This window comes from Acinetobacter amyesii, assembly GCF_002018365.1.
GTDB lineage: Bacteria > Pseudomonadota > Gammaproteobacteria > Pseudomonadales > Moraxellaceae > Acinetobacter > Acinetobacter amyesii.
Genome location: NZ_MVKX01000009.1, coordinates 1 through 57,671, shown reverse-complemented (window position 1 = coordinate 57,671; position 57,671 = coordinate 1). Strand labels below are relative to the sequence as shown.

Below are 57,671 nucleotides of genomic sequence, written 5' to 3'. Positions count from 1 at the left end.
ACTGCGATCGTCGTGATGTTGCTAATTGCAATCAAGCGTAACCACAATTTAGTTGCAACGACTTCCGTTATCGGTCTGAACCTTGCAGCCTTTTATATTATTTTTGTTTTCGTTGCAGGGCAGTATGCACCTGCAAACGTAATGAATTTGTTCATCGTAGATCCATTTACGATGTTGTACCAATTCGTGATTTTGATTGCAGCACTTGCTTGCTGCACATTGTCACATGCGTATATCGAAACCTATAAAGATAACCGTGAAGAACTTTATATCTTGATGCTGTGCTCTGTAACAGGTGCATTGTTAATGGTTGCAAGTTCGCACTATGCGTCTTTCTTTATCAGTCTTGAGTTAATGTCGATTCCTGTATACGGCCTATTGGCTTATACACACCAACGTTCACAGTCGCTTGAAGCGGGTGTGAAATACTTGGTGCTTTCAGCAACCGCTTCTGCGATGTTGTTGATGGGTATGGCTTATGTATACGCGTACACAGGTACAATGGCATTCGTTGCTGAACCAGGCAAAATGTTCACAACTTTCAGCCAACCGGGTGTAGTCCTTGGTCTTGCACTGATTGTCTTTGCTGTTGCATTTAAATTGTCTCTTGCGCCATTCCATAAATGGACACCGGACGTGTATGCAGGTGCGCCAGCGCCAATCGCGACATTCTTAGCGACTGTAGCTAAAGTGGCAATGATCGGTCTATTCGTTCGTTACTTCTTGGCTTCTGGCTTAATCCTTTCTGACAGCTTCATCACGATCGTGACCATCATTGCAGTATTGTCTATCCTTGCGGGTAACTTACTAGCAGTACGTCAAGTGAACTTGAAACGTATCCTTGCATACTCTTCAATCGCTCACTTTGGTTACTTACTTGTTGCGATTGTCAGTGCACGTAATACTGACTTTGTTCAAGTACAAGGCTTTGCAACATTCAGCAGCGTCAACGTGTATGTGATTACTTATGTATTAACAACGATTGGTGCGTTCGGTGTTGTGACACTGATGTCTAGCCCTTACAACAACAAAGACGAAGCAGGTAGCCTTGCGGAGTACCGTGGTTTGTTCTGGCGTCGTCCAGTGTTGACTGCAACACTGACTGTCATGATGTTATCTCTTGCAGGTATCCCATTAACAGCTGGCTTTATTGGTAAGTTCCTTGTGATCAAAACAGCGGTTGCTGGTGGTTCATGGTTCTTAGCTGCGATGGTGATCCTTGGTTCAGGTATCGGTTTGTACTACTACCTACGTGTGATGATTGTGATGTACATGACTCCACCAGAAAACCCACGTATCGATGCTGTCGATCATTGGGGTCAAAAAGTGGGTGGTATTATGGTGCTTGGTGCAGCTGCTCTTGTGTTGTTGATCGGTGTATATCCAGATCCAATCATTGCAGTTTCACAAGTGGCATACTTTGCGATCTCACCTGAATTACAACAGTTCATTTTTAGCTTAATTCAAAGTGGTTTTAACTAATGAATTAAGCAATTAATTTGCTTATTACAAAAAAGCCTCCTGTAAAGGGGGCTTTTTTATTTTTATCATTTGTTAAATAGCTTTATAATGGTTGAAATTTTATCTTAACCTTTTAGGTGTTCTCCCGTGGCTATCCATGAAATCCGTCATCCTTTAATCCGACATAAACTCGGCTTACTTCGTCGTGCAGATATTAGTACTAAAAACTTCCGTGAGCTTGCTCAAGAAGTGACTATGCTTCTGACTTATGAAGCAACGAAAGATTTACCAATGGTCGATCATGAAATTGATGGTTGGAATGGTAAAGTAACTGTAGATCGTATTGCCGGTAAAAAAATAACAGTCGTACCGATTTTACGTGCAGGTATTGGTATGTTGGATGGTTTCTTAAACCTGATTCCAAGTGCAAAAGTATCTGTATTGGGTTTAGAGCGTGACGAAGAAACTTTAGAAGCGCGTACTTACTACAAAAAATTAGTACCAGACGTACAAAACCGTTTAGCGATGATTATTGACCCAATGCTTGCAACAGGTTCATCGCTCGTTGCTGCTATTGACGTTCTAAAAGCCAGTGGTTGTAAAGATATTCGTGTCATGGTGCTTGTAGCAGCTCCAGAAGGCATTAAACGTGTGAATGAAGCTCACCCAGATGTGACCATTTATACAGCATCTGTAGACCAAGGTTTAAATGAAAACGGTTATATCGTTCCTGGTCTTGGCGATGCAGGCGATAAAATTTTCGGTTCAGTTCAAAAAGACTAATTTTTGCATTATGAACAGAAAAGGGGCTTTTATAGCCTCTTTTTTATATACTAAAGACATTGGCATAAATGGAATAGGGTACTTTATGAAGTCCGAACAATATAAAGGTAAAGTGAAGCAGTACAATCCTGAAAAGGGCTTTGGCTTTCTTTCATGTGAAGAAGGTGATGTATTTTTCCATATCTCTGACTTTCCCGCAGATGGTGTCGAGCCAAAACGTCATGATCGCGTGAAATTTAATGTGGTGGAAAATGGTGATCGTTATAAGGCCATTAACATTGAGCGTGAAGAAGACAAATCTGCAAAAGCTAAAAAATCTAAAGTCGTGGCAAATAATCAGTCGATTACTTCAGCATTGCTTTCAAATTTACGTAAATAATATGGTTTTAAGATTTCGTGGAAATCTTTGAAATCGAAAAAGAGGTCTATCGGGCCTCTTTTTTTATTATCATAAGAGTATTAAAAGAAAAGATGAGAGACAATTTTTATGTTTAAAGAGGGGAAAATCAAAAGCTATAACGTTGAGCGCGGCTTTGGATTTATACAACAAAATCAAGCAAAGGATTTATTTTTTCATATTCGTGATTTTCCTAGCCGACACATCGAACCACGTGTTGGAGAAAATCTCAAATACAGGATTGAAGAAGATCAAGGCAAATTAAAAGCTGTAAATATCATCCGCTTAGATTTGAAAAAAGAGCAGCCCACTCATGAACAGATAAATCCGTCATTTGAATCAATGACAGATCGAGTGAACGATCAAGTTACGCCTCACGATATAGCCAAAGGTACAGTTTGGGGCAGTAAAATCTTCAGCATGATAGGACTCATTGTGATTCTAGTATTAGCTGTGGCTGTATATGGGAAATATCAGCAGTACCAAGAACAGAAGCAGCTACATTTACAACAGCTCATGCAAGAAAATGAAAACATTGTAAAAGAACAACGTAAAGCACAGGGGGATTTACCCGATCGGGTGCTGTCTGAGCAAGGTGAAAAAAATCTATACGGCACAGCTTCAACGCAAGCTCAGTCAGTTGTTCGAGACACTGTGCCAGCTCATGCTTCAAGTGATTCGCCAAGGGCAGCAGAGAAATCTCAGTTTAGTTGTGATGGACGACAGCATTGCAGTCAAATGCGCTCAAGAGATGAAGCTCAGTGGTTTATTAAGAATTGTCCAAACACGAAGATGGATGGTGATAATGACGGTATTGCTTGTGAGAATGATTCAAGGTGGTAATGGAAACATTCTCAATAAAAAAGCGCCATCAGGCGCTTTTTTATTTAAACAGATTTTTCACAAAATTGCATAAAGGCTTTGAGACCCGGTCCTTGGTATTTCTGACGATGTACCAACATGAATAAAGGACGGGCAAGTTGCCAGAACGGCGTATCTAAAACCACCAATTGACCTTTTTCACGTAAAGGCTCAATTGCCAGTTTAGAAATACATGACATACCAAGACCACCTGCCACGATTTTTAGAATGGCTTCGTTATGACCCAAGGTTAAACGAATATTGGCATCTGGCAGGTCTTTTAAAATTGCATTGTCAAATACTTCACGTGTGCCTGACCCTTCTTCTCGTAAGATCCATTCCACGTTATCAAAGTCAGCCGCAGTGAGTGCACGATCCAGCTTCGCTAAAGGGTGCTCTGGTGAACAGCACACCGCAAGTTCATCGTCACGCCAGTGAATACATTGTAGCTGTGGCAGGTGGCATGAACCTTCAATTAAGGCCAAATCCAACTGAAATTGGTTTACCGCTTCAATCATTTGGCGGGTATTACCGACTTGAAGTTGTAAATGTGCTTGAGGCTGAATTTGTAAGAAATCTGCCATGAGGTCTGGCATCAAGTAGTCACTGATGGTCAGGGTCGCGCCCAAACGTAGATCAATACTTTGTAGTTCGCCTTTGGCTGCTTGTTCAAAAGCTTCACAGCGCCCTAAAATTTCCAAAGCTTGTGGCAATAAAAAACGACCCAAGTCATTCAATTGCAAGCGTTTACCAAGTCGGTCAAACAGTGGAGCACCGAGACCATCTTCGAGGTCTGCCAATGCCATACTTGCTGCACTTTGAGTAAGTTTGACAGCATCACTGGCTTTGGTAACGGTACCTTCTTGAGCGACTGCTACAAAAACAGCCAACTGGCGTAAAGTCATGCGCATGAATCAGGCCTTAACATTTAAAAAATATTAATAAATTATGCTGTCATGCTAACATGAGCACAGTCTGTCACGCCACGTTCAAATCATGTCAATTGAAAAATTTAGCTTAGAAAAGGTTTTATCTGTACACCGTTGGACCAATACTTTGTTCAGTTTTACCATGACACGCCCTGCACATTTTAAATTCACCGCTGGTCAGTTCGCACGAATTGGCTTGAAAGTGGGCGATGAATTGGTGGTTCGTGCCTATTCTGTGGTGTCGTCACCCTTTGATGAAACTTTAGAGTTTTTCTCTATCGTCGTTCCAGATGGTGCGTTTACCTCGAATTTACAGCATCTACAAGTTGGCGATGAGCTGTATTTAGAAAAAGTTCCATATGGTTTCCTCACCTTGGCGCGTTATCAGTTGCCATTGCCAAAGGACTTATGGCTGTTGGGAACAGGAACAGGTCTGGCACCATTTTTATCAATGCTACAAGACTTTGAAACGTGGTCTAAATACGAAAAAATTAATCTAGTCTACAGTGTGCGCACCGTATCAGAACTGGCTTATGTCGAGCGTATTCAAGAAATCGTGGAAACCTTTGGCGAAGGGCATACGGGATTTAAATTTATACCTATTGTGACACGTGATCCAAATGCGCCGCTGCATGACCGTTTACCAGTTTTAATTGAAAATGGCGAGTTAGAACAGGCGGCAGGCTTAGCGTTTAATGTGGAAACGACGCATGTCATGCTGTGTGGTAATCCACAAATGGTTGATGACACCAAGGCGGCATTAAAGGCGCGTGGTTTGACCATGAACCGTCGTGGTGAAGGCAATATTGCTGTAGAAAACTATTGGTAATGTGCCATGAAAAAAAGCTCATCGATGGATGAGCTTTTTTATTTTCGGAAATTAAATAACTGATGTTACGCATGCAAAAGTAATTTTGCATTTTTAAAATGATTTTAAGCCAATTCGACGGAGTCTTACATCAAGGGAATGAATAAAGGGATTAGCCTTCGGCTGGAGGTACTCTTACGAAGCACGCTTCTCATTAGGCAAAATGAGAAGCGTGCTTCGCAAGGAAACCATCTTGCGGTGCAATCACCTCACCGACAAAACTCGTTCACTAGCGTCTAATTATCTAAAGTATCGCAAAAACATTTTTGTTTAGAAGAATTCCTATTTCAAACACTTGCGGATGACGTTACCGCGCATCGTACTTTTATTTGAATCAAATTACGCTTCTGATGTTACAGCGTAACATCAGTTAAATAAACGTTTTGAACTTAATGCAGAATTTTATTTAAGAACTGCTGCGCTCGTTCACCACGAGGGGCATTAAAGAAATCATCTTTACTGCAGTCTTCCACAATTTTTCCTTGATCCATAAAGATCACACGGTCCGCAACCTGACGCGCAAAGCCCATCTCATGGGTTACACACATCATGGTCATACCTTCTTTGGCAAGACCCACCATCACATCAAGCACTTCGTTAATCATCTCAGGATCAAGTGCCGAAGTCGGTTCATCAAACAGCATGGCAATCGGGTCCATACTGAGCGCACGTGCAATCGCAACACGTTGTTGCTGTCCACCTGATAACTGTGCAGGGAATTTAGCGGCATGCGCACTCAAACCCACACGATCTAAATAAGCCAAGCCTTTTTTCTTGGCTTCGGCTTCTGATCGGCCCAAGACTTTAACCTGCGCAATGGTCAGGTTTTCGGTAATGGATAAATGTGGAAACAGTTCAAAGTGCTGGAACACCATACCAACACGACTACGCAATTTATTTAAATCGGTTTTTGGGTCATTAATGGAAATACCGTCGACTAAAATCGTACCGGCCTGAAAAGGCTCAAGTCCATTAACGGTTTTAATGAGCGTTGATTTCCCTGAACCTGAAGGCCCACACACCACAACCACTTCACCTTGTTTAATTTGAGTCGTGCAATCGGTGAGCACTTGAAAATCTTTATACCATTTACTGACATTTTGGAGGTCAATCATCGTTTTTTGATCGGTCATACACTTAACCTCCGTTGTAATTTTTTAACTGCATAGGTAGCGATCATACTAATAGTGAAATACACCAGACCGGCAAACAGAATGTATTGAGTTAACAATGACATAAGGTCGCCTCGAACATAGTTGGTGCGGAAAAAGTCTAACAGTCCGATGGCATAAACCATGGTTGAATCTTGGAACAGAATGATGGTTTGCTGTAAAAGTAGTGGCGTCATTTTGCGAAAGGACTGCGGCAAAATAATTAGGCGCATCGCTTGGCTATAGCTCATACCGAGAGCATAAGCTGCAGAAGTTTGACCTTTAGGAATCGATTGGATCCCGGCACGGACAATCTCTGAAAAGTAAGCCGCTTCAAATAGCATGAAGGCCACGATACTCGACACAAGGGCAGTATCAATCGTCAGATAGTTACCTGTGATCCCTGTGTAGATAAAAGGTACTGCAAAGTAGAACCACATCAGCACCAAGAGCAAAGGTATAGAACGAAAGAGGTTCACATAGCCTTTAGCAAAAATATTAAAAGCCTTAATCGAGGACAGGCGCATCAACGCCAATAAAGTCCCAATAAAGACACCACCAATGGTTGCCGTGATCACCACTTTGAGTGTGATGCTGAAACCATGCCATAGCGCAGGGCCAGACGCTTGGAGGTCTTGAATAAAAGAACTGAGCCATTCCATTATTTATCTCCTGCAATTAAGCCAGGAACGCGTAGGCGTTTTTCCAGAAAATTCATGAAACCAATTAAACAGATATTGATCACGATGAAAATAATGGTGACATAGGTATAAATTTCGATGGTGTTTTGCGTGTATTCACTAATGGTTTTCATCTGTGAAATGATTTCTGCAACACCGACCAAAGACGCAACTGAGGTGTTTTTGACACAGTTGGTCAACTCAGAGCTGAGAGGTGGCAAAATCGTGCGGAATGACTGCGGTAAGATCACATAGCGGTATAGTTGAGCCGTGCTAAATCCCATGGCATAACCTGCATTGGTTTGCCCCAAAGGAAGCGCTTCAATACCTGTCCTGACTTGCTCACAGACCCGTGCAGCTGTAAAAAGACCCAAGCCGACACTTGCAGAAATTAAGGCGGTCGTATTTGCCCCAAGGTCATTCATCCACCAGCTTTTAATCGCAGCAGGGAGGAAGTTGGGTACAACATAGAACCATATAAACAGTTGAATCAATAAGGGTACATTTCGGAAAATAGTCACGTAGGCCGTACCAATACCTCGTGCTACAGGACTCGGTAGGGTACGCATAATACCCAAGATGCTGCCAAGCACCATCGCAATGCTCCATGCCACCAAAGCGATGACAAACAGCCAGCCGATCCCAATTAAAATCCAATTCAGGTAGGTCGAATCACCTACACCTGTAGATTGGAACAGCACACCCCAATTCCAGCTATAATTCATAGGAACTCCCTATAATGAGCTTAAGCCAAAATCCGTTTGGCTTAAGCATCTTTAGAATGTTTAGGGAAAGTTATTCGTCACGGTCATGTGGGTTACTAATCAATGCTTTTAATTGATCAGACATCGGGAAATTCAAGTTGATATTTTTTGGTGGAATTGGCGTTTGGAACCATTTTTTATACATGTCATTGATTTCACCAGAGCTATAGGTCGCTTTGATTGCATCATCAACCACTTGTTTAAAGCCAGTATCGCCTTTACGCAGCATACAACCATAGATTTCATGAATCGGTGCTGTACCCACGATTTCCCATTTATTAGGATCTTTGGCTTTTGATTTTTCACCCGCCAGCAAAATATCATCCATCATAAATGCTGCTGCACGACCATTTTGTAGCATGAGGAAAGACTCAGCATGGTCTTTGGCAGAAATGACTTCACCAATACCTAACTCTTTTTCATGTTGACGAATATAACGTTCAGATGTAGTCCCTGCTGTGGTGACTAATTTTTTGCCTTTTAGGTCAGCAAAATCTTTAACCCCAGAGTCTTTTGCGGTAAGTAAGCGTGAACCCACTTCAAAGAAACCTGTTGAGAAATCAACTTGTTGTTGGCGTTCTTTATTGTTTGTGGTTGAACCACACTCTAAGTCGACGGTGCCATTAGAAACCAATGGAATACGGTTTTGGCTGGTCACTAAGTTATAACGGACTTTTAAATCGGGAAGATTTAATTGCTTTTTAACTGCCTCAACTACTTTTAATTGAAGATCATGCGCATAACCCACAGGTTGGTTTGGATTATCTGCGATATATGAAAATGGAATCGATGAATCGCGATAGCCTAAAACAATCGTGCCGGATTTTTTGATCTTATCTAAAGTCCCTGAGTCAGAAACAGCAGCTTCACTTCCTGCAGCTTTATCCGTTGTAGGTGCTTTATTGTCACTACATGCGCTAAGCCCTAAAGTGAGCGCACTTGCACAGAACAAAGTTGCTAAATGTTTTTTTGACGTCATCGTTAAAACTCCTTTTACCCTGATTTAATATCCACTTTTTATGATCTTGTTTCTCATTTGATTTTATTGCTTTGTTTTTAAGAATCTTTCAACAATAAAAAAGAGATCATTTTCTACATCTTAGGTGATAAATCGAGCAAGGCTCAAGCAAAATTTATTGCCGAATTGTTACTAAGAAATGGGATAAGTTATGAACATTTTTTATAAGTAAATTTATTGTAAGCTATTGAATGTCATTTAAATTAATTTGATTGTGAAATAAATAATGAAAATAAAAGGGCATAAAAAAACCTCCAGATGGAGGTTTTCGGGATTAAACTTTAGTTTAATCTCCGTGTTAATGCACAAACATATCCATAAATTCACGAATTTCTTGAATCGCTGTGTCTACGTCGGAAGTCAACCAAGTCGGTTCAAAAAAGCCAGCATAATGCTCCAGTCGATCTTGGGGAACAACTAAGCGAATCGGACATTCTTCTTCGAGCAAGCGCCAAGGAATAATAGGCACTTCATTATCTAAAAAAGCCGCAATATTTCGAATATCAATCACCATCGCATTGATGCATTCAGGGAATGGCATCACTGAAAACTCTTCAGTACGTCGGCGGAAATATTCCAAATCACCCCATTTCAACACATAACTTGGCTTACTAAATTCAATAATGCCAATAAGATGCTGATCACGAGTGTAATGAAGGGAACATTGATGAGTGACGTCAGTGTCAAGATCAAGCGTTACACCTTGTTGATGGTACGCCATAGATTTGATAACAGGTGAAAAATAAGGTGCATGATTATAGCTCATTTCATTCATCAAAAGCAGAGAATTCCATTCAGCTCAAAAAAGCATTTATTTTCGCAAAACTTATCACTCTGAAAATGAATACGATTGAAGTGTTGTATTCAGTTCATTGTCCGATATTCATACCTTGGCGATTGATTTTTAACCTAAAATTAGGGGAGCTATCTAAACAAAAAAACGGATGTAAATTGAACGGATCTTTTAAGTTACATGTTTTCACGGATTGTAATTGTTCTTCACACAACAATAGATATTGTATTGCTAGTATAAAAAGTGAACGACGAACAACAAAATAGCGAGGGGAATATGACACACGATTTTAATAAACCGCCCCATACCACCAGCGCAGAAGAAACAACACAAAAAAAACGTATCCCAGTGTATATGCTAATTTTAGTGGGTATCTTCTTAATCGCGTTATTGTTTTATATGTTTGCAGATATGAAACCGTCTGCTTCGGATGCACCACCTGATCATCCTGCACCGAATGCACAAACTGCAACTGCCAATGATACGACTAGCGGTACAGCGGGGGATGAAGCTGTTGCCAATGATTCAAATACAGCAACTGCGACAGATCATTGATGATAAATACATGAGTCAGATTTACATGATTGCAAGATCTGAACCTTAAGCATCTCATCAGAATGACACAAATAAAGCCTTGGTTATGCCAAGGCTTTTTTACATTCAATTGTGAGCTTTTGTTGGAGTTATGCATACTTTGGTTGATTAAAAAATACGCAAAAACTAAGGTGGAAAAGAAAGCTCAAGTTTAAAGCACCAATGCTGTGTGATATCGCGGCATACGTAAAAATGCACATAACAACAGATCATGTATAACAATGAGGGCGAACGTATGAATGATTATCTGGGTGGTCCGCGTGGCCGTTTTGATGCCATGTATTATTGGGAACAGTTTCACCCCATTTTAAGTGCAGTAGCAATTCTCCTGATAGGTTGGGTCATTGCTTTATTGATTGCTGCTGGCGTCAAAAAAGTTCTGCAAAAATTAGGTACAAATCAAAAACTTTCAAATGCAACTGGGCACCGTTCCAATGTTGAAAATATAGTCTCCAGAGTTGTGTTCTGGATTATTTTGATCATTGCCGTCATTGGTGCGCTCAATGTGCTGAATTTGACCAGTGTCAGCGGCCCATTCAGTAATATGATTCAGCAGTTCTTGTTATTTATTCCACAGCTCTTGGCTGCGGTAGCCGTGGGTTTTATTGGTTGGATCGTGGCGAGTTTGGTCAAAGTCGGTTCAAAGAAACTGCTTGATAAAACCCAACTCGATGAAAAACTCAGTTCTGAGGTTGGCGTCAGCCCAATCAGTCAAAATATCAGTGAAATAGTTTATTGGCTAATCTTGTTGCTTTTTCTACCGATTGTTTTATCGATCTTGGGTTTGAATGGTCTCTTGTTCCCAATCCAAAATATGGTCACTGAAGTTGTTTCTTATCTTCCCAATATCTTTATTGCCGGTGTCATCGTCTTTGTCGGTTATATTTTGGCGAAGATTGTGAGAGGTATCGTGGAAGGCTTGGTGAACAGTTTGAGTTTGCAGCAGCAAGTCGAAAAAGTGGGCATGTTTAAAAACGCAAAACTTGCTCAAGTTTTGGGTAATTTTGTCTTTGCTATAGTCATCATCACGGCTTTAATTGTAGCTTTCGAAGCACTTGGTATCGAGGCGATTTCTCAGCCGGCAACGGCCATGTTACATGAGATCATGTATGCAATACCGAACATTATTGCCGCAGGTTTAATCTTAATCTTGGCCTATGTGGTGTCACGCTTTGTGGCACGTCTAGTGGTGGATGTAATCTCGGGTACTGGTGTTGATGCTGTACCTGAAAAATTAGATATTCAACGCTTTTTGGGCAATACCAAAGTATCGGATGTGGTCGGTTGCCTGATCGTATTTTTCACCATGCTGTTTGCGGTATCTGAAGCGGCTAACCGTTTGGGCTTTGAGCAAATCAGTGCCTTGATTGCCATGTTTATCCAGTTCGGTGCAAGTATTTTACTTGGTGCCGTGATCTTGGTGGTGGGCTTCTGGCTTGCCAATATTGTGGCAAATGTAGTGCAACGAGGGGAATACAACAGTTCGCGTTGGTTAGGTAATTTGGTTCGTGTGCTGATTATGGGCTTGGTTGTTGCCATGGGCTTGCGTGCCATGGGTATTGCCGACTCGATCGTGAATTTGGCCTTTGGTTTAACGCTTGGTGCTGTTGCAGTTGCTTTCGCTTTGGCCTTTGGTTTAGGCGGTCGCAATCCGGCGGAACGATTGTTATCAGATCTTATCGATAAAGCAAAACGTGAAGCCAACGAACCGAATCCAGTTCAAGAACAGGCGAAGGCAAAAACCACCTTTAATACGCCAACATCGTCTGCAGCGAGTTCAACGCCATCAACATCTGTGATGACTTCTGAAGTGAAAAAAGATGATGGCTATCCAAACATTCAACAGGCTGCTCCCGGCGTCAGTGAAAAAGAAACGGCCACGCCTGATCAGTTGGATGTAAACCCAAGTGATCAACCCCAAAATAATCCATTTGGTTCAACTGGTGAGGCTGAAAAAGAGGTCGATGCACCTTCGGCACCTGTAACTCCGCCAAAACCGGATGACCCTAATTAACCTGTTCCGTCTGTACAAAATCGGCCACGCTTAGGTGGTCGATTTTAATGCTCTATAAGGAATATTGTATGGCAAAAGCACCGAATAAATTTTTAGCTCCAGTGATTATTGCAGGGATCACGGTGGGTTTTTTGGCGAGCGCACGACGCTTTATTTTTGCAAAACCAAAACGCACTGATTTGGAGCAGAAAGAACAATCACCGCTAAACAGTGAAAAAAATTATACCAATCAGTCCAAAAATAATGATTGAAATTTACCCAAAAATTGGTATTTTAAGTAATAGTGGTATATGGAATATTACTTAAAATATAAAAACTTAGGATTCATATTGCTGTCATGAATGACACCTATGATCCGTGCAAAGGAATGGCAAAATGGGGGTAATTTCAATGTTCAATACTTTAGTTTCGACACTCAAACAAACAGCAAGCGTGCAACCACAACATATTTCAGTTGCCGTTGAAAAAATGGATCTGACAATTCAACGAACTTCGTCGTCGTCAGTATCATTATTTAAAACCGACTATCTTGAATAAGTCAGATCGGGCAAGAAAAAGGGCTGAATGAATCAGCCCTTTTTTATGCAAAGATCATCTGCAGATTATGATTAACTGATGTTTCTACGTGATATCAGAAGTCCTATTTGATTCAAATAAAAGAATGATACGCAGTAATGTCATCCGCAATTGTTTGAGACAGGATTACATTTAATCAAAAATGTTTTTGCAATACATCGAATCATTTGAAGGTAGTGAACGAGTTTTGCTCCGTAAGATGGTTTCCTTGCGAAACTTCACTTCTCATTTTGCCGAAACAAAAGTACCTCCAACCGAAGGCTAATTTTTTTAATCAATCCTTAGATGTAAGACTCCGTCGAATAGACGTAAAAATCTTTTTTATAAATGTGAAATTACTCTTACTGTCGTAACTTCAGTGCTTAATTAACGCTATGTCGAGATCAGACGTATTCAGAAGCTGCATGCGCAGAAGCCCATGCCCATTGGAAATTGTATCCACCTAAATGCCCCGTTACATCGAGCACTTCGCCAATAAAGTACAAGCCTTTCTGTTTTTTACTTTCCATGGTTTTTGATGAGACTTCGGTGGTATCCACACCACCGAGTGTAACCTCAGCAGTACGATAACCTTCAGTGCCTGATGGCTTCACTTCAAAGCTTTCTAAACGGCTTGCAATGAGTTCCAGTTTTTCATCACTGATATTGCCAATGGCTAATTCAGCTTGTTCAGGCCAAATCAGATTTTGTAATTCCGTAACCACACTTTTCGGTAAGTGTTCATTGAACAGTGTACGCAGTAACACTTTCGGTTGACTAGATTTCTTAGATTTGAGGAAATCTAAAACATCTAAAGTTGGCAGGAAATTGATATTAAAGCGTTGGCCGACATCCCAGTAGTTTGAAAGCTGCAATGAGCTTGGGCCACTTAAACCACGGTGAGTAAAGAGTAGAGCCTCAGTAAAACTATTTAACTCATTCGATAAAGTCGCTTCAACAGCATTGCCACTCAAGCGTGTGGTTACTTCTTTAAAACTATCGGAGAAGGTAAAGGGTACTAAGCCTGCGCGAGTGGGGTAGACAGAATGACCAAATTGTTTGGCAATCTCATAGCCAATTCCTGAACCGCCTAACGTCGGAATGGACAGACCGCCACTGGCAATAACCACCGATTCTGCTTCAAAATAGCCTAGATTGGTTGCCGCTTGAAAGCCTTGTTCAGGTAAGGCATTGACTGCTTTTACTTCACAGTTGGTTTTAATATCCACCAAGCCTGTTTTGTCACATTCTGCCAATAGCATGGCGAGAATTTCTTTTGCACCATTTTGGGTAAATAACTGCCCATGTTTGCGCTCTTCGTACTCAATGCCATATTCGCAGACCATACCAATGAAGTCCCAGTTGGTATAGCGAGTTAATGCTGAAATAACAAAGTGTGGATTATGTGAAATATAATTTTCTGGTTCGACATACAAATTGGTGAAATTGCATTTACCACCGCCAGACATTAGGATTTTTTTGCCAACTTTATTGGCTTTTTCAACCACCAAAACTTTGCGTCCACGCTGCGCCGCTTTATATGCCGTCATTAAGCCTGATGCACCAGCACCTAAAACAAGGACATCATATTGATTTTGCGACATGGTAAGTTTCCGCGTGGAAGAAAGGACGCAGGATTATACGCTTTTTAGCGCTTCGGTTGAACCTTTCAAGCGACCTTGTAGGCCACCAGTATGGATCACTAAAACACGCTGATGGTCTGTAATCTGACCACGCTCAATCATGCTGAAAATACCTCGCAGCATTTTAGCCGTATAGACCTGTTCTAATGGGATCGCAAAGCGTTGTTCAAAGTCATGCATAAACTGTAATAGTTCCGGCGTTATTTTGGCATAGCCGCCACAGCAAAATTCATCGCTGATGCTCCAATTGGTTTTCTGCGTCAACTGAGCAACATCATCGCAAAGAAAATTGCCTTTGAGCGCAGAAAAACCAAGAACATGTTGATGTTCCTCACTGGCTTCGATCAAGCCCGTTATGGTTCCACCTGTACCGACTGCACAGCAGATGAGATCAAAATTTTGTTGATTTTCACTGCTTAAGATTTCCCTACAGCCACGGATAGCCAATGCATTGGTTCCACCTTCAGGAATGACATAATGTTCGGGATATTGCTGTCGTAATTGCGCTAAAGCATCTACATGTTTCTGTTCACGATACTTTTGGCGTGTGACAAAACTGAGCTGCATACCAAACTGTTCGGCGCTGGCTAAAGTAGGATTTCGAGCTTGATGTTGTAATTCTTCTCCACGGATGATGCCTAGACTGCCGAATCCAAATAAATGTGCAGCAAATGCAGTGGCTGCAATGTGATTTGAATAAGCGCCGCCAAAGCTAAGCACCTGTTTAAACCCTAATTTCTGCGCCTCAATAAAATTATATTTGAGTTTATAAAATTTATTGCCTGATATTTGTGGGTGTACCAAGTCCAAACGCTTAATACACAAATCAACCCCTTGATATTGAATAGTCTGCTCAGGAATGGCGTGGGCGATAGATTCAAACATGTTAGTGATCGTTATCTTGGAGGTTAGAGGTCAAATAGGTAGGCATTGTAAAACGGGAGCTGCAGAAGATGAAATCCTTTGCATCTTGTTCAGTTCAACTTTGCTTATAGTACTTCACTGCCAGCGTCCGCTAACTATCAACATCAACTAACTATCAACATCAACGGAGGTCACGACAGACATACCGGGTCTTAAGTTTTCTAAACCTTGTTGATTAGGATCAATCGCAATTTTCACGGCAATGCGTTGCACGACTTTGGTGAAATTTCCTGTGGCATTGTCAGGTTTCAAAACACTAAATTCAGAACCAGCCGCAGGGGAGATTTGCTCAACTTTGCCGTAAAATTTTTGATGTTTCATGCCATCAACGCTGAACCACGCTTTTTGACCAATATGCATATCTGCAATTTGCGTTTCTTTAAAGTTGGCAGTCACCCAGCGCTGCTGTGGAATCAAATACATCAGTTGAGAGCCTGAAGCAACATATTGACCAATCCGCGGGCTGACTTCGCCAAGCTGACCATCCATAGGTGCCACAATTGTGCTGTAGTCTTTGGTGGTCACAGCCTGATCAAACTGTGCTTTGGCGCTATTCACTTGTGCTTTAAGCCCCGTCGCTGCAACTTGTGCGGTCTTGAATGATTCTTTGGCAACCAGCAAATTGGCTTCTGCTTGATGAAGTTGGGCCAAACTATTTTTAGCATCTGCAGTGGATTTGTCTTGTTCAGTTTTCGACGCAGCACCAGTATTGCCGAGTTGTTTGTAGCGCGTCATTTGTGCAAGGGCTAATTCATAGGCCGCACGTGATTGGTCCACTTTCGCTTCGGCTGCCGTAATATCCGCTCTGCGTTGTTCAATGGCCTGGCTTTGATTGGCAAGTGAATTCTGTGCTTGTTCCACCCCAGATTCAGCCTGTGTGACTTTTTGATCATAGGTCGTTGCATCGATATGCATAAGCACTTGACCTTTTTTCACATGATCAAAATCCGTCACCAAAACATCTTTCACATAACCATTAATTTGTGACGAAAGCACCGTGGTTTTGCCTTTGACATAGCTATTTTCAGTCGACTCGATACTGTTATGAAATGGACCAATTCGCCACGCCCATAAGATCAGCGCAATCCCCAACAAGAGGATGATCAACATGAAAATCAGGGTACGCTGCGGCGTAGAAATAAGCTTGCTTGATGGCGCAGGCATAGCGGTTGCTGTTTGTGGTTGCTGCGGTGCTGCCTGCTCAGTGGGTTTATGGTCTTCGGTCATGTTGTTCTCAATATCAATTAGGTCATTTGGCGGTTGCTTATGTTGTTTAAGTCGGGAAAATTTTAGCTACTATCTGTGCGTTGCTGTTGGCGTAATTGATATTTATTTTTGCCAATCAGAAACAAGCCCCAAAGCAACAATAAAACGGCGAAGATGCCATTTAAAAAAATCACATCGTTATAGGCTCGAACTTGGGCTTCTCGAGTGATGGTTTGATTAAGGCTACGTATAGCTTGTTGTTGGTCTAAATTAGGGTCTAAAGAATATTGATGCGCACTTTGAGCCAATTGTTGTAGGCGCTGTTCGACTATAGGAGAGGTTTGCGATAAATCATTATAAATCTGTGCCTGATAGGTTTGGGTACGCATTTGCTGGTAGGTCGAAAAGAAAGATGATCCGACGAGACCACCAAAGGTTTGCGTTGCAGAAAACAGCACGATAAACGTCACCATGTGCGATGGGCCTTTTTGCAAAGCACTGACAATGCCAGTAAGCAAAAGTGGGCCAATAAACATGCCACTGGCAAAGCCCACCAAAAACTGACTCCAATAAAAATCATGCGGGCGAACATCACTGGTCAGGTGGTAATCCAGCGCACAAGCAAAGAGCACGAGACCTGCTGCACCGAGCAGATGAAGCACGATTTTTTCTTTGGAAAAGGTCAGGGCACTAAACACTGTGCCTAAGACAATCCCGATCAGCACGATGGTATAAAAGGAAACAAATTGGTCGGGTCCCATGCCCATGGTTTTCAAAAAATTCACGGCTGCATAGCTTTGTTCTGACATGAGAAAGCGAATGGCAAAGGCACCGATAATAAAACTCACGGTCGACGATGTTCCGAGCCAGCGTGTGACAATCAGAGGATTGACCCGAAAATGTTCATAGGTCAGACCGACAACTAAAAGAATCAAAGCGGTGATGAGTAAATAGGCCAACCATTCAGCCTCAAACCACCAAAGAATCGGGCCTTGAGTCAACACGATACATAGCAATGCAAAGCCGGGTGCTAATAATGCAAAGGTGAATAAATCCTGCTTTTCAAACACTTCGATACGTAGGCTTCGTGGCAATTTGAGTGAGACAACCATCGCCAAACAACATAAGGCTAGACCTAATTCAAAGGTGTAAAAAATAGACCAATCGTTGACATCGACCAGATACGGCGACATGATCCATGCCAGCGGAATACCTAACTGCTGAAAGCCCAAAGCCAGATAAAGCCCACGACCAAAATGAGCACGTTTAAACGCTTGCATGATGTAATACATCCCAAGCGAACTGAGTGGCGCTGCAAGTAAGCCGCTAATTACCCGTGCAAAAATTGCCATTTCATAGGTATGGACAAATAAATGCAGCACCATCACCGCGATAAATAAAACCAAACCAATTTCTGAAAATAGCCTAAGTCCATATTGTTGGCGGGCTTTAAATAAGATTAGGTTGGAGCTGACATTGGCCATAACAAATGCCGCAGGGATCCATGCCGCTTCTGAAGGCGTTAAGCCATATTCACCTTGTAGAAGGGGTAAATTTGCCGTAATGAATCCATTACTTAAGCTCCCCGAGATCGCAACAAATAAACCGATAAAGAAGTATAAAAAACGCTTATAGGTGGGATGCGCAATCGCAGCGGGAGAGCCGGGCAAAGTCGGTTTTTCTTCGGGTGTCCAATCCGGAGCAGGTTCCAATAAACGTGGAGATTTGGACATGACGTGTTACCCGCAAATACCATGCAGTAAAAACTCCACGGCACGTTTGGCGAGTTTTTCCTGATCTGCTTCGGTATGGCCTTGCAATGCTGCACGTAAAATGGAGGTGACCATGGCATAGTCCGCTGGTTTAAAGTCTGCTCGACAGCGACCATTTTGAATGGCCTGATCAATCATCGGTTGCAAAATGGCATCACGTCGTTGGTATATTTCAACCATGGCAGGATCATCCCGATCGATCACACGCCAATATTCCATTAAAGCTGTGAGATAGGGAATATTATAAATATGGTCTTGAATGAGGCGAATAAATCCATCATCGAACTGTGCATAATTAAGCGCACGCTGTTCAAGTCGGTTCAAGGCACCTTGCATTAAGGCGAGTACCAACTCACGACGGTCATTAAAATTACGATAAAACGTCGCACGTCCAACTTGAGCTTGATCCATGATGAGTTGTAAAGGCGCATTGATTCCGTGAATACGGAAAACCTCAATCGCAGCTTCTAAAAGGACTTCGCGGTTTTGTGCAGCGAGTTGTTGACGTGTGGACATTATTCTTTGGCATCATCATTTTAAATTTATCTAGCTATTAAACGGACAAAAGTGTCCGAAGTAAAATCGTATTCGATAGCAGTTTTGTAACTGGTCTTCTATGTAGTTCTAATAAAATGAATAAATTATTTATTTTTAAAGGAAAAATATTCATATCTGCATGAATCTCAATCCGCATTGGTAAGATCTTTGAGACATAATTCCTGACAAATGACCCTAAATCGGTAGATAAATAAGGTGAATATCTACACAAAAATGCTATGCTGAATTTATAAACAAGATAATTATAAAAATGGAGGGCATCCAATGAGCAAATTAAGTCGGGCTGTGCTGCCTATGCTGTGCCTGTGCAGTTTTTGGATGGTGGGTTGTGATACGACAGACGAATTGCATCGTCCTCAAAATGAACATCGCACCATGATCATTGGTGGTGTCCCTGTAAATGACCATGACTATAAATTACCGCGTGAAGATGTTGCGCTTAATGAAGCCGCTGCGGATGACGATTAGCAGATAGATCCGTCAAAAATAGGGTGGACATACTGTCAGTACACGGTAGTGAGACGTGACAAGTAAAGAGTCACAGATGCAGTGTGCTACGTCAGATGTGTGAACATTTTGAAGTAGACGTCTTACTTCTGCAGTTTAGTTTGTTGGATTAAAGCCTTACAAACATTTAAAAAGGCTCTGTACTCGCCCAGTATGCCCGAACTGGAATGAACCGTGGTTCAAATGACTAAATCAGGTCAATCTATCAGGTCTATTTGCCAATTGGATGCCTGAATTTCTAAATTATTTTGTCTAAGTTGCTGACTAATACTGTCAGCCTGTTTCTGTAAATCTGCCACTGCAATGGTTTTAATCCAACGGATTTCACTTGAACTATAACGACCATTTTCACGGCGTGAGCTGTCGATTGCTTGTTGCAAGATACGATGCTGTTGGGTCAATAAATCACGTTTATTGAGCACTGAAAGCATGCAGCGTCCTGAACTGGTTTTAGCTTGTGCATTGGTGGCGTGAATCTTTTCAATTAAACCATAAAGTTCTGTATTTACGGCAAATGCTTCTTGAATTAAAGCATTCGGTTCTTCGCTGGGTGCATCACCTTCTTGAATGAGCACGTTGTTATTGATTCGTTGCTGCAGCGAGGCCAATTTAGTTTGTAAGTCACTGCGTAAAAGTAGGGCTTCGGCTAATTTCATTGTCTTGATATTAATTTGTACTTTTAGCGATCATGCGATGGATTAATGCGGTATTCAAGTTATTTATAGTGAAAAATTTGGTCAATTAAAATAAACACTGCAAATTATAGGGAGAAATTCAGAGATTCTATCTGTAAAATTGCCACGAATTTAAGTGAAAACGGTGTGACAGTGGAATCATTTTGGATATTAGGCTCGATTGCGGCAGCACTATTACTTGGTGCAATGAGCCCGGGGCCAACGTCAATTTATGTGGCGAAAAATTCCATTGCGATTTCACGTAAACACGGTTTATTTACCGCTCTTGGTACAGGTTTGGGTGCTGCAATATTTGGGCTTTTAGCGGTATTGGGTTTGCAGGCATTTTTATTGGCTGTACCTTCTGCATATTTGGCCTTGAAAATTTGTGGTGGTTTATATCTGCTTTGGATGGCATTTAAAATTATAAAACATGCCAAAGAACCGATTGAAGCTGGTGATGCCAGCAGCTCGCAGATGTCACTCCGTCGTGCATTTACCACTGGTTTAATTACTCAGTTGTCGAATCCTAAAATTGCAATTGTGTTAGCCAGTATTTTTACAGCACTTTTACCGAAAGAGATTCCAACGTATTTTTACTTTGTACTGCCAGTTTTGTGTTTCTTTATCGATGCAGGCTGGTGTTCATTGGTCGCTGTGGCTTTGTCAGCAGAAAAACCACGCAAAGTCTATTTGAAGTTTAAAGCGGGTTTTGATCGGGCAGCAGGTGCAGTGATGACAGTGCTTGGGTTAAAGCTGATTTTTGGGATGAAGTGATTGAACTTAGCTCCCTAAAAAGCCTCTTTGATAGAGGCTTTTTTTATTGGGTTTATTTTTAAATTTACCATGAAATTCTCTCTCCTTTTAGGAGGTGAGAAGCACTGCTTCGTAAGGGAGAGGTGATTTTTGTAGTTAAAATGGTGATGGCTTTATACTTGTGAATGTAATTAACATACTTAATTGAAATTTTTCATAAAATTCTTATTTTTTAAAAAAATTGACATTAGAAAGTTAGATTAAGTATAAATAATTATCTTATAAAAAATATTAGGTTGCAGGCATGAGTAAATTTCAGGGGAAAGCTCAAATTACGGATGAAGGTATTAAAAAGCACTTCAAAAGTACTGAGCCTTATAAAGCAATTTTTGAATACGTATGGAATGGTTTTGATGCTAAAGCTTCGAATGTACATATTAATATAATAAGAAATGATTTTGGTGGCCTAGCAACAATTTCCATTATTGATGATGGAGATGGTATTGATTTGGAAAACAGGTGTAACAGTTTTGAAAAATTTAATGAGTCACATAAAAAGCACGACGATGATTTACATGGTTCACATGGTAGAGGGCGTTTAGCATTTCATAGGCTAGCAAAAGATGCGATATGGTTTACAAAGTGGAATAATCAGAATGCAAAAATTTGTATTTCTGACGATGCTATTTCACATTATGTTGGTGACTTTATTGATGAGAGTAGCCAATGCGAAAACTTAAAGAGATTAAAGTCTGGGACATGTGTCATATTAAACTCCATTTACCCTAAAATTGCGTTTCCTTCTGATCAAGTTTTTATAGAAAATTTACAAAAAGAATTTAGTTGGTTTTTAATTATAAATCCTCAGAAAAAATTATTTTTAGAAGATAAAGAAATACCTATTTTGGACCATGAAACTGTAGGTAGGGAGGTTGAAATTGATGATATAGAATTCAAAATTACAGCTATAAGATGGCATGATAAGTTAAGTCATGAGAAATCTTGTAATTATTTACTCGATGTAAATAATAAAATAATTTTTAAAGAGCTTAGTAAAGCGAATAATAAAATTGATTTTCATACAAGTTGTTATGCTCAATCCGAATGGAATGATACTTATAATAAAGATGAATTAGAAATAGATCCTCAGGCAGAATCACAACAAAAAATTTTGAAAAAAGTTACGTCTGAAATGAGTTTGCTATTAAAAGAAATTTATGAAGAATATTTGAGAGAATATGTGGATGCCAAAATAGAGGACTATGACAAACAAGGCTATTTCCCTTCTTATGATGGTTATGACCATAGTTATGCATTATGGCGTAAAGAAAACACAAAGGAAGCTTTTAAAAGCATATATTTAGCTGATCCCAAGGTATTTTCAAAACTTGCTTTAAAACCTCTAAAAATTATTATCAGAATGTTAGATAAGCTTTTGGTATCTAAAGAAAATGATGCCATATTTGATGTTCTAAATGATGTTTTAGACTTAAATGACCTCCAAGTAGACTTATTAGCTAAACAATTAAAATCAACGACCTTGGAGAGTATAATTAGTACGATTGAAACTTTACAGAAAAGAGAGTTAGCTATTAGTAAGTTAAAGGAGTTAATGGATAATCATTACAAAATAGTTTTGGAAACTCCTGATTTGCAAAAAATCATTGAAGCGAATACTTGGTTGTTTGGTCCTCAATACGAGATTTTAGGTGCAGAAGAAGATAGTTTTTCTAAGATAGCTAGAAATTTAAGAACAGAAATTCCAGGAATTGATAACGTTGGTATAGATGATCTAGAGTCTGATGATCAAACAGAGATAGATATTGAAGGGCTAAATAGACAAGTTGATCTTTTTCTTGCAAGAAAAAAATATACTTTTGATGCTTCAGGTAAACCTATTTATAAATGTATTATTGTTGAAATTAAAAAACCAAGTCTCGCTTTAAATAAAAAGCACCTAACTCAATTAAATGATTATGCTGAAATAATTTCTAAGCACCCAAGTTTCAATAGTGGAAAATTGATATTCGAATTAATTTTAATAGGACGAAAAATTTCTAAAGATGATTTTTATATAAAATCTCAATTGGAAAATAATAAATCTAAAGGTGAGTTAGGCTTAGTACTACATACTGAGAAAATAAAATGTTATGTAAAAGATTGGTATACAATTTTTGATGAGTTTGATCTCTCCAACAAATTTTTGTTAGATAATTTAAAGTCGCAATATGAAGATTTATCGGAAGAAAGCAAAGTTTCTCTTGTAGGTGATTTACAAGGACAAAAAGCAAGTTAGAAGCAAAAGCTCCATTAAAATATATTGGATTCTCAAAAAATACCTCTCCCTAACCCTCTCCTAAAAGGAGAGGGAAACTAAAGGCATAAAAAAGCCCCTACAAAGTAGAGGCTTTTCCTATCTAAGACTTAAATCTTAAGACACTTTATCACCCGGTTTAGCACCAGTTTCAGGTGAAATCACCCAAACACCTTCGCCATTACCCGCAGCTAAAACCATACCGTTAGAAATACCAAAACGCATCTTACGTGGTGCAAGGTTAGCCACCATCACCACCAATTTGCCTTTAAGGTCTTCAGGTTGGTAGAACTCACGAATACCGCTAAACACGTGACGTGGCTCAGCTTCACCGACATTTAAAGTGAGTTGTAAAAGCTTGTCAGAACCTTCAACGTGAGCAGCTTCTAAAACTTCTGCTACACGTAAGTCAACTTTCATAAAGTCTTCGATACCGATAATTTCTGCTTCGCCGACTTTAGGCTCAGGTTTCTTCTCTTTGGCTTTCTCTTTTTTCTTTTCCGCTTTTGGCGCTTCAGCAGGAGCAGCTAACGAATCTTTAGACGCATCGACCATAGCAGCAACCGCTTTCGGGTCTACACGTTGCATCAATGGTTGGAATTGAGCAATTTCATGATCCACTAAAATCGTTTTGCCTGAAGCAAAGTCGAAAGATTCAAGTTTTAAGAAGCTTTGAACTTCTGCTGCCAATGTAGGAAGTACTGGCGCAAGGTAAACAGCCAATTGACGGAACAAGTTGATGCCGACAGAACATACGTCATGAACTTGCTGTTCTTCGCCTTCAATTTTCGCAAGCGCCCAAGGCTTTTTCTCGTCGATATATTGGTTGGCTTTGTCAGCAAGTGCCATGATTTCACGGATTGCCGCAGAGAACTCACGTGCTTCATATTGAGCAGCAATTGAAGCCCCTGCATCAATAAAACTTTGAACCAATTCAGGCTCTGCACACGTTGCAGAAAGTTTGTTATCAAACTTCGTGTTAATGAATTTCGCACAACGGCTTGCGATGTTGACCACTTTACCAACAAGGTCTGAATTCACTTTCTGAACGAAGTCATCAAGGTTCAAATCAGAATCTTCAACTTTGTCAGAAAGTTTAGACGCGAAGTAGTAACGTAAGTATTCAGGGTTTAAATGCTCAAGATACGTTTCTGCTTTAATGAACGTACCGCGAGATTTAGACATCTTCTGACCGTTTACAGTCAAGAAACCATTTACAAATAAGCTTGTTGGGGTACGGTAGTTGGCACCTTCAAGCATTGCAGGCCAGAACAATGCGTGGAAGTAAACAATGTCTTTACCAATGAAGTGATACACCTCATTTTTCGAATCTTTTTTCCAGTAGTCGTCAAAGCTTAGGTCAGGACGTTTAGTCTTGATGTAGTTTTCAAAGCTCGACATATAACCGATTGGCGCATCGACCCAAACGTAGAAGTATTTATTTGGCGCATCAGGAATTTCAAAACCGAAGTAAGGCGCATCACGTGAGATGTCCCAATCCGATAAGCCTGCTTCAAACCATTCATCAAGTTTGTTGGCAATTGACACAGGTAAACGGCCTTCGTCACGTGTCCATTTTTGCAGGTATTCACCAAAGTTCGGCAGTTTAAAGAAGTAGTGATCTGAAGATTTCTCTACAGGTGTCGCACCGCTTAAAGTCGATTTTGGATTTAACAGCTCAGTTGCGTTGTAAGTTGTACCGCATACTTCGCATGAGTCGCCGTATTGGTCTTCCGCTTTACATTTCGGGCATGTGCCTTTAATGAAACGGTCTGACAAGAACATTGCTTTTTCAGGGTCAAACAATTGCGTCACAGGGCGTACAGCAATGTTGTCCGCTTCACGGTTCTTAATGTAAATCTCAGAAGCGCGTGCTTGGTTTTCTGGGCTGTTGGTTGAGTCGTAATGGTCAAAATCAACTTTAAAGCCAGCAAAGTCACGCTCATGTTCTTTTTGTACATTGGCAATTTGCTGTTCAGGTGAAATACCATTGGCTTCAGCACGTAGCATGATCGCTGTGCCGTGAGCATCGTCCGCACATACATAAGTCACGTTATGACCCATTGCACGCATCGCACGTACCCAAATATCTGCTTGGATATAACCGAGTAAATGACCCATATGGATTGGGCCATTGGCGTATGGAAGGGCGTTAGTGACTAAGATATTACGCACGGATATGACTCTCTCATTCGTATTTATGCAATGGGCTGTAATTTTACATGAGATAGCCAGTACTTGCACAAGGGAATAGGTGAAATCTTTGCAAAAGTAAAAAAATCTATATTGCTGACACAATTACAGTGATAATAGGGCATAACTGTGATGCCTAAGAGTAACAAGCCCATGTATGAAGATGACTATGAAGACGATCAGCCAATCACTCGTATTCCTCAAAATGAACAGCGTCATAAATTGGGGCATCACATTATTAAAGATGCGCAGCAATATTTAGAACAGATTTCTGCAGATGAGCATGCTTTACTGATTCAAACCCTGCGTCATTTGGCACAAGATGAGCCTTATTTCGATATTTTGGCCGATGAATTAGATCAGCCTGTAGAAATGAAAGTAGCGAATGATGCTTTAAATTTATTGTATTTTTGGCAACTGCTTCATCAACATGAAAATGATGCAGACTTTGATTTTCTGAATGTCATCAATAGCGAGTTTTTCCAAATTGAAATGTTGAAAGCCTTTGATGCTTTGAATATTGGTGAACATAAAGCAGCGCGCCGTCAGGTACTTTTAGATGCGTTTAAACTGTATAAATTAGAAATACATGCAGGATGTATCCCTGTGTTATATGCACAGCTTGAAGGTATTTTGACTGACGTGCTGATTCAAACGGGTTTCTTAAATCAAAATGGCACTAAATTTGTCGATGTCTATAAAATTGTACCGGGGCTCAAAGGCAGTGAAATTAAAAGCCTGTGGCACAAATCTAAAATCGCTAATGAGTTGAATCCGTATTTTGCCGAATTGGCAGCCTATCAAATGGATAGCAGCTCTACCGTAGCAAGGACCCGTCATAATATTTTGCATGGTACCGATGTCGCACATTTTAATCAGGGACGGAGTTTCATCCTGTTTATTTGGCTGTTTTCCGCAGTGAGCTTTATGAGTACGGTCAGCAAATAAGCAAATTTTCAAGAGATCAATGCATCAGAATGGCGTTGGTCTCTTTGCATAACATCATCCTTTAAATTACAAGCTTAGAGTAAAAACAACCATACAAATTTTCATTAAACCATTGTGAAAATAGGCAATCACATGGCGTTTTCCTGTGGTTGATTTGTTTCTAAATGCGTCTATTTCAGGTATCTGCTTCAAATCGCGTTATAACTATTGTTAGACAATAACTGAGAACAGGGTGAGCGAGATGACAACAGACAACACATTAAATGATTTAAAAAATAAAGCATCAGAACTTGGTGATGACATACAACTCAAGGCCAAAGAGGCGCAACTTGAAGGTGAAAAGGCACTCGATGGTGCAAAGCATAAAGTTGAAGAACTCAAGCTTGAGGGTGAAAAAGCCTTAAATGATGCGAAACATGAACATGCAGAACAGCATGCAGAAACCAAAGACCGTCTAGAGCAGTTAAAAGCAGAAGCGAGTCATAAGTTTGATGAAGCCAAAGTCAAAGCAGCCGAACTTAAACATGAGGCTGTGGAAAAATTTGATGAACTAAAAGTGCAGGCGACAGAGAAATTTGACGAGCTAAAAAAGAAAGCCACTGACACACTGCATAAGTTTAAAAAAGATGACCAAGCTTAATTGGATCTGATGAAAAAATCCGCTCTATCTTGAGCGGCTTTTTTAGGATTCATTGTTTTAATCCATCTAATTTTCAGTCTTAATATTTTTGACTTGATCATCGACTACGGTAATCACGTAGCGCATATTGGCAATTTCATAGGTGTAATCTACCGCTAGTTTTGCAGGCTGATTTTTCTCTTGCAGTGGATAAGACAGCATTTTCATCGGAGAGGCTTGCATACGCGAGCGCATGAGATCGAGGCTATCACCAATCGCTACAGTTTGTCGGTCAGGTGTTTGAATGGCTTCAGTCGCAATTTCTGCATAGGCTGCTGAAGTCAGGAGCATCAAGGCACATAAAGTTGTTTTATATACAGACTTCTTATAGATAGTCTTCTGATACATAGTCTTCCCCATTTTTAAAATTAAAAGCACCAGATGTGCCTTTAGATTGCCCATCCATCGCTATGATTATTCTATTAAATCGATTGAAATATAGACTGAAATTACTATGAAAATGTATGGTTGATATGTAATCAATTTAAAATTTAATGGCTTTGGTTTAGCCGCAAAAATCAGTTGCAGGTGCATTTTTAAGTGTCACACGTTTGAAAACTTGCTTGAAAGCTGACTAAATTACTCAACTTTATAAGCTTATAGGGATAAGTCATTCATCTCCCTCTTACTCTGTGGCAGATGAACAGGTAAACTATCGCTATTATCTTTTGATGTTCCTGTTTGGAGACAACATAATGTCGTGGCTTTCTTCTCTAAAATCTGTGTTTTCACCCTCCCAAGAGGTGAAAGAGGAGGAAATCCAACAGGTTTTACAAAACTATGTACTTCCCAATTCAAATAATGCCTTAAAAGACCGTATTACACAGGTGAATGTGCAAGGTCAGATCTTACAGATCACGATTAATACCTTTCCTTCAGAAGCCGAAGACTTACAAAAAATCCATGATGATTTGGCTGATGCGTTGGAAAAATGCGGCATTAACGAACTGAATATGCATGTGATTCAACAAAAAACAGGGCATAAATCTGAAGGTGGTTGTGGTCATCATCATGCAGAAGGCGAAAGCTGTTCTAGCCAAGAAAAAGCAGAGAGTTCAGCAGCAAAAAGCCAGTTACCTCCAGTTGTGGATGCGTCTGCGAAAACACCTGAAGCACCTGCTGAAGTTGATCCGAATAACCCACCGATTCAAAAAGCCGCTCCACAACAGCGTGATGTACCGAAACATCCACGCATTAAAAATGTCATTTTGGTGTCATCTGGTAAAGGCGGTGTGGGTAAATCGACCACCACTGTGAACTTGGCGCTCGCATTACAACAACTGGGTTTAAAAGTTGGGGTATTAGATGCAGACATCTATGGTCCAAGTATTCCAACGATGCTTGGCAATGCAGGCCGTACGCCGATGATTGAAGCTGAGCAATTTGTTCCTATCGAAGCATATGGTATGGCTGTGCTTTCAATTGGTCACTTAACTGGGGATAACAATACGCCAGTGGCTTGGCGTGGGCCGAAAGCGACGGGGGCGTTAATGCAGCTCTTTAACCAAACTTTATGGCCTGATCTGGATGTATTGGTCATTGATATGCCACCAGGCACAGGTGATATTCAGTTGACGCTTGCACAGCGTATACCAGTGACAGGTGCTGTGATTGTGACGACACCACAAAACGTTGCATTAATGGATGCGACCAAAGGCATTGAGTTGTTTAATCGTGTACACATTCCCGTGATGGGCGTGGTTGAAAATATGTCGACCCATATTTGTTCGAACTGTGGGCATGAAGAGCAAATCTTTGGCACAGGTGGTGGTGACCAACTTTCAGTCCAATATGACATTCCACTTTTAGGTCGTTTACCGCTGAACGTACAAATTCGTGAAAATGCCGATGCAGGAAAACCGTCTGTGATTGCTGGTGATGATGCTGCTGAAAGCTATATGGCGATTGCGCAAAAAATTGCAGACGCATTGCCTCAAGCTGAAAAAGATAAAAACCGTATTTTCTAAGGGTTAACTGAAATTTAAGTTGATCGTATTAAATCTGGCCTCGTGCCAGATTTTTTTTCTTAAAAAGACCCATTTTGATTTTTTTATAGGCAGTCGGTTGTTGTGTTTACACAATGTTACATTGTATACATATGTAACGCTATATTTTAGCGCTTAATCACACTCATTAAATTATCTTGATAAATAATGAGTTAACCAAATGAAAACTTTAGTCAAATCTATCGTTCTTGCTGTGAGTACAACTGTGTTCGCTGCTTCTGCAATGGCAAATACAACGGCTCCTACGGCGAAACAAGTTGCAGGTCAAATTGCGCAACAAAAAATCGCTGCAAATTCAGATGTACAAAAAGCGGTAAAAGCAAAGTCTGAAGCTGAAGCGAAAGCGGCAAAAAAAGTCAGCGATCAAAAATCAAAATTGACTGCAAAAGAACTCAAAGCGAAGAAAGCAGCTGAAGCTAAAGCAGAGAAAGCTGCAAAAGCCAAAGCTACGCAAAAAGCACAAGCTGCAAAAGACATTAAAAAAGCGATTGTGGGTTAATCACTGACCATTGATTTTTCAGTGCGCCTGACTTTGGTCAGGCTTTTTTTTGTCCTTATGAAAAACAGCAGTGTTAAATATAAGATTCTTAGAGGATTTTGACTGCGTAGTTTTTTAAATTATACGCTGAAATATTTGCTTAATATTTTGATATTTAAACATAAAAATTAGTCATCACTAAAATTCATTAATCATCGTAAAATAAGTTTTTGCTAAGTCCAGCAAACTGAATTAATCTTCGCGGATTAAGTTTGAGGTCAAAGTATGATTTCATGGTTTTTTATTGGTCTAGTTATCAGTATTTTGTTAACACCGGGACCAACCAATACGTTACTCGCATCTTCGGGTATTCAAGTTGGGCTACGTAAATCATTCCGACTCATTCCAGCGGAAGCCTTTGGTTATTTTATTTCGATTAGCCTATGGGGTTTTCTCATTGGTAAAATTTCCGTACATTTCCCTTTACTGCCGACCATTTTAAAATTGTTTAGTGCAGGCTATATTCTATTTTTAGCTATGCGATTATGGCGTACAGCAACTGTCGCTGAAAATTTTAATCAAAAGGGCATTCGTGCACGCGAACTTTTTGTTGCGACGTTATTAAACCCAAAAGCATTATTATTCGCATCTGCGATTTTTCCTGCATTGGCTTGGCAAAATGCGCAATATTATGTAGCTCACATGCTAATTTTTTTGCTGTTAATCGTTCCAATAGCATTCTTTTGGACCTTCCTTGGTTCAGTTTTGGCATCGAATAAAATTAGTTGGCTCAATCAAGCCAATCTACAACGAACAGCGTCATTGGTCTTGGTTAGTTTTTCGATTCCACTGAGTTATTCTGCGATTTTAAAACTCTAAATTGATTTGAAAATGACTAAATCCTCTTAGTTCGGCAAAGCTTATTTTCATTAAGTCGGATTTCAGTTAAAGTACCACGCAATAATTGATTTAAGTTTTTGGATAGAGATAAATGGCTATTAAGTCTGATCGTTGGATTCGCGAAATGAGCGAAAAACACGGCATGATTGAACCGTATGCAGAAAACCAAGTCCGTTATGATGAAAATGGCGAAAAGCTTATTTCGTATGGCGTGTCGAGCTATGGTTATGACGTGCGCTGTGCTCGTGAATTTAAAGTCTTTACCAATGTTCATTCAGCAATTGTTGACCCTAAAAACTTTGACGATAAAAGCTTTATTGATATTGAATCAGACGTTTGTATCATTCCGCCGAACTCGTTTGCACTAGCACGTACAGTTGAATATTTCCGTATTCCACGTAACGTATTAACCGTTTGTTTAGGTAAATCAACCTATGCTCGCTGCGGTATCATTGTCAATGTGACACCTCTTGAACCAGAGTGGGAAGGCCACGTGACTTTAGAGTTTTCGAATACAACCAACTTACCTGCACGTATTTACGCGGGTGAAGGTGTCGCACAAATGTTGTTCTTCGAATCAGACGAAGTGTGTGAAACCTCTTATAAAGACCGTGGTGGTAAATACCAAGGGCAAACCGGTGTGACATTACCGAAAGCTTAATCCTTCGGATTTAGTTTAAAAAAGCGGGCGAATTAGCCCGCTTTTTTGTTGGGTCATTCATCGGAAAATAGACCATTCGGTGGGGAAGTTTTTGCAATTGAGTAATTATTCAGCATAATAAAAAGTTAAGTGACTGGTCTATCACAAGTCTCCATTTAAGGAATAAATGGACAATAACATCAAAGCCAGTTCTCAGGAATAAATATAAGAGAGATGCAGAGCATCTGATAAAAGGAAGGTCGAGATGACTCAATTCACCCAGGCTAAGTTATTCCGCCAGAGTTGCTTAGCAGCCGCAGTCAGCATGTTTGCTGCACCATCTGTTTATGCGCTTCAAGATCTATCAGATGAAGCACTTTCAGCCACAACGGGTGAAGGTGTTGCACTCACTTTAGAAAATTTCAAAATGGTCTTTCAAGGCCCAAATGACCGTTCTGCGGCTTCTAGTTATGCGTCAGGTATGGTTGATCCAGGGAAAAACGATACAGGTTTTATTCGGATTATTCCTACTGGTGAAAACTATGAACAATTAGGGCAGCGTGCTTACGATAAAATCTACAAAGCAGCTTATACAACAGCTTATCAAACTGAATGGGCGCAAAAGTATAGTAATTTGTATGATTCAACATTTGCGAGTTCTTATAGTGACTATACAAAAGCAAATTCAACAAGGATCACATCTGAAACAAAAACTAAATACGAAGCCTCGATTCGAAGTAGCTATGTAAACACGTATTTTAATACACCTACAATGCAGGCGTATTATAGCCAACGATATAACGATTATTTGGATGGTGTGACATGGCCATATTCAATTGAAAGTGATGGTACAACGACATCAGGTGTATCTGGTACGAGAAATAATGAAGAAAAGTCTGCCGAAAATGCATTAAAAAATACATATGAAATGATTGAATTGTTATATGGGAAAAATTCAACGACATCTATTCCTACAAATTCAACATTTTACAAAAATTACGTTAATGGAAAGATTACACGTTCTAATGCAATTGATACAAAGACAACGAATGATCTAGCCTTAAAAACAGCTCAGATTATTAATGATTTAGCGACTGCCGACGCAAAGTTAAAAGCAAATGCTGCTACAACTTCGGCACGAGAAGCTGTAACCAAATCTTCAGAAATAAAGGCAAAAGAAATTGCATCAACAAGTTCAATCGGAACGTTACGCTCGAAAGCCGATGTTTTTATTTATGGTTTGGCACTTTCCAATAGCAAAGACAAAAATGGTAAAAGTTCATTAGCAACACGCTATACCGATCAAGGGTTTAATTGGGGGACAGCTGAAAATCCGTGGCTTTTCCATGCGGGAAATCAAGATGTTGAACAATTTGCGAAAGATAATAAGGGGAATGTCGGTTACTTAGCAATTGAGGCACCATTAAAGAAAATTGCAGCAGATGATGCATCTAACAACATCAAACTAGGATTGTGGATGGATGTATTTTCACGGTCGTTGAATTCAAGCAATGTTGTTGATCCGATTACCGGTGCGCCGACTAGTGGCTTGGATAAAGACTATCGTTTACGTACTCAAATTGTTGCGAATGGTTTGAGCTTCAATGGTTCACAAGTTCGAATTTTTCAAACCCTAAAATCAACCAATACCAATTACAACCAAACCTTGGGTTTAGCTAGCCTAATTCGTATTAATACCAATGATCGTGCTGAATCACTTAGTATTAATGATGGTGATTTAGATGCTCGTGGTATACGTATTAGTACAGCTGCACGTTCTGAACTGGATGATGGTACTGCAGCGACACCAGCTATGGATCGGTCTGTTGCTCCGATTTTCCATGAAACGGAAGGTCTATACTTATATAGCCCAAACATCAATTTAGTTTTAGGCAATATGTATCAGCCCTTTATTGTGGGGTCGGAAGGTCGAAATATTATTTTGGAAGTAACACGTATACCTAACGTGCCTTCAATTTACAGTAAAATTTATACCTACTATACAGATATCGCTGGCAATACCACAGGTACATCAGGTTTAAATGCTGCAGACTTTAAAGGTTCAACCTGTAACGTCTATAGTTGTGGCACAGACTTAAAAGCCAATGCTTCAGATGCTACAGCACTGTACCAAGGGCGTGATGCAACACATAGTAGTATTGCAATCGGTACAGTAGAACGCTTGCCTGGTAATCTGCTGAATGCAAAAAGTACGGATACTGCGACAGGTGTAGTGTTTAAAGGTGTTAATGGACAAAGCACGAACTTAGGATCTGTTGCCATAGATGGTGTCTTGATTCAGCACTTAAAAATAAGAACAACAGGGCTGTAGGAGAAATTACATGTATAAAATTTTATGCGCTGTTGTTTGTGCTGTACTGACACAAACTCATGCAGGTTTAGTGTCTATGGATAATAGCGAACTTACCGCTGCAACGGGTCAAGGCGGTGCAGATCTCAGTTGGACACTTTCCTTAAACCATCAATACGCCAATGATATGTCAAAAAACAACATATCAATCATGGATGCGAATGGTAAAACGACTCAAGCTTTTTATGGATATCAATGTTCATCCAATGAGTTTTGTCGCTTAGCACTTGCACCCAATAATCATGTGGATGCAAATGGTAATAAGAAATGGTTGGTGTTTAAACAGTTTCAAGGAACGTTACAGATCGATCAATTTTCACTGGATGGTGTGACGATTATCAATCGTGAAGGTAATCCGCAAACGGCTATGCAGTTGACATTTTATGATGATAAGCCATTAAAAATTAGGAATTTAGGCTTTGCGACGTTGGCAGTAGAAACAGGTACGACAGGTAAGGAAGGTTATGAAAATACCAGTACTTATACGACCTATACCGAAAAGAAAGCTGATGGAACAACTTCAACTTTAGCTGTGCCTGATTTTGATCGTGGTTCAGAACAAGGATTTATGGGTGTTAATGTGCATGGCAACATGCACATGAGTGGAAAGTTAAACATCTTCAGTTTTAACTGCACTGGAAATGGTGCAGGTCGCTGTTAATCAGCTGTGACTGAATATAAGGATATTGTGATGAAAAAAATAACAACTTTAACGGCACTCGCAACCAGTATTTTACTTGCTCAACATGCATATGCTTTTGAAGTGATGACCGATGAAAGCTTGGGTGCCGTTACTGGCCAAGATGGTATTTCGATTACCCATGAAGTTTCTAGAGTCAAAGTCGATCAGCTAAATTGGGTTGACCCAACTGACCAAAATAAGATGAAAATGGGTGTGCACAATGTGCAAATAGATGGCGTTGGGCAAAGCACCATTACATCAAAATTAGATTTTGATGTCGGGACAACGGATGCTGGTGTAGGCATGCGTATAGCTGCAAGTGTCAGCCCATTTACGGCTGTTGCACAAAATATTATGCTGCTGTGTCAAGGTGCAACGTGCCAAACGCCTACGCAAAATTTAGGTTCACTTACGATTGCAACATCTTCACCTTTAAAAGTATTACTTGAAACCAGCAATGGTCTATTTAACCGTAATGATACGGCGTATATGGAATTTCAATTGCAAAATGCCAGTATTAGTCATGGTATGAATGGACATAGCGTAACCTTAAAGGACTTTAACTTTAACTTTGCTGGTTCAGGTTATATGTATGTTGCAGCTGATGAAGGCATTGTTCTCACCACAAAATCCACGGGGAGCAAAGACCATACGGTCAATTTGGGGCGTGTAAAGGACACTTCAGATGTACATAGCTCACGTAGCGATGCCACAAACCCCGGCGTTAATATCGATCTACGCTACGGTACCGATAGTGGTGCACAGCGCAATTTAATTCGTATGGGAGCATCGGGTGCTGTCACCAATGCACGAGTTGCCTTAAATGCCAATCAAGAAGGAATCAAAGATTTTGGTCTAGCAACGAAGGCTTCAGGATATGAGTCTGTTGGTTCAGGTGGTTTACATTTAGGTGTGCGCGCGGATTTCACTTCAAAGGATGATCCGAGTCTTGTTGCAGGTCAAGCACCGACAACCTTAGAAATTGGCCATACGGGTATTGGTAGTTATGCCATTGAGTTTTCTAATTTAACGTCTTTAGTTGCTGATAAAAATGCCTATATTGATTTTGGCGATATTTATATCAATACCATTCAAGCAAAAAGCCTTGATTTTCTGGTAAATGATAAATTAAAAGCGACATTAGGTTTAACCAATAATGTTTTAACCCAAAACTTGTCAAATCAAACGGCGGGCGGAAATTTTGCACTAGTGGCGATTCGTGGTATGGATTTTCAGTCCATCGCGCGTACCGCACGATTTATTTCTGATAACTCAATTGCTGCAATTGCAAGTAATGACAACAGTTGGGGGATTGGTATCCCGATTTATAATATGAATGCCAATGTTGCATTATCAGAGAAAAAATACAGTTATAAAAATGCGGCTGAAAAATCAGGTATTGGCTATAACCTTGTAATGAGCACAGATGGTTATGGTGTTGATAAAAAAACAGGAACACCAAGTACAACTTCCATTATTTTGATTGATGGTAAAAAAGGTATTAATGGTCAAGAAGTCAATTATTATGCAGGCTTACGAAACATCAATGCACTTATTCAATCTGATGGTGTGATTGGTTATGAAAATGATGGCATCTATGTACGTGCAGATAATTTATTGATTGCAGCTAATGCCGAGTTAGCGATTGGTCAACTTCCTGGTTCAACCTATAACTGTGCGACTACAGCTTCTGCCAAATGTGGGACTACAGTACCTTTAGATAATTTCTCTAAACGTGATGATGTGTTGACGAATATTGCGTTTAAACTCGATGGTAAAGGTGAGCTATTTATTGTACCGGGTCTAAATGACAGTGCAGAAAATAATTATTTATCTTTCCGTGGAAGCTTTGAATTTAAAGCATTAACAGATGCTGAAAAGAAAGATCAAAAAGTTATGGGAAGCTATTTAAGTTTGATGAATGAAGATGTAAATGCCAGCGGTGTCGTTTCAGCTTCAAGTATCAATATTAATAAAATGCAGGGCGATCTAGGCTTTGATGCTCGAATTAAAATGAAACAAGATTCGGTAGAGTTTGATAATCAGGTAAAATTCAATCCAACCAATAATATGTCTAAAGCGTTTCGTGCAGAAGTTTCGATGTTAACAAATGGCAATATGCAAAAGATGGCAGATATTGCCCTAACAGGTGGAACAATGCGAAGTAATATGGCGATCACTCCGCGCTAGAAAAAAATGAATAAATAACAAATAAAATAACGAACAGGGAATTTGTTATGAAGAAAAAGTTAATTACAAGCTTGATATATTCGACGTTTGCATTGAGTAGCTTATCGCATGCGATGACAGCTTTAGATGACCAAGAGTTATCGAACATAGATGGACAGGCACTTTTATCTATGGAATATACTCAAGGCTATTCCGCGGTGGATAATAATGGACAGAATATAGACCAGTCTAATGTAGGTTTTTATAAACTTGGTTTAGAAGCTGAAATGGAACTCAATGCAAATATTAAAAAATTGCAGTTAGGTTGTGGTGGTGTAAATAATTCTATTAGCTCAGGATGTGATATTGATATTGATCATATTTCATTGAGTGGGTTGCCTACGAACAGTAATTATACATCAGATGATCGTGCTGCTACGTCTGCTTTACTATCAAACCCATTTGTAGAGTTGGCCATTAAAAATCCAAAATCTGCTTCGACTCGTGAGGTTATGGGGTTTAGGTTGAGTGCTGAAAAAATTTCTGGGCTTATGACGCTTGGAACATCTAACGAAGTTGACTCAAATGGAAACGGAGTTCCAAATGGGATTAATAGCTTTAGTGGTTATATGAAAACAAAAACAGCATCTGGTACGGCGATTACTGCTGAACGATATATGACTTATGCTGATACAAATCGTGAAATTGAAGGTGAGGTAAAAGGTAGTTTACTCAGTAGTTCTTGTGGTGGCTTAAACATATGTTTGGATATCGGGTATAAATCTACTGACTATAATTTGAAATTAGAATCAACAACAGCACCCTTTACTATTGAATCCACAGTGGTTTCAGGGACACGTTTAAAAGATGTTGAATTAAAAGGCTATGGAACAGTTGGAACGCTAAATTTCTCAGGACCCTTAAAAGCGAAAGTGCTGAATTTACTGAATTTAGACAAACAGGTGACAGGTAATATTACAGGTTTAACGACTGATATTACTGTCAATCAAAACTTAGGTTTAATCCATGCTTTATACTTAAATAACCCAGCTTCGTTGTCGTTGCAAGCACAACAAATTTTATGGCCTGGAGCATCTGTTGCGGCGAATAAAGGTTGGTGGTTAGCAATGGAAGACGAGGTCGATTTAGGCAGTTTGAGCCCAACGACAAAAGTTGAGATTACTAATGAAGTTTTAAAACAAACAATTGATGGCATTAATAAAGACTTAACTGATAATCCTCGATTATGTGGGAATTTATTAACTGGTTGTATTGGTGGGTCTGCTCTTGCAGTAGGGAACATCGCAATGACAACAATGCTAGATTTTCCATTAACAAACTTAACGTTACAAGGTCAAAACTTTAGATCTAACTGCTTCGGCGGGCTGAAATTCTGTTAAGGCTTTAAGTATTTAATATAAAAAATCCCGCACGTAGCGGGATTTTTTATGTTTAGCGCAAATTATTTTGCAATTTTCGCTAAAAGGTCTTCTTTACTTAAGTTGCTTGATTCTTCATCACGGCGACCTTTGTACTCAAATGTACCAGCATCCAAACCTTTCTCGCCAATGACGATACGGTGTGGAATACCTGTTAACTCGATATCAGAGAATTTAACACCCGGACGTTCATTACGGTCATCTAGAAGCACATCATAACCAGCAGCAGTTAATTCTGCATACAGTGCTTCAGCTGCTTCTAAAGTGCGCGGTGATTTATGCGCATTCATTGGCACAATCGCAACTTCGAAAGGAGCAATTGCAGATGGCCAAATAATCCCTTTGTCATCGAAGTTTTGTTCAATCGCAGAAGCAACAACACGAGTTACACCAATACCGTAGCAACCCATAGTCACAACGAGAGGTTTGCCGTCTTCACCTAAGACTTTACAGCCAAGCGCTTCAGAGTATTTTTGACCCAACTGGAAGATATGACCAACTTCGATACCACGTTTAATCAAGATAGTACCTTGACCGTCTGGAGAAGGGTCACCTTCAACAACATTACGAAGGTCATAAACTTCGGTGAATTGTGCATCACGTTCCCAGTTTACACCTACAGCATGTTTATCGACTTGGTTTGCACCAGCAACAAAGTCTGAAAGTACGGACGCTGCACGGTCAACAATAACTGTAATGCCTTTTTCGGTTAAGCCTTGAGGGCCACAGAAACCAGCCGTTAAACCTAAGTCAGCCAATTGTGCTTCAGTTGCAAAGGCCAATGGAGCAGCAATTAACGGGTGTTTTTCAGCTTTAATTTCATTTAGTTCATGGTCGCCACGTAGGAATAAAGCAACCACTGGCGCCGCTTTACCTTCTTCAGCAACACCTTGAACCAACAATGCTTTTACAGATTGAGCAGGGTCTGATTTAAGGAATTCAGAAACATCAGCAATGGTTTTTTGATTTGGTGTATCAATAATTTCAAGTGCTTTAGTCGGAGCAGCACGTTCACCAACTAGTACGGCTTCAGCCATTTCTACGTTAGCCGCATAATCTGATTCTGTAGAGAATGCGATGTCATCTTCACCGCTAGAAGCAAGTACGTGGAATTCGTGGGAACCCGAACCACCAATTGAACCTGTATCTGCTTGAACTGGACGGAAATTTAAACCTAAACGAGTGAAAATCTTGCAGTAAGCTGCATACATGTTGTCATAGGTTTCTTGTAAAGAGGCTTGGTCAACATGGAAAGAATAGGCATCTTTCATGATGAATTCACGTGAACGCATCACACCGAAACGAGGGCGAATTTCGTCACGGAATTTGGTTTGTACTTGGTAGAAGTTTGCCGGCAATTGCTTATAGCTTTTCAACTCATTACGAGCAAGATCAGTAATCACTTCTTCATGTGTAGGGCCAAGTACAAAATCATTGTTGTGACGGTCTTTAAAACGTAAAAGTTCTGGACCATATTGTACGAAACGACCTGATTCTTCCCATAAAGATGCAGGTTGAGTGACAGGCATCAGGACTTGAAGTGAACCAGCACGATCCATCTCTTCGCGGATAATCGCTTCAACTTTATTTAATACGCGAACGCCCATCGGCAGCCAAGTGTATAAACCTGAAGCCAATTTACGAATCATCCCGGCACGAAGCATTAGCTGATGTGAAATAACTTCAGCATCGTTTGGGGTTTCTCTTAACGTTGCAAATAAAAAGCGACTCGCGCGCATGGAAACTGTCCTAAAAAATTAAGCGTTAAAGTGGAGAGTATACAATAAAAAATGAGGTGAACATTTTCCAAAGTCACCTCATTTTAGATTTTGTCATTATGACATGATTTTTTTGGCCTGACGTGCAAGGAAGTTTCGGAAATCATCCAAATAGGTAAAAATCACTGGGACTACCACGAGTGTCAGTAGGGTAGAGGTAATCACCCCGCCAATCACGGCATGTGCCATTGGTGCGCTTTGTTCACCGCCTTCACCTAGACCTAGTGCAAGCGGAACCATACCCATCACCATTGCACTGGTGGTCATTAAAATAGGGCGTAAACGGGTTTTACCTGCTTCAATAATCGCTTCATAACGATCTACACCATGATCCATGGCTTTTTTAATAAAGTCGATGAGTAGAATTGCGTTCTTAGTTACCAAGCCCATGAGCATAATAATCCCGATAATGGAAAAGAGGTTCATGGTTGAATTAAATAAGAACAGGGCCAAGAACACCCCAATCAATGATAGGGGTAATGACGCCATAATGGCTGCAGGGTGAATGAAGCTATTAAACTGTGAACCCAAAACAATATAAATAAATACAATAGAGAGGGTAATTGCCGTCATTGCATAACCCGCAGATTCAGCCATATCTTTATTGGCACCTTGCGTGACAAAACTATAACCCGGTGGCAAGTCGAAGTTTTTCTCGATCTCATTGATTTCGGCACCAATATCACCCGCGGGACGACCTGCCGTGTTGGCTTCAACCATCACTTCACGTGCTAGATCACGACGGTTAATTTGTGAAGCACCGAGCGTTTCTTCAAAGCTAGCCACACTTGCCAATGGAACCAAGATAGGTAAGCCTGTGGCATCGGTTTTTTGTGATGTGATGTACATGCTTTGAATGTCAGTTGGCAGACGACGCTGATCTTCAGTGAGTCGTAAATTTACATCATAGGTTTCGCCTTTATCATCCTTCCACGTTGTTACATTATCCCCCGCAAGAAGAGGGCGTAAAACATTGGCGATTTGATTGACGGATAAACCTAAATCACTGGCTAAAACACGATTGATATGTACACCTAAGGTCGGTTTAGGTTCTTTAAGCGAGCTTTCTAAGTCGACAATGCCTTCGACTTTGGCAACTTCAACCAAGAATCGATCTGAAATGCGTTGTAACTCATCTAAGTCTGGGCCTTTAATCGAGATCATGACCGGCTTTTGACCGCCCGAAACTGTTTCATCAGCTGAGGCAATTGAGGTAATGGTAATTCCTGCCACATGTTTTAAACGGGTACGGAATTCATTGTTGAGATCCGTTAAGGTTTGACTACGCTCTGTACGTGGTGAAACGGTGACACGAATGCTGGCATGGTTTTTACCGCGATCAGTGGCACTATTAATCGCACCATAAGTGGCTTTGACTTCTGGATGCTGGCGAATGATACGATCTACTTGCTTAAGCTTTGCCTGTGAATATTCAAGGGTTGCATCAACTGGTGTTTCAAATTTGATCCGAATTTCACCTTTGTCTGGTACCGGTACAAATTCAGTTCCGATCAATTTGGATAAACCCAATGCACCAAATAAAGATGCGACGGCGATTAAAAGGGTAATGAGCCGGAACTTTAAAGCAAGCTTGAGTAATTTTTCATAATGATGGCTTAGGTTGTCGAGTTTGCCTGAAATCCAGTTAAAAAAGCGTTTGATTTTGCCCGGCTTTTTATTTGGATCGTGGCGCTCTGCCCAGTGAGCAGACAACATCGGGTCAAGAGTGAAACTCACAAACATCGAAATCAGTACAGCGGTACTGACGGTTACACCAAATTGATAGAAGAAACGCCCAATAATGCCGCCCATAAATGCCACAGGTAAAAATACCGCGACAATGGTCAATGTTGTGGCCAATACAGCTAAACCAATTTCTTTCGTGCCGTCGAGTGCTGCGGTGACGTGGTCCTTGCCCATATCGGCATGGCGGACAATATTTTCACGAACCACAATGGCATCATCAATCAGGAGACCGATACTCAGCGAGAGAGCCAGTAGGGTCATCATGTTGATGGTAAAACCAAAAATCCAAACAAAGGTGAGGGTGCCCAGTAGCGAAATCGGTAGGGTTAAACCTGTAATGGCTGTCGAACGAAATGAGCCGAGAAATAACAATACAATGAATACCGCAAGTACAGCACCTTCAATAATGGTACGTGCCACATCTTTAATGCTGCCACGAATACCTTTAGATGAATCAACCACAATTTCTGCGGTCGTGCCCTGCGGCAATTGCTGTTGAATTTTACTTAATGTTTTACGGGTATTATCAACCACCTCAATCACATTAGAGTCTGAACTTCGCAGAATGTCGACAGCAACGGCTGTTTTACCATTCAGATAGGCACTCGACTCCATTTCAGCTTGGCTATCATCTATCTCGGCAATTTGTTTGAGATAAATCGGCGCGCCATTTTTATTGGCAACCACTAAATCTCCGAATGAGTTTGGATGAATAACTCGAGATTTAATTTCGACCACCAATTCTGAGTTCTTTTGTTTTAAGGTTCCTCCCGGAACTTCAATATTTTCAGATTTTAAGGTGTTTATAACTTGATCGATCCCAATCCCGAAACTTTGTAATTTTTGTGGATTTACTTGTATTCGAATTTGTCGCTGTGCATCGCCCAATAAATTGACCGTACCGACACCAGGAACTGTTCTAAGTTGTGGCACAATCCGTTGATTCAGGTAGGAACTCAAATCACGTAAAGACATGTCCTTCGATTCAAAAACAATCGACATAATCGCACTGGCAGTAGGGTCGTAGCGTTCTACAATCGGGTCATCAATTTCATCACGAAATTGTGCGGTTACTGGTGCAATTTTATCTCGAATATCTTGTGCAGCTACCGAGGATGAGACATCTAGATTAAATTCGACAATGACCGTGGATAAACCTTCACTGGACTGTGAAATGACTTGCTTGAGGCCAGAAATGGTATTGATCTGATCTTCAAGTTTCTTGGTGATCTCAGATTCAACAGACTCAGGAGAAGCACCCGGATAGTTGGTGTAGACCACAACAAAAGGGAAGTCGACATCAGGAAACTCTTCAACACCCATACGTTGCCAAGAAGCGAGTCCTAACACCATCAGACAGAACATCATCATGATGGTGAAAACAGGATATTTCACACTAATTCGGGTTAACCACATAACAACTGTCCTGCCTTATTTTTTTAATTTTGGCTGATACTTACATCTTGTTTGACATCTGAATCATTAAATTTAATTCGGCTGATCAGATCACTATTTTGTAAGCCCTGAACAATCGCGGTGTTATTGCTATAACTCTGATTCAAAATTTGTACAGGCACTTTGGCAATTTTATTTTGACGAATGACCCAGACATAAGGTTGGTCTTTTAGACTTTGAATGGTATCGAGTGGAATTTTTTGACCCGAAATATTATCTGTACCTAAGATGTGACCTTCGACAAAAGCACCAATACTTAATGATGTAATGGTTTCATTTGGGGCTGCAAAAAATTCAATTTGGCGACTGGCTTGATCGGCAATCGGTGAAATCCGACTGATTTGTGCAGTGAGTAAATTGCTATTGCCTTGGATGTTATATTCAATTTTTTGTCCAATTTTCAGTGCAGCTTGCTGATCACTTGGTAATTTGGCTTGAATTTCTAATTGGTCTGGATTGACGATTTCAAAAAGGGTTTGTCCCGCAGCAACCGTTTGTCCCGGTTCAACATCACGTTTGGTAATCACACCTTGGATAGGGCTATAAATGGTGCCGTCTTGATTGGCTTTACGTGCAATATCGACATTGGCTTGTTGAGCACGAACATTTTCCATTTGAGCTTGGTAATCGACACGACTTTGTTCAAACTCTACTTTGGAAATAAAGCCTTGATTCAGCAAACGCTGTTTGCGCTCCATCATTAGTTTGGCTTGATTGGCTTGAGCTTGCGTGGATGCGAGGTTCGCTTGAGATTGAGCAAGACGTGCTGCATTGTCTTGATTATTTAAATGCACCAACACTTGGCCTTTGCTGACACGTTGTCCGACCTCTGCATTAACATTGGTTGCAGTCGCAGTGACTTGGGCTTGAATACTGCTCTGATTGACCGCCCGAATGGTACCTGTAAAGGAAGTTTTTGAAATGGCGTTGCCTTGTTCGATGGTCACCAGATCTTGTTGAATTAATTCAATCTTATTTTCTGGTTTTACACTTTGCTGCGGATCTTCTTTTTGACATGCAGCCAAAGTCAGGCTTATGCAAAGCAGGCTAAGCTTTAAAAATGGGGATGATTGCTGTGCAGATTGCATAATGGTCCTTATATCAGCGGTCTACAAAAGCAATTGAATAACAAGTTTATTCCATCGCTTTTAAACGCGTAATAATTCTGTCGTATTCAGCTTCTGTATTTCGATAGCGAGTTTGTAACGATTGAATGTATTCTTTTTTCGCTACCATATTTTTTTGATTATTATCCAACATTGTTTTTAATTTTGCCGGAACGGTTTCACCTTTTCGAAAATGTTCACGTTCTTGGCGAACAAATAATACACGATCATTTTGTAATTGTTTTAATTGTTCTTGTTCAAACACGATCTGTTTACGTATACCAGTCAGTGCATCACGCTTTTTAATGGCTGCAGTTCGGCTATTGGTATAGGCTTTTTTAAGTTTGATATCTGATGCTTGCTGACGTGCTTGGGCAGCACGCTGAGGAGCTTGTCTAACATCAGCTTCAGCATTGTAGGGGCGGTTACGTTTAATCACTTGCATATTTTGATCAAGTGCTTCATAACCATAGCGGATGTGATTTGGCGTCACATTGGTACTGATGTTTGCTACGCCTTTACTGTCATAGTAACGATACCAAGTCGCCTTTTGTGGTTGCTGTGTATTGGTTGGTGCAGCAAATAAAAGCGGGGTATAAGCCAGTAAACAAGTCGTCAGAATGATTTTTTTTGAGAAATGTTTAAGGCCAATCAAGTGAATTTTTTTTGTAAACGGACTCAACCTTGTACTCCCCAGTTTAAAGTTGACTAAATTACTTATTTTAAAGTAATAATCTTGCTATAATATGCTTAATTAAGACAATTAAATACTATTCCAAGTTAAAAAAAAATCGTTGGTCATCGGAAAGTGTGAAGCAGTTAATAAAAACAAGAAATCTTGTGTGTTTGCGCAGAAAATGTTCATTGAAAACGCAAGTAAAGATATGTTAAAAATGTTCACAACTTGTAAATAATAATGCTGCTAACTTAATTGTTTGTACATCCTCAATGGGTAGGGTCAATAAATGGACGATAAATTCCAAAATCTAAAAGTCATGGTAATTGATGATTCAAAAACCATTCGTCGTACGGCCGAAACGCTGCTTCAGCGTGAAGGATGTGAAGTAGTCACAGCTGTAGATGGTTTTGAAGCACTTTCAAAAATTGCAGATGCGAATCCAGATATCGTATTTGTCGATATTATGATGCCACGTCTTGATGGCTATCAAACTTGTGCCCTGATTAAAAACTCTCAAAATTATCAAAATATTCCTGTGATTATGCTTTCAAGTAAAGACGGTTTATTTGATCAGGCGAAGGGTCGTGTTGTGGGTTCGGATGAATACTTAACTAAGCCATTCAGTAAAGATGAATTGCTGAATGCAATCCGTAATCACGTTACAGCTTAATTAGATTTTTTATTTTTTGGGGAAAAAGCATGGCACGTATCCTAATCGTTGATGATTCACCAACAGAAACATTCCGTTTTAAAGAAATTTTAGGTAAACACGGTTTTGAAGTGATTGAAGCTTCAAATGGGGCAGACGGGGTGACAATGGCTCAAGCTGAGTTACCTGATTTGGTCTTGATGGATGTGGTAATGCCGGGTGTGAATGGATTCCAAGCAACACGTCAAATTGCACGTGGTGCGACCACCAAACATATCCCGATTGTCATTGTAAGTACCAAAGATCAGGCAACTGACCGTGTTTGGGGTAAACGCCAAGGTGCTTCTGATTATCTAACTAAACCTGTAGACGAAAAACAATTAATTGATGTGATTAAGCAACACCTCAATGCAGGATAAAGCTCTATGGCAGCAAATGGATTTATCGAATTACTTCGAATCGCAAAACGAGGAAACAAAAACTACGTTTCCACTGAAAATGAAGTAAACCGATGGTCAGGCATTGCTTTTGAGATGATGGGGCAATATTACGTTGCTCCTTTAGGTGAAGTAGCTGAAGTGATCTACCCACCAAAATATACGCCAGTTCCCAACACCCAACCTTGGGTGATGGGACTAGCCAATATTCGGGGACGCTTACTTTCTTTGTCTGACCTAGCACAATATATAACCGGTCATCGAAGTAGTTTTTCACCCACTCAAAAAGTTTTATGTATTAGTCATAATGACCATTATGTCGGTTTGGTAGTCGATCAAGTTTTGGGTATTCAACACTTTAATAAGAAAAGTTATTTTTCTAAACATAATGAGTTGGATCGAAATTTACAGGAATATTGTCAGGGGTATTTCCACCAGCATAACCAGCAGTGGAATGTATTTCTCTTCAGTCGTTTACTGCAAAATCCAAAATACATGAACGCATCTATAAAATTTATAAATTAATTGTCGCGCACGAACGAAAGAAGGCGTAATCGGGGAGAAGCTGAATGGGCTTTAAACTTAAAAAGAAAAATACGGGTGAAAGCACCAGTGGTCGTAAAGGCGGTAATGCTTTTCTGGCAAAACTGCAATCACAGACAGATCAATTATCTCGAGTTTTTGGTGATAGTGAAAAATCCAAACCATTTATTTATGGTGCGATTGGTTCATTAGTACTGGCAACGATCATTTTATTATACCTATTCTATAGCGTTCCTCGCGGTAACCAATTAACGCAAAGTTTGGGTGAACTCCGTCTTCTTTCGCAAACAATTTCGCGTCAAGCAACTGAAGCAACAGCTTCAGGTACTGAAGATGCAATGAAAAAATTAATTGCTTCTCAAGATTCGTTCAAAGAAAACTTAGAAACTGTAAAAGATATTCATGCAAATACCGATGCGCTGAAATCTGTAGATACGCAGTGGGCTGAAGTTTCAAAAAGTATTGACTTAATTACTTCGCAACAAAAAATCATTAACAAGCTATATGACACGAACATCGCGATTGGTGAAACCATTCCGGGGATTCAGGCGGAATATAACTTGATGGTCGACCAAATGGCACGTCAAGACATGCCTTCGAACCAGGTGGTGATTGCGAAAAACCAAGTATTCATTGCGGAACGTATTTTACGTTCGATCAGTTCGGTACTTTCAGGTTCTGACAGCTCACGTGAGTCTGCGGATGACTTTAGTGCCGATACTGAAACCTTCGGTTTGTACTTAAATGCTCAATTGGATGGTAGTACAGAGCTTGGTGTACAACGTATTGAAAGCCCTGAATTACGTGAGTCACTTGAAGGCATTAAAGCTGAATATGATGACGTATTGAAATCAGCGGCTGCGACGATTTTGAAAAACTCAACGCAAATTGTGAACGTACGTAAAGCATCTTCACAAATTTTTGCTGAGTCAGACAAATTATTGGGTAACTTAAATCAATTGTCTTCTAGTACAGGTCTGAAAACTATTTTACCTGCGGTACTGTTGATTCTTGCTTTAACTGCCTTCTTGATCTGTGTATTCAAACTTCTTTCTTTACGTGGTCAATCGGATAAATTCCGTGTAACCCGTCTTCAAGAAGAATATGACCGTAACCAGAACGCTATTTTACGTTTACTCGATGAAATTGCCGATCTTGCAGACGGTGACTTACGTTCGTATGCGACGGTATCTGAAGACTTTACTGGTGCGATTGCCGACTCGATTAACTTCGCAATCGACCAATTACGTGACCTTGTATCGCGTATTACAGAAACTTCTCAAGAAGTTGCGCAATATACCGCGAATACGCAGGGTATTACCAACCAGCTTGCAGAAGCATCTGAACATCAGGCGCAAGAGATTGCTGGTGCATCTGCCGCAATTAACGAAATGGCAATGTCGATTGACCAAGTATCGTCGAATGCTGAAGAATCAGCTGTCGTAGCGGAACGTTCAGTACAAATTGCTGCAAATGGTGCTGATGTCGTAAACCGTTCAATTGAAGGTATGGACACGATTCGTGAGCAGATTCAAGAAACTTCAAAACGTATTAAACGTTTGGGTGAGTCTTCACAAGAGATTGGTAACATTGTCGCACTGATTAACGATATTGCCGACCAAACGAACATCTTGGCATTAAACGCAGCAATTCAGGCGTCGATGGCGGGTGAAGCAGGTCGTGGTTTCGCCGTGGTAGCGGATGAGGTACAGCGTCTTGCGGAACGTTCAGCGTCTGCAACCAAACAGATTGAAGGCTTGGTAAAAACCATTCAAACGGATACTAACGAAGCCGTAATTTCAATGGAACAAACAACTTCGGAAGTAGTACGTGGTGCGAACTTGTCTAAAGATGCCGGCGTAGCACTGGATGAAATTCAGTCTGTATCGGGTAACTTGGCGAAACTGATTGCAAACATTTCGGATGCTGCAAAACTTCAGTCTGCTTCAGCAGGTCATATTGCGACAACGATGAACGTTGTACAAGAAATTACCTCGCAAACCACCAGTGCAACATTTGATACTGCACGTTCGGTATCTGAATTGGCGAACATGGCTGAATCATTACGTGAATCTGTATCTGACTTTAAACTCCCAGAGTAAGTCAGGCGCAAACCTGCAGTACCTTAGCTACGGCTAGGGTACTGCACCGATTACAGATAACACATCGATAAGGTGAACTTAACGTCACAGTTAAGTCTTAGGTGATGGTTACAATTAAGTTTGAGCAACCTTCTTGGTGGCAAAACATAAGAAGCCTTAGCTATGAAAGAAATATTAAAAAATTTAGTTGAAACAACTACGCTTCCTGAAGATAGTTATCTTGATCAAGATGCAGAAATTTTAGAGATTTTTGTTGAAGAAATAGAAGAAATCTTTGAAGAACTAGCGGGTTTATTTACAACTTGGTTGGAAAATCCACAAGATAAAGACACTTTAACGACGATTCGTCGTCATTTCCATACCCTGAAAGGTTCAGGTCGTATGGTCGGGGCAAAATCGGCGGGTGAAACTGCATGGGCAGTTGAAGATACGCTGAATCGTGTTATTGCGGGTTCAGTACAGTTAACGCCGACCGTTCAAAAGTTTGCACAAACAGTTTTAAATGTTTACCAATATAAGCTCTATCCACGGTTTAAAAATGTTGCCGAATTGGATGTTGACTTACGTCCATTGGTTTTAATGGGGCAACAATTACAACAAAATATCAGCCTTGAGCCTGCACTCGAAGAATTATTAAAACTGGCAGATCAATTAAAATCTGAAGATGGTGTCACTGGTTTAGAACTGACTGATGTTGAAGCTACAGCGTCTGTAGAAGTGCTTGAAAGCACAATCGTTGCGGTTGTTGAATCAGAACCTGCTCCTGAACAAGTGGATGCAGATGCATCACTGGTCGAAGAGACAGTGAGCATATTTATTGAAGAAGCTGAAGAACATCTACAAACGATTGATCAGTTCCTCCAATCTGATGACAGTAAATCACAAGATTATAATGGCTTGATTCGCGCGCTACACACCTTACGTGGTAGTTCGTCGATGGCGCAAATCGAAGAGATTTTTGAAGCCAGTTCAAAAGTTGAAAACTTATTCAAAACCTTATTGCAAGACGAAATCGTATCGAGCTCGAAAGAAACTGCTTTATTGATTCAATATGCTGAATTTGTTCGTGATTATTTACACGTGCTGCGTTCAGGAGATAAGGCAAATCTTGCGTCTATTTATGAAACCTTTAAAGCCGCTTGGGATGATTATGGTTTTGCAAGCCAAGATCAATTGGCGCCTGAAGATAATCCGCAAGGTTTGGTTTCTAAACTAATTGAATTAAATATTGATCAGTTGTTAGATGCTGAATTTGAGTTTGATAAACGTGCCCTTGCTGAATTCCCAGACTATATTCAACAGCTCAGTCAGCAAGCTTTAGAGTTGATTGAACATACGGATAATCGTGCGTCTGTTGGTATCCATGATTTCACAACTCAACTGCGTGCAGCGTATCAGTCTTTAATTGAAAAGCCTGAATTACTCCATGCTGATTATGGCTATGAGTTATTTGCACAAGCACATCAAGAGTTTATTCACTTATTTGACACCTTAGCTGCGGGTCAGCGTGTGGTGTTAAGTGAAGAGGTTCAGCGTTTCTTAAATGAGCTGACTGCATTTGTACAACAAGATATTGAAGCAGTTGCAGCGACGACTACACCAGAAGCCCATGTAGTTGCTGAACCTGTTGCCACAGTAGAAGATAAAGCCGCTGTTGCAAATACAACAGCAGTAGACTTTGCACAATTAAGTCAGCGTATTCAACTTGATCATCAACAGATGCAAGCGGCAGATGCGAATAATGACTTTGATGAAGATCTTTTGGGGATCTTTATTGAAGAGGCAGAAGAGTTATTGGTAGGGATTGACCAAGACCTTAGTACTTGGACACGTGATCAGACCAATACTTCAGCTTTGAATAATTTAATGCGTTATTTGCATACCCTAAAAGGTGGTGCAAATATGATTGCCGCGTCTCATGTGGGTTTAATTTCGCATGAATTGGAATCGATTTATGAGCGCATTATTCGTCAGCAAATTTCGATTACCCCTGCGTTAATCCAAATTATTCGTTTGGTGCAAGATGATATTTCAGATCGTATTCAAACCATTCGTGACAAAGGGATCGACTACCCTGCGAATAATGTGATCGATATTCTCAAGAATATTCAGTCAATTGTGACAGGAGAGCGTTCTGAACCTGTTGCATTGGCTTCGGCCCCTATTTCTGCTGAAACTGAACAAGCAGCAGTAGAACCAGATGTATCGGTGTCAGAGCCGATGGATGTTGCTGCAGACACAGCAGAAGCAGTAGTTGAAGTTCAAACGACTGCTCACACTGAGTCCGCTGTTGAACATCTTGAACATGCGGTTGCTGAACATGTTGAGCATCCAGATGATGATTTACGTTCTGTCATGGAAGAAACCTTCCTTGAAGAGTCTGAGGAAATTCTAGAACAAGCCGTTCAATTATTAAATCAATGGACTGAACAACGTAGTGACCGTAACGTATTGCTTCAATTACAACGTGCTGCCCACAGTATTAAAGGTGGAGCGCGTATGGTTGAAAATGAACCTGTTGCTGCAATTGCGTATCAACTTGAGACGACGTTTGAGCATTTCGCGGTTCATCATTTCAACTCAAATGCATATGACGGCTTACTCAAAACGACGTTAGCATGGTTAAAAGAAGCGATCTTCAACCACGACTATAGTAATTTTGACAGCATTAAATTGAGCTTAGAGTCCATTCAATATGTGGATGTTACAGTTCAATTACCAAACCGTGTTGCAGAATTAGAACAAGGTATTGTTAGCAAAGGCTTTGAATTTATTCAAGGTGATGGTGTTGAACCGCCATCGATGTTGGGTGAGTGGTCTGAAGCCAATTCTTCTGATAACAGTAATGAGATGATTCGTATCTCGGCTGATCTCGTCGAAAAGATGATTGACTTGTCAGGCGAAAACTCAATTAACCGTTCACGTATTGAGATGGATTTAGGTCAGCTAGGCAATACATTGAATGAAATGGAGTTGGCGATTAAGCGACTTGCTGACCAGTTACGTCGAATGGATGGTGAGCTTGAGTCACAAATTATTGCCAAACATGGTTCTGAAAATTCACGCTATGCAGATTTTGACCCATTGGAGATGGACCAATATTCATCGATTAACCAATTGTCAAAATCTCTAGCCGAATCTGCGTCGGATTTGGTTGACTTCAAGAGCACTTTGGCAGAAAAAATTCGTGATGCGGAAGGTTTGTTATTACAACAATCACGTATTCAGTCAGAAATTCAAGAAAGTCTGATGCGTACCCGTTTGGTACCATTTGATCGTTTGTTACCACGTTTACAACGTATTGTGCGTCAAACTTCTTCGACCTTGAACCGTCCTGCAGAATTGATAGTTCAAAATACAGAAGGTGAATTAGACCGCACGATCTTAGAGCGTTTGGTGACACCATTTGAACATATGCTGCGTAATGCGGTCGACCATGGTTTAGAAGATACTGCTGACCGTTTGGCTTTGAAAAAGCCAGAAGTAGGTAGCATCGTCTTGAACATTAGTCGTCAGGGTACTGATGTACTGGTGTCTTTCAGTGATGATGGTAAAGGGATTGATGAAGCCAAGATTAAAGACAAAGCTTTAAAACTTGGTTTAATCAAAGCAGATCAGTTCCTCGATAAACAAGAAATCTTGCAATTGATCTTCCATCCAGGGTTCTCGACGGCACAAGCGGTAACGCAAATTTCGGGTCGTGGTGTTGGTCTGGATGTGGTGCAAAGTGAAATTAAAGCCTTGGGTGGTCATGTTTCCGTAGAGTCTGAGTTAGGTAAAGGGACAACCTTTACTATTCGTGTACCAACGACGGTAGCGGTCAGCGATGCCTTGATGGTGAAAGCTGGCGATCAGCAATATGCGATTTCATTAGCGCAAATTGAACGTATTGTCCGTATTGCACCTACGGCTCTTGAAACTTACTTCAATAGTAAGGATGACGTGTTTAAAATTGACAACACCAATTACAAACTACGTTATCTATCAGAGTTTGTGGGTAATCAACCAATTCCACGTTTAAATAATGTCGGTCATTCATTACCTGTACTATTAATTAAAGGCAACAGTGGTCAAACCATTGCTTTATTGGTCGATCAGCTGGTGGGTTCACGTTCTCAAATCGTGGTGAAACCAATTGGTCAACAATTTACCAGTGTGGGCGCGATTGCAGGTGCTACGATTCTAGGTGATGGTCATGTATGTTTGATTTTGGATGGGCAAAATATTGCACGTCAAATTCAAACTACGCAGCGTGTTAAACATTCAGCTGAGCAGCGTGATTTGGGCCGTCAAGCCAATGCGCGTCGTTTAGTGATGATTGTCGATGACTCGGTAACTGTACGTAAGGTGACTTCGCGCTTACTTGAACGTCAAGGTTATGACATCGTGACTGCGAAAGATGGTGTGGATGCAATTGAACAGCTTGAAAATGTTCGTCCAGACTTGATGTTACTCGATATTGAAATGCCACGTATGGATGGTTTCGAAGTGACAAACTTAGTTCGTCACCACGACATTCACCGTGACTTGCCAATCATTATGATTACATCGCGTACAGGTGAAAAACATCGTGAGCGTGCATTTAGCTTAGGTGTGACTCACTATATGGGTAAACCATTCCAAGAAGCTGAATTGCTTGCCAATATTGAAGCTTTAATTGCAGAAAAGCAGGGGTAATCTATGAGCCAAAATACTGTTTCTCAAGTTGTCAGCGATAAAATTGATCAGCAGGAACTGCAACATCTCATTACGGTTTCTACCGGTTTTATCGATGCGTATATCATTGATTGTCATGGTAAAGAGCCAATGTTGTTGCCACAAAATATTGTGCTTTCAGCGCTCGATAGTGCCACCAAGGTTCCTTTTGTTGAATGGCATGAATTGAAATTGCCTGTTTTCTCAGTCAATGATCCTGCCAAAAATCAGGGCGTGGCTTTGGTGATTGAAGGGGATGATGTTGGACAGCGTTTTGCACTGATGTGTAATGAAATGCCAAAAACCATTCGTCTGCGTATTTCTGAAGTGGTTGATGAAGAAAAAGCTGTGAAAGATGCCAATATTTTCCAATATGTACGCATGGCCGATCAGGTATTTCATATTCCAAATTTAGCCAATATTCAAAACAGCATTGGGCTTCAAGCGGCTTAATATTTGCAAAAACGAGATATAAAAAAAGGAACTCAATGGAGTTCCTTTTTTGACTATGCAGGGAATACTTAAGCCAACAGGTTTTCTAAAATCTTTTCGTAAATTTCAGAAAGTGGCTCCAATTCTTCCACATTGACGTGTTCATTGATTTGGTGAATCGTGGCATTTAAAACACCCAATTCAAGCACCTGCGCACCTGTAGGTGCAATGAATCGACCATCAGAAGTACCACCACTGGTCGAAAGTTCAGTTTCAGTCCCAGTAACATCTCGAATGGCATCACGTGCGGCATTTACTAACTCACCTACAGGGGTTAGGAAAGGCAGACCAGATAACGTCCAAGAGATGTCATATTCAACGCCATGACGATCTAAAATTTCCAAAGTACGTGCTTTGAGTTCATCTGCTGTTACTTCTGTTGAATAACGGAAGTTAAACAGTAAATTCATCGTGCCCGGAACAACGTTGGTTGCACCTGTACCAGCATTGATATTGGAAATCTGGAACGACGTTGCAGGGAAGTATTCGTTACCATTGTCCCACACGGTATTGCAAAGCTCAGCCAATGCTTTTGAAGCTGTATGGATTGGGTTGATCGCTAGATGTGGGTAAGCAACGTGCCCTTGTTTACCCTTAACTGTTAAATTGGCATTTAGCGAACCACGACGACCATTTTTAACAATATCGCCAAGTGTGTTAGTGCTAGATGGTTCACCCACCAAACACCAAGTCATTTTTTCATTACGCGCTTCTAAAGTTTCAACAACTTTGACTGTACCGTTGATCGAAGGGCCTTCTTCGTCAGAAGTAATGAGAAAGGCAATCGAACCTTTATGATTTGGATGCTTCGCAACAAAACGTTCTGAAGCAACAACCATAGCTGCCAACGCGGTTTTCATATCTGCGCTGCCACGACCATATAGTTTGCCATCGCGAATTTCAGGAAGAAATGGGTCAGAACCCCATGCATCCAAGTTACCCGTAGGTACTACATCAGTATGACCTGCAAAGCAAAATACTGGTGCTTCAGTCCCTTTACGTGCCCAAAGATTATCTACATCATCAAAACGCATATTTTCAATGTTAAAGCCAATCTTGGCTAAACGATCCGCCATAATGTTCTGGCAGGTATGGTCAATCGGTGTCACCGACGGTTGGCGAAGTAGTTCTAGGCTGAGATCAAGAGTTGCTGTTGAGGTCATGCTAAATACAGAAGTCAAAAATGTCGCAATATAATAGGCGAATCAACAAGCGAAGGGAAATTTAGAGCTAAAAAAACCCTATTAAAAAATAGGGCTCTTTTATAAATTCTTGGGAAAGAAATTAATTGCGGCGAATTTCTTCCGAAGTTTTCTCAGCAGTATTGGTTACCGCATCTCCAGCTTTAGATACGTCTTTACCAACACCTTTTACTGTATTACAACCTGTCAGTACAAAAGCAACCATAAGTGATGCAGCTAAAATTTTTTTCATTGACTGTATTCTCCATTATGAAAGAATAATTTTTAGAGGGATAAATTATTCTGATGTGAGATTTAGATTAAAAAATAGCCGTATCAAACAGTAGGTGGTTTTTACGGTGGTTGAGTAAATAAATGTAAATTTCTACTAAATGGTGCATTAAGTCCTAAATCGTTTGCGGCAAAACCAAGCGTGGCTGTCTATACATATAATAGCTTTCCTCACTGTCTTTTTTATATAAACCATCTGTCCACCAATGTGCGGTTGTACTCGTCGGTTGCTGCTGCACGCAAATCCATTCATGTCGTTGTAAGCGATAATAGCCTTGATTTGTGGATGGAATGACATGTCCCCATTGACCTATTCTACGCGCAGGATTGACCCAGTTTGGTAATGTGCGGGTACGCTGAATAGGTAAATATAATTGGCCCTTTAAAACGCAATAGCGCTGTTGAATCTGCTGCCCAAGTGCTTCATCAAATTGGAATTGTTTTTGGGTAAAATGATTGAGCTTTCGAGCCAAAGTATCACTACGATTTAAGCCATACCAGTAGGGTAATTTAAAATCACGCTCGGCTAGATAATATTTTAAAGCCACTTCCCAATGTTCAATTTCACCACTTTCAGTATTTTTTAACACAAAATCGAGTTCACCTACTGTACGAGGGCCGTCAATTTTTTGAATGCTATGTCCGAGTAACTGGTAGGGATGGTATGGGCGATCGAGAAGCCAAAACCACATAAACATTTCGAAACGTAAACCAAGGCGAGTACTTTTTAATTTTTGTAAAAATTCTACTAATTCACTTGGGTGTTGTTCGAGTTGTTTTAAACGGGGAAGGTAGGCTTCAAAATGTTTTTGCCAAAGCTCGCTTGGATGAAAATGAAAGGGATAGCGGATTTCGAGTTCATTGGGAATTTGCTGCAGAATATTTGGGCTAGCAATACAGAAAGCCAATTGGCGAACTAAGGGCTGTTTAAATTGCAACCATGGCTCAAAATAAGACGATGTTGTCGGGGCTACAGCCATATTGAAACCTTTCGAATAATGCAGAATAACAACGGATAATTGTTAAAAACATCTTATACTACCTGAATTGAAAGTTCAGGGTAGCGGTATGAAGACGTTGTTTTGGCGAAGCTTAGTGGTTGTCTTTGTCATTTTAGGCTTTATAGGGGCTTTATTGCCGGGAATGCCCACGACAGTCTTCTTAATATTAGCGGCATGGGCGGCTTCAAAAGGCTGGCCACAAATGGATGCTTGGTTGTTGAATCATCCTAAATATGGCCCAACCTTGCGTGCTTGGCGCGAAAATGGCACTGTCCCCCGCAAAGCAAAATGGTTTGCATCGATCATGATGTTTGTGAGTGGTCTGATTATGCTTTTTACTTCAGCACCGATTGCCGTCAAGATATTCACTGACTTAACCATGTTGATCGTTGGTATTTGGTTATGGACACGACCTGAGCCAAATCAGATGCGGACTATTGAACAATCGCTGCAGACACAACCAGTAGATAAAGATAAGCAGAAAGAGCAAGAGCATGTCTGAATTTACCCAAGATCAAGCTGATATCCTGATTAACTTGAAAGATCAAACTTTAACTTTGCCGAAGCTAAATAAGTTTTACCTCATTTCATCGGGTAAAAATGGCATTGGTGAGCAGGAAAATAGTGGCAAGACTCCACGAGGCTGGCATCAAGTCGCTGAAAAGTTTGGTGGACAACAACCTCAAAATGCAGTTTTTAAAGCACGTCAGTGGACCGGAGAGGTTTACGACGAGCAACTTGCCGCATCACATCCTGATCGGGATTGGATATTATCTCGAATATTATGGCTCAGTGGTTTGGAACCGGGCTTTAATGCAGGTGAGGGCTGTGATACTTATCAACGCTATATTTATATCCATGGCACACCAGATAGAGAGCCTATGGGCATACCGATGTCACATGGTTGTATTCGCATGCGAAACAGCGATGTTGTAGAACTTTATCAATTGATTCCATTAAATGCGCTGGTTTACATCACTGAACATTGAACACGTCGTTAAAAGCACAAGCCATGAAAACCGAAGTTCATGGCATCAAAACAAAGATTTGAAAAATTAAAGTGAGTTTGAAAGGCGTTTTTTTCAGAAGTAATGCGCGCAAATTAACAGAAAATCGTGTTTGAATGTATTTTGTACACTGCGGTGTTTTAGAATGCAGTGAGTGTGGTGAATTAATCGTCGGTTCGCTGAATGATTAGTTATGAGTCCACGCGAAAAACTGTTTTTTATGTGAATGATGCAGAATATAAGTCATATTTTTAGTAATAAATTTACAGGTTTATAGCTAAAAAATGTTCAAAAATACTGATTTTTCCGCAATATAACTTATTTTTTAATCACTCAAACAGAAAAAGTGGAAAAGAGTTAGAAAAGCGTTTGACAGACCGTGAGGATTCTCTATAATGCACCTCATCAAACGATGAACATGTTTTGAAAAGGGCGCTTAGCTCAGTTGGTAGAGCGTCTGCCTTACAAGCAGAATGTCGGCGGTTCGATCCCGTCAGCGCCCACCAAACCTTTTCAGCGTTAAGATATTTAGAGTGCAGCGGTAGTTCAGTTGGTTAGAATACCGGCCTGTCACGCCGGGGGTCGCGGGTTCGAGTCCCGTCCGCTGCGCCACTTTAAATCTTAATTCGTTTGAACCACAATAGCGACATTGTGTAAGTGCAGCGGTAGTTCAGTTGGTTAGAATACCGGCCTGTCACGCCGGGGGTCGCGGGTTCGAGTCCCGTCCGCTGCGCCATTTACATGATAGATCTTTTGAGGGCGCTTAGCTCAGTTGGTAGAGC

The 57,671-nt window shown here is 40.5% G+C and carries 50 protein-coding genes and 3 tRNA genes (1 of these 53 running past the window's edge); 32 read left to right on the top strand and 21 right to left on the bottom strand.

The features are described 5' to 3' along the window. From nuoN to B1202_RS13280, 4 genes are all read left to right on the top strand, one after another. Positions 1 to 1,482, top strand: partial view of an NADH-quinone oxidoreductase subunit NuoN gene (gene nuoN / locus B1202_RS13295; protein WP_078191095.1) — the 3' portion only. The gene continues 63 nt to the left of window position 1, outside the view; only the last 1,482 of its 1,545 coding nucleotides appear in the window; its start codon lies off the left edge, out of view; the stop codon is at positions 1,480 to 1,482. Positions 1,483 to 1,608: 126 nt separating this feature from the next. Further along, positions 1,609 to 2,244, top strand: a complete 636-nt coding sequence (gene upp / locus B1202_RS13290) for a uracil phosphoribosyltransferase (RefSeq protein WP_078191094.1) — start codon at positions 1,609 to 1,611, stop codon at positions 2,242 to 2,244. Between the two features lie 85 nt (positions 2,245 to 2,329). Further along, complete coding sequence (locus B1202_RS13285) at positions 2,330 to 2,623, top strand: cold shock domain-containing protein (RefSeq protein ID WP_078191093.1); 294 nt, start codon at positions 2,330 to 2,332, stop codon at positions 2,621 to 2,623. A gap of 108 nt (positions 2,624 to 2,731) precedes the next feature. After that, the gene (locus B1202_RS13280; protein WP_078191092.1) at positions 2,732 to 3,484 is read left to right on the top strand and encodes a cold shock domain-containing protein; all 753 of its coding nucleotides are present in this window, start codon (positions 2,732 to 2,734) and stop codon (positions 3,482 to 3,484) included. Between the two features lie 44 nt (positions 3,485 to 3,528). On the opposite strand, the gene gigC is transcribed toward B1202_RS13280, so the two are convergent. After that, the gene (gene gigC / locus B1202_RS13275; protein WP_078191091.1) at positions 3,529 to 4,413 is read right to left on the bottom strand and encodes a LysR family transcriptional regulator GigC; all 885 of its coding nucleotides are present in this window, start codon (positions 4,411 to 4,413) and stop codon (positions 3,529 to 3,531) included. Between the two features lie 85 nt (positions 4,414 to 4,498). On the opposite strand from gigC, the gene B1202_RS13270 reads away from it, so the two are divergent. Next, on the top strand, positions 4,499 to 5,260 hold the full coding sequence (locus B1202_RS13270; RefSeq protein WP_078191090.1) for a ferredoxin--NADP reductase: 762 nt from the start codon (positions 4,499 to 4,501) through the stop codon (positions 5,258 to 5,260). A gap of 428 nt (positions 5,261 to 5,688) precedes the next feature. Here B1202_RS13270 and B1202_RS13265 read toward each other — a convergent pair whose 3' ends face one another. The 5 genes from B1202_RS13265 to B1202_RS13245 all read right to left on the bottom strand — a co-directional run bounded on the left by B1202_RS13265 (position 5,689) and on the right by B1202_RS13245 (position 9,633). Then, complete coding sequence (locus B1202_RS13265; protein ID WP_078191089.1) at positions 5,689 to 6,432, bottom strand: amino acid ABC transporter ATP-binding protein; 744 nt, start codon at positions 6,430 to 6,432, stop codon at positions 5,689 to 5,691. Continuing rightward, the gene (locus B1202_RS13260) at positions 6,429 to 7,112 is read right to left on the bottom strand and encodes an ABC transporter permease subunit (protein WP_078191088.1); all 684 of its coding nucleotides are present in this window, start codon (positions 7,110 to 7,112) and stop codon (positions 6,429 to 6,431) included. Before B1202_RS13260 ends, B1202_RS13265 begins: the two co-directional genes overlap by 4 nt. Continuing rightward, positions 7,112 to 7,855 carry an amino acid ABC transporter permease gene (locus tag B1202_RS13255; protein WP_078191087.1) on the bottom strand — a complete coding sequence of 248 codons (744 nt, stop codon included), beginning with the start codon at positions 7,853 to 7,855 and terminating at the stop codon, positions 7,112 to 7,114. Before B1202_RS13255 ends, B1202_RS13260 begins: the two co-directional genes overlap by 1 nt. 70 nt (positions 7,856 to 7,925) lie before the next feature. Further along, positions 7,926 to 8,873, bottom strand: coding sequence for a transporter substrate-binding domain-containing protein (locus tag B1202_RS13250; protein ID WP_078191086.1), 948 nt, complete (start codon positions 8,871 to 8,873; stop codon positions 7,926 to 7,928). A gap of 337 nt (positions 8,874 to 9,210) precedes the next feature. Next, the gene (locus tag B1202_RS13245; RefSeq protein WP_078191199.1) at positions 9,211 to 9,633 is read right to left on the bottom strand and encodes a hypothetical protein; all 423 of its coding nucleotides are present in this window, start codon (positions 9,631 to 9,633) and stop codon (positions 9,211 to 9,213) included. Positions 9,634 to 9,981: 348 nt separating this feature from the next. Between B1202_RS13245 and B1202_RS13240 the strand changes: the two genes are divergently transcribed. The 3 genes from B1202_RS13240 (at position 9,982) to B1202_RS13230 (ending at position 12,564) form a co-directional block, all read left to right on the top strand. Further along, entirely contained in the window at positions 9,982 to 10,260 is a 279-nt protein-coding gene (locus B1202_RS13240) for a hypothetical protein (protein ID WP_078191085.1), read from the top strand. A gap of 274 nt (positions 10,261 to 10,534) precedes the next feature. Further along, entirely contained in the window at positions 10,535 to 12,313 is a 1,779-nt protein-coding gene (locus B1202_RS13235) for a mechanosensitive ion channel (protein WP_078191084.1), read from the top strand. A 68-nt stretch (positions 12,314 to 12,381) separates the two neighbouring features. Then, positions 12,382 to 12,564: a hypothetical protein gene (locus tag B1202_RS13230; RefSeq protein ID WP_078191083.1), complete on the top strand. Its 183-nt coding sequence runs from the start codon at positions 12,382 to 12,384 to the stop codon at positions 12,562 to 12,564. A 708-nt stretch (positions 12,565 to 13,272) separates the two neighbouring features. Here the strand turns inward: B1202_RS13230 and B1202_RS13225 are convergent. From B1202_RS13225 to B1202_RS13205, 5 genes are all read right to left on the bottom strand, one after another. Next, the gene (locus B1202_RS13225; RefSeq protein ID WP_078191082.1) at positions 13,273 to 14,472 is read right to left on the bottom strand and encodes an NAD(P)/FAD-dependent oxidoreductase; all 1,200 of its coding nucleotides are present in this window, start codon (positions 14,470 to 14,472) and stop codon (positions 13,273 to 13,275) included. Positions 14,473 to 14,505: 33 nt separating this feature from the next. Continuing rightward, positions 14,506 to 15,396 (bottom strand): 1-aminocyclopropane-1-carboxylate deaminase/D-cysteine desulfhydrase, encoded by an 891-nt coding sequence (locus tag B1202_RS13220; protein WP_078191081.1) that lies wholly within the window; start codon positions 15,394 to 15,396, stop codon positions 14,506 to 14,508. Positions 15,397 to 15,543: 147 nt separating this feature from the next. Continuing rightward, positions 15,544 to 16,662: an HlyD family secretion protein gene (locus B1202_RS13215; protein WP_078191080.1), complete on the bottom strand. Its 1,119-nt coding sequence runs from the start codon at positions 16,660 to 16,662 to the stop codon at positions 15,544 to 15,546. A gap of 62 nt (positions 16,663 to 16,724) precedes the next feature. Then, the gene (locus B1202_RS13210) at positions 16,725 to 18,374 is read right to left on the bottom strand and encodes an MFS transporter (RefSeq protein ID WP_078191079.1); all 1,650 of its coding nucleotides are present in this window, start codon (positions 18,372 to 18,374) and stop codon (positions 16,725 to 16,727) included. A 6-nt stretch (positions 18,375 to 18,380) separates the two neighbouring features. Then, positions 18,381 to 18,929, bottom strand: a complete 549-nt coding sequence (locus B1202_RS13205) for a TetR/AcrR family transcriptional regulator (RefSeq protein ID WP_078191078.1) — start codon at positions 18,927 to 18,929, stop codon at positions 18,381 to 18,383. Positions 18,930 to 19,235: 306 nt separating this feature from the next. Here B1202_RS13205 and B1202_RS13200 point away from each other — a divergent pair, with 306 nt between their 5' ends. Continuing rightward, a complete protein-coding gene (locus tag B1202_RS13200) occupies positions 19,236 to 19,439 on the top strand; it encodes an NF038215 family lipoprotein (RefSeq protein ID WP_078191077.1) in 204 nt (67 codons plus the stop codon). A gap of 236 nt (positions 19,440 to 19,675) precedes the next feature. On the opposite strand, the gene B1202_RS13195 is transcribed toward B1202_RS13200, so the two are convergent. Beyond that, positions 19,676 to 20,134 carry a DIP1984 family protein gene (locus tag B1202_RS13195; RefSeq protein WP_078191076.1) on the bottom strand — a complete coding sequence of 153 codons (459 nt, stop codon included), beginning with the start codon at positions 20,132 to 20,134 and terminating at the stop codon, positions 19,676 to 19,678. A 171-nt stretch (positions 20,135 to 20,305) separates the two neighbouring features. On the opposite strand from B1202_RS13195, the gene B1202_RS13190 reads away from it, so the two are divergent. Both B1202_RS13190 and B1202_RS13185 read left to right on the top strand, forming a co-directional pair. After that, positions 20,306 to 20,929 carry a LysE family translocator gene (locus tag B1202_RS13190; RefSeq protein WP_078191198.1) on the top strand — a complete coding sequence of 208 codons (624 nt, stop codon included), beginning with the start codon at positions 20,306 to 20,308 and terminating at the stop codon, positions 20,927 to 20,929. Between the two features lie 283 nt (positions 20,930 to 21,212). Further along, positions 21,213 to 23,204, top strand: coding sequence for an ATP-binding protein (locus B1202_RS13185; RefSeq protein WP_078191075.1), 1,992 nt, complete (start codon positions 21,213 to 21,215; stop codon positions 23,202 to 23,204). A gap of 135 nt (positions 23,205 to 23,339) precedes the next feature. Here the strand turns inward: B1202_RS13185 and metG are convergent, their stop codons facing one another. Then, positions 23,340 to 25,397 carry a methionine--tRNA ligase gene (metG, locus tag B1202_RS13180; protein WP_078191074.1) on the bottom strand — a complete coding sequence of 686 codons (2,058 nt, stop codon included), beginning with the start codon at positions 25,395 to 25,397 and terminating at the stop codon, positions 23,340 to 23,342. Between the two features lie 171 nt (positions 25,398 to 25,568). On the opposite strand from metG, the gene B1202_RS13175 reads away from it, so the two are divergent. Together B1202_RS13175 and B1202_RS13170 are read left to right on the top strand one after the other, a co-directional pair. Beyond that, positions 25,569 to 26,363 carry a hypothetical protein gene (locus B1202_RS13175; RefSeq protein ID WP_078191073.1) on the top strand — a complete coding sequence of 265 codons (795 nt, stop codon included), beginning with the start codon at positions 25,569 to 25,571 and terminating at the stop codon, positions 26,361 to 26,363. Positions 26,364 to 26,604: 241 nt separating this feature from the next. After that, a complete protein-coding gene (locus tag B1202_RS13170; RefSeq protein ID WP_078191072.1) occupies positions 26,605 to 27,003 on the top strand; it encodes a hypothetical protein in 399 nt (132 codons plus the stop codon). Between the two features lie 66 nt (positions 27,004 to 27,069). On the opposite strand, the gene B1202_RS13165 is transcribed toward B1202_RS13170, so the two are convergent. Further along, positions 27,070 to 27,390 (bottom strand): hypothetical protein, encoded by a 321-nt coding sequence (locus B1202_RS13165; protein ID WP_078191071.1) that lies wholly within the window; start codon positions 27,388 to 27,390, stop codon positions 27,070 to 27,072. A 347-nt stretch (positions 27,391 to 27,737) separates the two neighbouring features. On the opposite strand from B1202_RS13165, the gene apbC reads away from it, so the two are divergent. From apbC to B1202_RS13125, 8 genes are all read left to right on the top strand, one after another. Next, complete coding sequence (gene apbC, locus B1202_RS13160) at positions 27,738 to 29,009, top strand: iron-sulfur cluster carrier protein ApbC (RefSeq protein WP_078191070.1); 1,272 nt, start codon at positions 27,738 to 27,740, stop codon at positions 29,007 to 29,009. A gap of 199 nt (positions 29,010 to 29,208) precedes the next feature. After that, complete coding sequence (locus B1202_RS13155; protein ID WP_078191069.1) at positions 29,209 to 29,547, top strand: hypothetical protein; 339 nt, start codon at positions 29,209 to 29,211, stop codon at positions 29,545 to 29,547. A gap of 264 nt (positions 29,548 to 29,811) precedes the next feature. Continuing rightward, on the top strand, positions 29,812 to 30,405 hold the full coding sequence (locus tag B1202_RS13150; protein ID WP_078191068.1) for a LysE family translocator: 594 nt from the start codon (positions 29,812 to 29,814) through the stop codon (positions 30,403 to 30,405). A gap of 112 nt (positions 30,406 to 30,517) precedes the next feature. Then, positions 30,518 to 31,087: a dCTP deaminase gene (gene dcd, locus B1202_RS13145; protein WP_005008040.1), complete on the top strand. Its 570-nt coding sequence runs from the start codon at positions 30,518 to 30,520 to the stop codon at positions 31,085 to 31,087. Between the two features lie 244 nt (positions 31,088 to 31,331). Then, on the top strand, positions 31,332 to 33,398 hold the full coding sequence (locus B1202_RS13140) for a hypothetical protein (RefSeq protein ID WP_078191067.1): 2,067 nt from the start codon (positions 31,332 to 31,334) through the stop codon (positions 33,396 to 33,398). Between the two features lie 10 nt (positions 33,399 to 33,408). Beyond that, entirely contained in the window at positions 33,409 to 34,098 is a 690-nt protein-coding gene (locus B1202_RS13135; RefSeq protein WP_078191066.1) for a hypothetical protein, read from the top strand. Between the two features lie 30 nt (positions 34,099 to 34,128). Continuing rightward, positions 34,129 to 36,309: a DUF6160 family protein gene (locus B1202_RS13130; RefSeq protein ID WP_078191065.1), complete on the top strand. Its 2,181-nt coding sequence runs from the start codon at positions 34,129 to 34,131 to the stop codon at positions 36,307 to 36,309. A gap of 47 nt (positions 36,310 to 36,356) precedes the next feature. Beyond that, complete coding sequence (locus B1202_RS13125; RefSeq protein WP_078191064.1) at positions 36,357 to 37,688, top strand: hypothetical protein; 1,332 nt, start codon at positions 36,357 to 36,359, stop codon at positions 37,686 to 37,688. 62 nt (positions 37,689 to 37,750) lie between these two features. On the opposite strand, the gene B1202_RS13120 is transcribed toward B1202_RS13125, so the two are convergent. The 4 genes from B1202_RS13120 to B1202_RS13105 all read right to left on the bottom strand — a co-directional run bounded on the left by B1202_RS13120 (position 37,751) and on the right by B1202_RS13105 (position 44,416). Beyond that, positions 37,751 to 39,466, bottom strand: coding sequence for a proline--tRNA ligase (locus B1202_RS13120; protein ID WP_078191063.1), 1,716 nt, complete (start codon positions 39,464 to 39,466; stop codon positions 37,751 to 37,753). Positions 39,467 to 39,562: 96 nt separating this feature from the next. Next, a complete protein-coding gene (locus B1202_RS13115) occupies positions 39,563 to 42,667 on the bottom strand; it encodes an efflux RND transporter permease subunit (RefSeq protein WP_078191062.1) in 3,105 nt (1,034 codons plus the stop codon). Between the two features lie 23 nt (positions 42,668 to 42,690). Next, the gene (locus B1202_RS13110; protein WP_078191061.1) at positions 42,691 to 43,794 is read right to left on the bottom strand and encodes an efflux RND transporter periplasmic adaptor subunit; all 1,104 of its coding nucleotides are present in this window, start codon (positions 43,792 to 43,794) and stop codon (positions 42,691 to 42,693) included. Between the two features lie 46 nt (positions 43,795 to 43,840). After that, positions 43,841 to 44,416 (bottom strand): hypothetical protein, encoded by a 576-nt coding sequence (locus tag B1202_RS13105; protein WP_228145169.1) that lies wholly within the window; start codon positions 44,414 to 44,416, stop codon positions 43,841 to 43,843. Between the two features lie 361 nt (positions 44,417 to 44,777). Here B1202_RS13105 and pilG point away from each other — a divergent pair, with 361 nt between their 5' ends. The 6 genes from pilG to B1202_RS13075 all read left to right on the top strand — a co-directional run bounded on the left by pilG (position 44,778) and on the right by B1202_RS13075 (position 53,370). Next, the gene (pilG, locus tag B1202_RS13100; RefSeq protein WP_078191060.1) at positions 44,778 to 45,161 is read left to right on the top strand and encodes a twitching motility response regulator PilG; all 384 of its coding nucleotides are present in this window, start codon (positions 44,778 to 44,780) and stop codon (positions 45,159 to 45,161) included. Positions 45,162 to 45,190: 29 nt separating this feature from the next. Beyond that, positions 45,191 to 45,559, top strand: coding sequence for a response regulator (locus B1202_RS13095; protein ID WP_078191059.1), 369 nt, complete (start codon positions 45,191 to 45,193; stop codon positions 45,557 to 45,559). Between the two features lie 6 nt (positions 45,560 to 45,565). Next, positions 45,566 to 46,102: a chemotaxis protein CheW gene (locus tag B1202_RS13090; protein ID WP_078191058.1), complete on the top strand. Its 537-nt coding sequence runs from the start codon at positions 45,566 to 45,568 to the stop codon at positions 46,100 to 46,102. 44 nt (positions 46,103 to 46,146) lie between these two features. Then, positions 46,147 to 48,222 carry a methyl-accepting chemotaxis protein gene (locus B1202_RS13085; RefSeq protein WP_078191057.1) on the top strand — a complete coding sequence of 692 codons (2,076 nt, stop codon included), beginning with the start codon at positions 46,147 to 46,149 and terminating at the stop codon, positions 48,220 to 48,222. 162 nt (positions 48,223 to 48,384) lie between these two features. Further along, positions 48,385 to 52,899 (top strand): Hpt domain-containing protein, encoded by a 4,515-nt coding sequence (locus B1202_RS13080; RefSeq protein ID WP_078191056.1) that lies wholly within the window; start codon positions 48,385 to 48,387, stop codon positions 52,897 to 52,899. A gap of 3 nt (positions 52,900 to 52,902) precedes the next feature. Next, on the top strand, positions 52,903 to 53,370 hold the full coding sequence (locus tag B1202_RS13075; protein ID WP_078191055.1) for a hypothetical protein: 468 nt from the start codon (positions 52,903 to 52,905) through the stop codon (positions 53,368 to 53,370). A 68-nt stretch (positions 53,371 to 53,438) separates the two neighbouring features. On the opposite strand, the gene dapE is transcribed toward B1202_RS13075, so the two are convergent. The 3 genes from dapE to B1202_RS13060 all read right to left on the bottom strand — a co-directional run bounded on the left by dapE (position 53,439) and on the right by B1202_RS13060 (position 55,861). Beyond that, entirely contained in the window at positions 53,439 to 54,572 is a 1,134-nt protein-coding gene (dapE, locus tag B1202_RS13070; protein ID WP_078191054.1) for a succinyl-diaminopimelate desuccinylase, read from the bottom strand. A 121-nt stretch (positions 54,573 to 54,693) separates the two neighbouring features. Beyond that, the gene (locus B1202_RS13065) at positions 54,694 to 54,843 is read right to left on the bottom strand and encodes an entericidin A/B family lipoprotein (RefSeq protein WP_078191053.1); all 150 of its coding nucleotides are present in this window, start codon (positions 54,841 to 54,843) and stop codon (positions 54,694 to 54,696) included. A 154-nt stretch (positions 54,844 to 54,997) separates the two neighbouring features. Continuing rightward, a complete protein-coding gene (locus tag B1202_RS13060) occupies positions 54,998 to 55,861 on the bottom strand; it encodes a DUF1853 family protein (protein WP_078191052.1) in 864 nt (287 codons plus the stop codon). 88 nt (positions 55,862 to 55,949) lie between these two features. On the opposite strand from B1202_RS13060, the gene B1202_RS13055 reads away from it, so the two are divergent. From B1202_RS13055 to B1202_RS13035, 5 genes are all read left to right on the top strand, one after another. Beyond that, positions 55,950 to 56,384 (top strand): YbaN family protein, encoded by a 435-nt coding sequence (locus B1202_RS13055; protein WP_078191051.1) that lies wholly within the window; start codon positions 55,950 to 55,952, stop codon positions 56,382 to 56,384. Further along, positions 56,377 to 56,871: a cell wall-recycling L,D-carboxypeptidase ElsL gene (elsL, locus tag B1202_RS13050; RefSeq protein ID WP_078191050.1), complete on the top strand. Its 495-nt coding sequence runs from the start codon at positions 56,377 to 56,379 to the stop codon at positions 56,869 to 56,871. The genes B1202_RS13055 and elsL overlap by 8 nt, the downstream gene beginning before the upstream one ends. A 448-nt stretch (positions 56,872 to 57,319) precedes the next feature. Beyond that, a tRNA-Val gene (locus B1202_RS13045) sits at positions 57,320 to 57,395 on the top strand. Between the two features lie 29 nt (positions 57,396 to 57,424). Beyond that, a tRNA-Asp gene (locus B1202_RS13040) sits at positions 57,425 to 57,501 on the top strand. 47 nt (positions 57,502 to 57,548) lie between these two features. Next, a tRNA-Asp gene (locus B1202_RS13035) sits at positions 57,549 to 57,625 on the top strand. The last annotated feature ends 46 nt before the right edge of the window (positions 57,626 to 57,671 follow it).

Coding starts and splice junctions, on each gene's coding strand:
- B1202_RS13195 (WP_078191076.1), bottom strand. CDS start 20,134: ATGAAATTAGCCGAAGCCCTACTTTTACGCAGTGACTTACAAACTAAA.
- B1202_RS13165 (WP_078191071.1), bottom strand. CDS start 27,390: ATGTATCAGAAGACTATCTATAAGAAGTCTGTATATAAAACAACTTTA.
- B1202_RS13085 (WP_078191057.1), top strand. CDS start 46,147: ATGGGCTTTAAACTTAAAAAGAAAAATACGGGTGAAAGCACCAGTGGT.
- B1202_RS13075 (WP_078191055.1), top strand. CDS start 52,903: ATGAGCCAAAATACTGTTTCTCAAGTTGTCAGCGATAAAATTGATCAG.
- B1202_RS13250 (WP_078191086.1), bottom strand. CDS start 8,873: ATGACGTCAAAAAAACATTTAGCAACTTTGTTCTGTGCAAGTGCGCTC.
- B1202_RS13155 (WP_078191069.1), top strand. CDS start 29,209: ATGAAAACTTTAGTCAAATCTATCGTTCTTGCTGTGAGTACAACTGTG.
- apbC (WP_078191070.1), top strand. CDS start 27,738: ATGTCGTGGCTTTCTTCTCTAAAATCTGTGTTTTCACCCTCCCAAGAG.
- B1202_RS13125 (WP_078191064.1), top strand. CDS start 36,357: ATGAAGAAAAAGTTAATTACAAGCTTGATATATTCGACGTTTGCATTG.
- B1202_RS13235 (WP_078191084.1), top strand. CDS start 10,535: ATGAATGATTATCTGGGTGGTCCGCGTGGCCGTTTTGATGCCATGTAT.
- B1202_RS13270 (WP_078191090.1), top strand. CDS start 4,499: ATGTCAATTGAAAAATTTAGCTTAGAAAAGGTTTTATCTGTACACCGT.
- gigC (WP_078191091.1), bottom strand. CDS start 4,413: ATGCGCATGACTTTACGCCAGTTGGCTGTTTTTGTAGCAGTCGCTCAA.
- B1202_RS13210 (WP_078191079.1), bottom strand. CDS start 18,374: ATGTCCAAATCTCCACGTTTATTGGAACCTGCTCCGGATTGGACACCC.
- B1202_RS13205 (WP_078191078.1), bottom strand. CDS start 18,929: ATGTCCACACGTCAACAACTCGCTGCACAAAACCGCGAAGTCCTTTTA.
- B1202_RS13110 (WP_078191061.1), bottom strand. CDS start 43,794: ATGCAATCTGCACAGCAATCATCCCCATTTTTAAAGCTTAGCCTGCTT.
- pilG (WP_078191060.1), top strand. CDS start 44,778: ATGGACGATAAATTCCAAAATCTAAAAGTCATGGTAATTGATGATTCA.
- dcd (WP_005008040.1), top strand. CDS start 30,518: ATGGCTATTAAGTCTGATCGTTGGATTCGCGAAATGAGCGAAAAACAC.
- B1202_RS13120 (WP_078191063.1), bottom strand. CDS start 39,466: ATGCGCGCGAGTCGCTTTTTATTTGCAACGTTAAGAGAAACCCCAAAC.
- B1202_RS13265 (WP_078191089.1), bottom strand. CDS start 6,432: ATGACCGATCAAAAAACGATGATTGACCTCCAAAATGTCAGTAAATGG.
- B1202_RS13200 (WP_078191077.1), top strand. CDS start 19,236: ATGAGCAAATTAAGTCGGGCTGTGCTGCCTATGCTGTGCCTGTGCAGT.
- B1202_RS13255 (WP_078191087.1), bottom strand. CDS start 7,855: ATGAATTATAGCTGGAATTGGGGTGTGCTGTTCCAATCTACAGGTGTA.
- B1202_RS13175 (WP_078191073.1), top strand. CDS start 25,569: ATGTATGAAGATGACTATGAAGACGATCAGCCAATCACTCGTATTCCT.
- B1202_RS13150 (WP_078191068.1), top strand. CDS start 29,812: ATGATTTCATGGTTTTTTATTGGTCTAGTTATCAGTATTTTGTTAACA.
- B1202_RS13285 (WP_078191093.1), top strand. CDS start 2,330: ATGAAGTCCGAACAATATAAAGGTAAAGTGAAGCAGTACAATCCTGAA.
- dapE (WP_078191054.1), bottom strand. CDS start 54,572: ATGACCTCAACAGCAACTCTTGATCTCAGCCTAGAACTACTTCGCCAA.
- B1202_RS13135 (WP_078191066.1), top strand. CDS start 33,409: ATGTATAAAATTTTATGCGCTGTTGTTTGTGCTGTACTGACACAAACT.
- B1202_RS13220 (WP_078191081.1), bottom strand. CDS start 15,396: ATGTTTGAATCTATCGCCCACGCCATTCCTGAGCAGACTATTCAATAT.
- B1202_RS13245 (WP_078191199.1), bottom strand. CDS start 9,633: ATGGCGTACCATCAACAAGGTGTAACGCTTGATCTTGACACTGACGTC.
- elsL (WP_078191050.1), top strand. CDS start 56,377: ATGTCTGAATTTACCCAAGATCAAGCTGATATCCTGATTAACTTGAAA.
- B1202_RS13055 (WP_078191051.1), top strand. CDS start 55,950: ATGAAGACGTTGTTTTGGCGAAGCTTAGTGGTTGTCTTTGTCATTTTA.
- B1202_RS13140 (WP_078191067.1), top strand. CDS start 31,332: ATGACTCAATTCACCCAGGCTAAGTTATTCCGCCAGAGTTGCTTAGCA.
- B1202_RS13170 (WP_078191072.1), top strand. CDS start 26,605: ATGACAACAGACAACACATTAAATGATTTAAAAAATAAAGCATCAGAA.
- B1202_RS13080 (WP_078191056.1), top strand. CDS start 48,385: ATGAAAGAAATATTAAAAAATTTAGTTGAAACAACTACGCTTCCTGAA.
- B1202_RS13095 (WP_078191059.1), top strand. CDS start 45,191: ATGGCACGTATCCTAATCGTTGATGATTCACCAACAGAAACATTCCGT.
- B1202_RS13230 (WP_078191083.1), top strand. CDS start 12,382: ATGGCAAAAGCACCGAATAAATTTTTAGCTCCAGTGATTATTGCAGGG.
- B1202_RS13115 (WP_078191062.1), bottom strand. CDS start 42,667: ATGTGGTTAACCCGAATTAGTGTGAAATATCCTGTTTTCACCATCATG.
- B1202_RS13130 (WP_078191065.1), top strand. CDS start 34,129: ATGAAAAAAATAACAACTTTAACGGCACTCGCAACCAGTATTTTACTT.
- B1202_RS13260 (WP_078191088.1), bottom strand. CDS start 7,112: ATGGAATGGCTCAGTTCTTTTATTCAAGACCTCCAAGCGTCTGGCCCT.
- B1202_RS13065 (WP_078191053.1), bottom strand. CDS start 54,843: ATGAAAAAAATTTTAGCTGCATCACTTATGGTTGCTTTTGTACTGACA.
- B1202_RS13280 (WP_078191092.1), top strand. CDS start 2,732: ATGTTTAAAGAGGGGAAAATCAAAAGCTATAACGTTGAGCGCGGCTTT.
- B1202_RS13215 (WP_078191080.1), bottom strand. CDS start 16,662: ATGACCGAAGACCATAAACCCACTGAGCAGGCAGCACCGCAGCAACCA.
- B1202_RS13185 (WP_078191075.1), top strand. CDS start 21,213: ATGAGTAAATTTCAGGGGAAAGCTCAAATTACGGATGAAGGTATTAAA.
- B1202_RS13225 (WP_078191082.1), bottom strand. CDS start 14,472: ATGTCGCAAAATCAATATGATGTCCTTGTTTTAGGTGCTGGTGCATCA.
- B1202_RS13240 (WP_078191085.1), top strand. CDS start 9,982: ATGACACACGATTTTAATAAACCGCCCCATACCACCAGCGCAGAAGAA.
- B1202_RS13090 (WP_078191058.1), top strand. CDS start 45,566: ATGGCAGCAAATGGATTTATCGAATTACTTCGAATCGCAAAACGAGGA.
- B1202_RS13060 (WP_078191052.1), bottom strand. CDS start 55,861: ATGGCTGTAGCCCCGACAACATCGTCTTATTTTGAGCCATGGTTGCAA.